51 protein-coding genes (2 of these 51 running past the window's edge) are annotated in these 57,671 nt (G+C 69.0%); 11 read left to right on the top strand and 40 right to left on the bottom strand.

Features of this window, described 5'->3' with window-relative positions; genetic code table 11:
* The 3 genes from qcrB to MTE01_RS03785 all read left to right on the top strand — a co-directional run.
* Positions 1–1,106 carry the 3' portion of a cytochrome bc1 complex cytochrome b subunit gene (gene qcrB / locus MTE01_RS03795; protein WP_103210719.1) on the top strand. The gene continues 736 nt to the left of window position 1, outside the view, so the window shows 1,106 of its 1,842 coding nt (coding positions 737–1,842); its start codon lies beyond the left edge, outside the window; it ends in the stop codon at positions 1,104–1,106.
* A gap of 208 nt (positions 1,107–1,314) precedes the next feature.
* Positions 1,315–1,722 carry a rhodanese-like domain-containing protein gene (locus tag MTE01_RS03790; RefSeq protein WP_103210717.1) on the top strand — a complete coding sequence of 136 codons (408 nt, stop codon included), beginning with the start codon at positions 1,315–1,317 and terminating at the stop codon, positions 1,720–1,722.
* A gap of 38 nt (positions 1,723–1,760) precedes the next feature.
* Positions 1,761–2,711: an alpha/beta fold hydrolase gene (locus MTE01_RS03785; protein WP_141375751.1), complete on the top strand. Its 951-nt coding sequence runs from the start codon at positions 1,761–1,763 to the stop codon at positions 2,709–2,711.
* A gap of 51 nt (positions 2,712–2,762) precedes the next feature.
* Here the strand turns inward: MTE01_RS03785 and MTE01_RS03780 are convergent, their stop codons facing one another.
* From MTE01_RS03780 to MTE01_RS03755, 6 genes are all read right to left on the bottom strand, one after another.
* Entirely contained in the window at positions 2,763–3,554 is a 792-nt protein-coding gene (locus MTE01_RS03780) for a PP2C family protein-serine/threonine phosphatase (RefSeq protein WP_103210712.1), read from the bottom strand.
* Between the two features lie 4 nt (positions 3,555–3,558).
* On the bottom strand, positions 3,559–3,975 hold the full coding sequence (locus MTE01_RS03775) for a cytochrome c oxidase subunit 4 (RefSeq protein WP_103210709.1): 417 nt from the start codon (positions 3,973–3,975) through the stop codon (positions 3,559–3,561).
* 2 nt (positions 3,976–3,977) lie between these two features.
* A complete protein-coding gene (ctaD, locus tag MTE01_RS03770; RefSeq protein ID WP_056227796.1) occupies positions 3,978–5,741 on the bottom strand; it encodes an aa3-type cytochrome oxidase subunit I in 1,764 nt (587 codons plus the stop codon).
* A gap of 2 nt (positions 5,742–5,743) precedes the next feature.
* Complete coding sequence (gene ctaC, locus MTE01_RS03765) at positions 5,744–6,625, bottom strand: aa3-type cytochrome oxidase subunit II (protein WP_103210707.1); 882 nt, start codon at positions 6,623–6,625, stop codon at positions 5,744–5,746.
* Positions 6,626–6,791: 166 nt separating this feature from the next.
* Positions 6,792–7,157 carry an iron-sulfur cluster insertion protein ErpA gene (gene erpA / locus MTE01_RS03760; RefSeq protein WP_056227791.1) on the bottom strand — a complete coding sequence of 122 codons (366 nt, stop codon included), beginning with the start codon at positions 7,155–7,157 and terminating at the stop codon, positions 6,792–6,794.
* A gap of 72 nt (positions 7,158–7,229) precedes the next feature.
* Positions 7,230–8,624 (bottom strand): dipeptidase, encoded by a 1,395-nt coding sequence (locus MTE01_RS03755; RefSeq protein WP_141375749.1) that lies wholly within the window; start codon positions 8,622–8,624, stop codon positions 7,230–7,232.
* Between the two features lie 46 nt (positions 8,625–8,670).
* On the opposite strand from MTE01_RS03755, the gene MTE01_RS03750 reads away from it, so the two are divergent.
* Positions 8,671–9,243 carry a DUF3043 domain-containing protein gene (locus MTE01_RS03750; protein ID WP_103210703.1) on the top strand — a complete coding sequence of 191 codons (573 nt, stop codon included), beginning with the start codon at positions 8,671–8,673 and terminating at the stop codon, positions 9,241–9,243.
* Between the two features lie 264 nt (positions 9,244–9,507).
* Here the strand turns inward: MTE01_RS03750 and MTE01_RS03745 are convergent, their stop codons facing one another.
* From MTE01_RS03745 to MTE01_RS03630, 24 genes are all read right to left on the bottom strand, one after another.
* Positions 9,508–10,533 (bottom strand): quinone-dependent dihydroorotate dehydrogenase, encoded by a 1,026-nt coding sequence (locus MTE01_RS03745; protein ID WP_116238320.1) that lies wholly within the window; start codon positions 10,531–10,533, stop codon positions 9,508–9,510.
* 10 nt (positions 10,534–10,543) lie between these two features.
* Positions 10,544–11,035: a transcriptional regulator NrdR gene (nrdR, locus tag MTE01_RS03740; protein WP_103210699.1), complete on the bottom strand. Its 492-nt coding sequence runs from the start codon at positions 11,033–11,035 to the stop codon at positions 10,544–10,546.
* A 12-nt stretch (positions 11,036–11,047) separates the two neighbouring features.
* Entirely contained in the window at positions 11,048–12,349 is a 1,302-nt protein-coding gene (hisD, locus tag MTE01_RS03735; RefSeq protein WP_141375747.1) for a histidinol dehydrogenase, read from the bottom strand.
* Between the two features lie 63 nt (positions 12,350–12,412).
* The gene (locus MTE01_RS17290; RefSeq protein WP_246077957.1) at positions 12,413–13,684 is read right to left on the bottom strand and encodes a hypothetical protein; all 1,272 of its coding nucleotides are present in this window, start codon (positions 13,682–13,684) and stop codon (positions 12,413–12,415) included.
* A 95-nt stretch (positions 13,685–13,779) separates the two neighbouring features.
* Positions 13,780–17,244, bottom strand: a complete 3,465-nt coding sequence (gene dnaE, locus MTE01_RS03725; protein ID WP_246077972.1) for a DNA polymerase III subunit alpha — start codon at positions 17,242–17,244, stop codon at positions 13,780–13,782.
* 190 nt (positions 17,245–17,434) lie between these two features.
* Positions 17,435–18,358 (bottom strand): RluA family pseudouridine synthase, encoded by a 924-nt coding sequence (locus tag MTE01_RS03720; RefSeq protein WP_141375743.1) that lies wholly within the window; start codon positions 18,356–18,358, stop codon positions 17,435–17,437.
* 1 nt (position 18,359) lies between these two features.
* Positions 18,360–18,944, bottom strand: a complete 585-nt coding sequence (gene lspA, locus MTE01_RS03715; protein WP_103210690.1) for a signal peptidase II — start codon at positions 18,942–18,944, stop codon at positions 18,360–18,362.
* Between the two features lie 9 nt (positions 18,945–18,953).
* A complete protein-coding gene (locus MTE01_RS03710) occupies positions 18,954–19,574 on the bottom strand; it encodes a DivIVA domain-containing protein (protein ID WP_116238323.1) in 621 nt (206 codons plus the stop codon).
* 136 nt (positions 19,575–19,710) lie between these two features.
* Positions 19,711–20,013: a YggT family protein gene (locus tag MTE01_RS03705; RefSeq protein WP_094733641.1), complete on the bottom strand. Its 303-nt coding sequence runs from the start codon at positions 20,011–20,013 to the stop codon at positions 19,711–19,713.
* A gap of 2 nt (positions 20,014–20,015) precedes the next feature.
* Entirely contained in the window at positions 20,016–20,486 is a 471-nt protein-coding gene (locus MTE01_RS03700) for a cell division protein SepF (protein ID WP_103210686.1), read from the bottom strand.
* 31 nt (positions 20,487–20,517) lie between these two features.
* Positions 20,518–21,204, bottom strand: a complete 687-nt coding sequence (locus tag MTE01_RS03695) for a YggS family pyridoxal phosphate-dependent enzyme (protein ID WP_103210684.1) — start codon at positions 21,202–21,204, stop codon at positions 20,518–20,520.
* 65 nt (positions 21,205–21,269) lie between these two features.
* Complete coding sequence (ftsZ, locus tag MTE01_RS03690) at positions 21,270–22,457, bottom strand: cell division protein FtsZ (RefSeq protein WP_074694330.1); 1,188 nt, start codon at positions 22,455–22,457, stop codon at positions 21,270–21,272.
* A gap of 151 nt (positions 22,458–22,608) precedes the next feature.
* A complete protein-coding gene (locus MTE01_RS03685; protein WP_141375741.1) occupies positions 22,609–23,538 on the bottom strand; it encodes an FtsQ-type POTRA domain-containing protein in 930 nt (309 codons plus the stop codon).
* A 2-nt stretch (positions 23,539–23,540) separates the two neighbouring features.
* The gene (gene murC, locus MTE01_RS03680) at positions 23,541–24,947 is read right to left on the bottom strand and encodes a UDP-N-acetylmuramate--L-alanine ligase (protein WP_141375739.1); all 1,407 of its coding nucleotides are present in this window, start codon (positions 24,945–24,947) and stop codon (positions 23,541–23,543) included.
* A 247-nt stretch (positions 24,948–25,194) separates the two neighbouring features.
* Positions 25,195–26,268, bottom strand: a complete 1,074-nt coding sequence (locus MTE01_RS03675) for a UDP-N-acetylglucosamine--N-acetylmuramyl-(pentapeptide) pyrophosphoryl-undecaprenol N-acetylglucosamine transferase (protein ID WP_103210678.1) — start codon at positions 26,266–26,268, stop codon at positions 25,195–25,197.
* A gap of 49 nt (positions 26,269–26,317) precedes the next feature.
* Positions 26,318–27,571: a putative lipid II flippase FtsW gene (gene ftsW / locus MTE01_RS03670; RefSeq protein WP_246077956.1), complete on the bottom strand. Its 1,254-nt coding sequence runs from the start codon at positions 27,569–27,571 to the stop codon at positions 26,318–26,320.
* Positions 27,572–27,581: 10 nt separating this feature from the next.
* Entirely contained in the window at positions 27,582–29,099 is a 1,518-nt protein-coding gene (murD, locus tag MTE01_RS03665; protein WP_141375866.1) for a UDP-N-acetylmuramoyl-L-alanine--D-glutamate ligase, read from the bottom strand.
* The gene (mraY, locus tag MTE01_RS03660) at positions 29,096–30,202 is read right to left on the bottom strand and encodes a phospho-N-acetylmuramoyl-pentapeptide-transferase (protein WP_116238327.1); all 1,107 of its coding nucleotides are present in this window, start codon (positions 30,200–30,202) and stop codon (positions 29,096–29,098) included. Before mraY ends, murD begins: the two co-directional genes overlap by 4 nt.
* Positions 30,199–31,611, bottom strand: a complete 1,413-nt coding sequence (locus tag MTE01_RS03655) for a UDP-N-acetylmuramoyl-tripeptide--D-alanyl-D-alanine ligase (protein WP_103210672.1) — start codon at positions 31,609–31,611, stop codon at positions 30,199–30,201. The genes mraY and MTE01_RS03655 overlap by 4 nt, the downstream gene beginning before the upstream one ends.
* Before the next feature lie 62 nt (positions 31,612–31,673).
* Entirely contained in the window at positions 31,674–33,467 is a 1,794-nt protein-coding gene (locus MTE01_RS03650; RefSeq protein ID WP_103210670.1) for a peptidoglycan D,D-transpeptidase FtsI family protein, read from the bottom strand.
* Between the two features lie 5 nt (positions 33,468–33,472).
* Entirely contained in the window at positions 33,473–34,093 is a 621-nt protein-coding gene (gene ftsL, locus MTE01_RS03645; RefSeq protein WP_103210668.1) for a cell division protein FtsL, read from the bottom strand.
* Positions 34,090–35,043: a 16S rRNA (cytosine(1402)-N(4))-methyltransferase RsmH gene (gene rsmH, locus MTE01_RS03640; RefSeq protein ID WP_103210666.1), complete on the bottom strand. Its 954-nt coding sequence runs from the start codon at positions 35,041–35,043 to the stop codon at positions 34,090–34,092. Before rsmH ends, ftsL begins: the two co-directional genes overlap by 4 nt.
* Before the next feature lie 100 nt (positions 35,044–35,143).
* The gene (mraZ, locus tag MTE01_RS03635; protein ID WP_056227713.1) at positions 35,144–35,575 is read right to left on the bottom strand and encodes a division/cell wall cluster transcriptional repressor MraZ; all 432 of its coding nucleotides are present in this window, start codon (positions 35,573–35,575) and stop codon (positions 35,144–35,146) included.
* A gap of 337 nt (positions 35,576–35,912) precedes the next feature.
* Positions 35,913–36,293, bottom strand: a complete 381-nt coding sequence (locus MTE01_RS03630; RefSeq protein WP_103210664.1) for an SCO2097 family morphological protein — start codon at positions 36,291–36,293, stop codon at positions 35,913–35,915.
* Positions 36,294–36,357: 64 nt separating this feature from the next.
* Here MTE01_RS03630 and MTE01_RS03625 point away from each other — a divergent pair, with 64 nt between their 5' ends.
* On the top strand, positions 36,358–37,449 hold the full coding sequence (locus MTE01_RS03625; protein WP_141375735.1) for a polyprenyl synthetase family protein: 1,092 nt from the start codon (positions 36,358–36,360) through the stop codon (positions 37,447–37,449).
* 12 nt (positions 37,450–37,461) lie between these two features.
* Here MTE01_RS03625 and MTE01_RS03620 read toward each other — a convergent pair whose 3' ends face one another.
* Positions 37,462–37,806: an Rv2175c family DNA-binding protein gene (locus MTE01_RS03620; protein ID WP_141375733.1), complete on the bottom strand. Its 345-nt coding sequence runs from the start codon at positions 37,804–37,806 to the stop codon at positions 37,462–37,464.
* Between the two features lie 148 nt (positions 37,807–37,954).
* Between MTE01_RS03620 and MTE01_RS03615 the strand changes: the two genes are divergently transcribed.
* Complete coding sequence (locus MTE01_RS03615) at positions 37,955–38,947, top strand: LysM peptidoglycan-binding domain-containing protein (RefSeq protein ID WP_141375731.1); 993 nt, start codon at positions 37,955–37,957, stop codon at positions 38,945–38,947.
* 67 nt (positions 38,948–39,014) lie between these two features.
* Positions 39,015–40,967, top strand: coding sequence for a Stk1 family PASTA domain-containing Ser/Thr kinase (gene pknB, locus MTE01_RS03610; RefSeq protein ID WP_103210655.1), 1,953 nt, complete (start codon positions 39,015–39,017; stop codon positions 40,965–40,967).
* 141 nt (positions 40,968–41,108) lie between these two features.
* Here the strand turns inward: pknB and MTE01_RS03605 are convergent, their stop codons facing one another.
* Genes MTE01_RS03605 through MTE01_RS03595 form a run of 3 tightly spaced genes read right to left on the bottom strand, consistent with a single transcriptional unit; the run spans position 41,109 to position 44,107 of the window.
* A complete protein-coding gene (locus MTE01_RS03605) occupies positions 41,109–42,446 on the bottom strand; it encodes a class II 3-deoxy-7-phosphoheptulonate synthase (protein WP_103210653.1) in 1,338 nt (445 codons plus the stop codon).
* Between the two features lie 9 nt (positions 42,447–42,455).
* Complete coding sequence (locus MTE01_RS03600; RefSeq protein WP_103210651.1) at positions 42,456–43,169, bottom strand: lysophospholipid acyltransferase family protein; 714 nt, start codon at positions 43,167–43,169, stop codon at positions 42,456–42,458.
* A gap of 2 nt (positions 43,170–43,171) precedes the next feature.
* Positions 43,172–44,107 carry an ROK family glucokinase gene (locus MTE01_RS03595; RefSeq protein ID WP_103210649.1) on the bottom strand — a complete coding sequence of 312 codons (936 nt, stop codon included), beginning with the start codon at positions 44,105–44,107 and terminating at the stop codon, positions 43,172–43,174.
* 156 nt (positions 44,108–44,263) lie between these two features.
* Between MTE01_RS03595 and MTE01_RS03590 the strand changes: the two genes are divergently transcribed.
* Complete coding sequence (locus tag MTE01_RS03590) at positions 44,264–46,090, top strand: AMP-dependent synthetase/ligase (protein WP_141375729.1); 1,827 nt, start codon at positions 44,264–44,266, stop codon at positions 46,088–46,090.
* A 194-nt stretch (positions 46,091–46,284) separates the two neighbouring features.
* Here MTE01_RS03590 and def read toward each other — a convergent pair whose 3' ends face one another.
* Genes def through MTE01_RS03575 form a run of 3 tightly spaced genes read right to left on the bottom strand, consistent with a single transcriptional unit; the run spans position 46,285 to position 52,560 of the window.
* Positions 46,285–46,776, bottom strand: coding sequence for a peptide deformylase (gene def, locus MTE01_RS03585; protein ID WP_141375727.1), 492 nt, complete (start codon positions 46,774–46,776; stop codon positions 46,285–46,287).
* On the bottom strand, positions 46,773–49,106 hold the full coding sequence (locus MTE01_RS17285; protein ID WP_246077955.1) for a MinD/ParA family ATP-binding protein: 2,334 nt from the start codon (positions 49,104–49,106) through the stop codon (positions 46,773–46,775). Before MTE01_RS17285 ends, def begins: the two co-directional genes overlap by 4 nt.
* A gap of 46 nt (positions 49,107–49,152) precedes the next feature.
* Positions 49,153–52,560 (bottom strand): pyruvate carboxylase, encoded by a 3,408-nt coding sequence (locus tag MTE01_RS03575; protein ID WP_141375724.1) that lies wholly within the window; start codon positions 52,558–52,560, stop codon positions 49,153–49,155.
* Positions 52,561–52,628: 68 nt separating this feature from the next.
* Between MTE01_RS03575 and MTE01_RS03570 the strand changes: the two genes are divergently transcribed.
* The gene (locus MTE01_RS03570) at positions 52,629–53,441 is read left to right on the top strand and encodes a ParA family protein (RefSeq protein WP_103210640.1); all 813 of its coding nucleotides are present in this window, start codon (positions 52,629–52,631) and stop codon (positions 53,439–53,441) included.
* Positions 53,442–53,626: 185 nt separating this feature from the next.
* Here MTE01_RS03570 and MTE01_RS03565 read toward each other — a convergent pair whose 3' ends face one another.
* The 3 genes from MTE01_RS03565 to MTE01_RS03555 all read right to left on the bottom strand — a co-directional run bounded on the left by MTE01_RS03565 (position 53,627) and on the right by MTE01_RS03555 (position 55,442).
* Positions 53,627–54,172, bottom strand: coding sequence for a MerR family transcriptional regulator (locus MTE01_RS03565; protein WP_103210638.1), 546 nt, complete (start codon positions 54,170–54,172; stop codon positions 53,627–53,629).
* Between the two features lie 95 nt (positions 54,173–54,267).
* Complete coding sequence (gene ftsR / locus MTE01_RS03560) at positions 54,268–54,954, bottom strand: transcriptional regulator FtsR (protein ID WP_103210636.1); 687 nt, start codon at positions 54,952–54,954, stop codon at positions 54,268–54,270.
* Positions 54,954–55,442, bottom strand: a complete 489-nt coding sequence (locus MTE01_RS03555) for an FHA domain-containing protein (protein ID WP_174799632.1) — start codon at positions 55,440–55,442, stop codon at positions 54,954–54,956. Before MTE01_RS03555 ends, ftsR begins: the two co-directional genes overlap by 1 nt.
* A 294-nt stretch (positions 55,443–55,736) precedes the next feature.
* Here MTE01_RS03555 and MTE01_RS03550 point away from each other — a divergent pair, with 294 nt between their 5' ends.
* Together MTE01_RS03550 and lpdA are read left to right on the top strand one after the other, a co-directional pair.
* The gene (locus MTE01_RS03550) at positions 55,737–56,378 is read left to right on the top strand and encodes a copper resistance CopC family protein (protein WP_141375722.1); all 642 of its coding nucleotides are present in this window, start codon (positions 55,737–55,739) and stop codon (positions 56,376–56,378) included.
* Between the two features lie 9 nt (positions 56,379–56,387).
* On the top strand, positions 56,388–57,671 hold the 5' portion of the coding sequence (gene lpdA, locus MTE01_RS03545) for a dihydrolipoyl dehydrogenase (protein ID WP_103210632.1). The gene runs 114 nt beyond the window's last position; 1,284 of the gene's 1,398 nt are visible here — the first part of the coding sequence; it begins with the start codon at positions 56,388–56,390; its stop codon lies beyond the right edge, outside the window.

The raw sequence follows: 57,671 nt of genomic DNA, 5'->3' as shown, positions 1-57,671 counted from the left end.
TCGTGGCCCTGCTGGCCGTGCACCTCATGCTGATGATCATCAACAAGCACACGCAGTTCGCCGGGCCCGCCCGCACGAACAGCAACGTCGTGGGCTACCCGATGCTCCCGGTGTACGCCTCCAAGATGGGTGGCTTCTTCTTCATCACGTTCGGTGTGATCGTTCTGATCGCCGCGCTGGTGACGATCAACCCCATCTGGAACTACGGTCCGTACGACCCGTCCCCGGTGTCCGCCGGTACGCAGCCCGACTGGTACATCGGCTTCGCCGACGGCATGCTCCGTCTGATCCCGCCGCACCTCGAGTTCGTGCTCTGGGACCACACCTTCTCGTGGAACATCATCATCCCCGTCGGTGTCCTGGGTCTCTTCATCGTTCTCGTGCTGGTGTACCCCTTCATCGAGGCGTGGGTGACCGGCGACAAGCGCGAGCACCACATCGCCCAGCGTCCGCGCAATGCCGCGACGCGCACGGCGATCGGCGCGGCCGGTGTCACGTTCTACGCCGTGATGTGGGCGGCCGCGTCGTCCGACATCATCGCGACGCACTTCCACCTCACCATGGAAGGTGTCATCCACGTCCTGCAGGCCCTGCTGATCCTGGGCCCGATCCTCGCCTACTTCATCGCGAAGCGCGTCTGCATCGCGCTGCAGAAGAAGGACCGCGAGATCGCCCTGCATGGCTACGAGTCCGGCCGCATCGTCCGCCTCCCCGGTGGCGAGTACATCGAGGTCCACCAGCCGGTCGACGAGTACGAGCGCTGGAAGCTGGTCGACAACGAGACGTACGAGCCCCTCGTCGTCCGTCCCAACGCCAACGGTGAGATCCCCTGGTACGAGAACGTCCGTGGTGCGGTTTCGCGCTGGTTCTTCGAGGACCGGCTCGCTCCCCTCACCCAGGCCGAGCTCGACGCCGCGGTCGCTCATCAGCACCACGAACTCGATCACATCGACCACGAGGAGGCCGACGAGATCGCCGGAGCCAACGCTCGCGCCGATGAGGACGGTCGACCCCGCAACGCGGTGGGCGAGCGTGCCGAGGTCGAGATCCCGGCTCCTAAGGGTCTCGAAGAGCGCAACCGCCCGGAGGGCGATAAGAGCGAGTAATCGCCCGTCGACGAAACCCCGGTGCCGCGGCACCGGGGTTTCGCGTTTCCTGCCCGGGACGAACCGTGCTCAGTGCGCGGGGAGCGCGCGTGTCGCGCGACGCCGTCCCAGAGGTCCGCTCCCCCGCCAACGCCATCTGGCAGGGAAGCGTAGGAGCGTGGCATCCGCTGTCTTTCCGCATTCCGTCCGCGCCTCTAGCGTGAGAGCCATGAGCGACGCCCTTGAGTACTTCTCTCGCCGTCTCGCCTTCGAGACCGACCCGAGCGACGTCTACGCTGCCCAGAAGTCCGGACACGAGCTGGTACTCGTCGACGTGCGCGGCGACGACGCGTGGGGGCAGGGACGCGTCTGCGGGGCCATCCACATGCCCTACCGTGAAATCGCCGAACGGGCTCCACACGAGATCCCGGCGGGCACGCCTGTGGTGGTCTACTGCTGGAGCCCGGGCTGCAATGCCGGCCAGAAGGGTGCGCTCGCTTTCGCGCAGCTCGGGTACGACGTGCGCGAAATGATCGGCGGCTACGAGTACTGGGTTCGCGAGGGCCAGCCCACCGAGAACGACGACGGGCCGTGCGAACGGGTCTTCGACCCGACCGTCATGGTGGTGCGCTCCTGATCCTCGAGTGCGATCTGCCCCGCGGTTAGGCTTGCGACATGCAACATCCTCCTCTCGAGCCGTTCGCCTCCGGATTCGTGGAGCGACCGGACGGTGCCAGGGTGTACTGGGAGACCTCGGGAAACCCGCGGGGGCGGCCGGCCCTGTATCTGCACGGCGGCCCCGGCGGTGGGCTCGGCAAAGGTGGGTACCGGCGCCGCTTCGATCCCGACCTTCATCTCATCGTCGGGATCGACCAGCGAGGATGCGGGCGGAGCGAGCCCTGGGCCGCCGATGATCTCGCCAGCCTGCGGCACCAGACGATGGACAACCTGCTCGCGGATATCGAAGCGGTGCGGGTCCACCTCGGCATCGACCGTTGGCTCCTGCACGGGGTGTCATGGGGTTCCACCCTGGCACTCGCGTACGCCCTCGAGCATCCCGACCGCGTCAGCGAGATCGTCAACTTCGCCGTCACCACCGGAGGACGCTGGGAGATCGACTGGATCACCGACGGGATCGCCCCGGTCTTCCCTGAAACGTACGAGCGCCTCCGCTCGCTTCTGCGTAGGGATGAGCGCACGATCGAGGGATACGCGCGACTTCTCACCGGCCCTGACCCATCCGCGCGTCAGACAGCCGCCGACCAGTGGGACGAGTGGGAAGCGACGCATATGTCCCTCGGGCCCCTCTCAACCCCGGGACCGTTGCACGACGATGAGCGGCACCGGCTGAATTTCGCCACCCTCGTGACCCACTACTGGGCGCGGGACTGCTTCCTCCCCGGCGACACAGCCATCCTCGATCGCGCAGAGCAGCTCGCGGACATCCCCGGTGTCCTCATCCACGGGCGGCGCGACATCAGCGGGCCGTCGCTGACCGCGTGGAAGCTGCACCGCGCCTGGCCGGGCTCTCGCCTTGAGATCGTCGAGGAAGACGGCCACGGCGGTCCGCGGAGCGCCCAGCTGGCTCAGGATGCGATGGACGAGTTCGCCCGGGCATCGCGCTGAACGCAGATCACGAACCCTGGAGCCGAGCCGGATGCGCGGTCGAGAAACGGATCAGGCGGTCTCGACGTCTTCGGCGAACCAACGGGCGGCGGAGCCGAAGAACACCGGATCGCTGCTCACCGTCTGATCGTCGTCGATGACGTCGCACACGACGACGGTGACGTTATCACGCGTACCAGCTTCGAGTGCCAAAGCCACGGCAGCGGCCGCAGCCGAGCGCGGGTCTGATGACTCAGCGACAAGGCGTGCGACGTCAGCCTCCGGCACGTAGTCGGTCAAGCCATCGCTGCAGAGGACCCAACGATCTCCGGCTACCGGCGGACGTTCAGCGACGGAAACGACATCTCCCTCGGCACCACCGAGAGAGGCGGTGATGATATTGCGCCGCGGGTGTGCCTGAGCGGCCTCGGGGGGAATGATGCCGTGGTCGACGAGCGCCTGAACGTACGAGTCGTCACGCGTCTCGCGTGTGAACTCGCCGTCGCGGAGCAGATAGGCCCGCGAGTCTCCGGTGTGAGCGAGCAGGAGCTCACCGCTCACGCTGAGGAAGATGCCAGTGAACGTCGTCGCCATGCCCTGCAGCGCAGGATCGCGCTCGACGTGGGCACGGATGTCCCAGTTCGCTTCGCGGATGCGGACGAGCAGGCCGTCGGCATCCATTCCACCACCTCGCGTCGCCACGAGACGGTGCAGAAGAGCGGCGGAGGCAAGGTCCCCGGAGGGCCCTCCCCCGACGCCATCGGCCACAGCCGCACCCCAGGACGCCGCGAAGGCGGCGTCCTGATTGGTGGGACGGTGGGAGCCGGCGTCGGAGACGGCGGCCGCGTTCAGCCGAATGGGCACGGGGTCAGCGCGCGAAGTACCCGCGGTAGTACTCGTACACCCAGCCGACGATGGCGATGACGAACACCGCGAAGCCGACGGGGACGAGCCAGCTGCCGACCGCGAGACCGATCACCGCGATGGCGGCGGAGGCCGCGAGCACGATGGGCCACCACGACCACGGGCTGAACTCGCCCATCTCGGGGTCGCCGTCGTCGATGTCAGCCGTCAGGGTGTCTTCGGGCAGGTCACCGCGCTGCGCCTTCATGACGCGCGAGATGTAGAACGCAATCATCGACGACATGAGGCCGAGGAAGACGAGCGCGACACTGCCGACCCACTCGACGCCACCGTGCTGGAGGAGGCTCCAGACGGTGTAAACGGCGGCGATCAGGAAACCGAAGACGGCCAGCAGCCACCAGAGTCCAACGTTGGTACGCATTCTTACTTGACCTCTCCGGCCGCGGAGTCGACCACGGGCGCCTCGGGTGCATCCTTCGCGGGCCCCACACCGACCGGGATACCGGCCTCGGGGTGGTTCAGGTCGAAGGCAGGGCGCTCGCTACGGATGCGAGGAATCGAGGTGAAGTTGTGACGCGGGGGCGGGCAGGAGGTGGCCCACTCCAGCGACGCTCCGTACCCCCACGGGTCGTCGACCGTGACGCGCGGTGCCTTGCGGGCGGTGATCCAGACGTTCAGGAGGAACGGAATCATCGAGGCGCCGAGGATCATCGAGCCCACGGTGGAGAGCTGGTTCTCCCAGGTCCACCCGTCGGCGGCTGCGTAGTCGGCGTAGCGGCGGACCATGCCGTCGACGCCCAGCCAGTGCTGGATGAGGAAGGTCATGTGGAAGCCGATGAACAGCATCCAGAAGTGCACCATGCCGAGACGCTCGTTGAGCATCTTGCCCGTCCACTTGGGCCACCAGAAGTAGAAGCCGGCGAACATCGCGAACACCACGGTGCCGAACACGACGTAGTGGAAGTGCGCTACGACGAAGTAGGAGTCGGAGAGGTGGAAGTCGAGGGGGGGCGAGGCGAGGATGACGCCGGTCAGACCACCGAACACGAACGACACGAGGAAGCCGAGGGCGAAGACCATGGGGGTCTCGAACGTGACCGAGCCCCGCCACAGCGTTCCGATCCAGTTGAAGATCTTCACGCCGGTCGGAACGGCGATCAGCATCGTCATGAGGGCGAAGAACGGAAGCAGCACACCGCCGGTGACGTACATGTGGTGCGCCCACACCGCGACGGACAGGGCCGCGATCGCAATGGTCGCGTACACGAGCGTCTTGTAACCGAAGATCGGCTTTCGGCTGAAGACGGGGAAGATCTCGGACACGATGCCGAAGAACGGCAGCGCGATGATGTAGACCTCGGGGTGACCGAAGAACCAGAAGAGGTGCTGCCAGAGGAGCACGCCACCGTTCTCGGGGCTGTAGATGTGCGCGCCGAGCACGCGGTCGGCAGCGGCTGCGAAGATCGCGGCGGCCAACACGGGGAACGCGAGCAGGATCAGGATGCTCGTGATCAGCGTGTTCCACGAGAAGATCGGCATGCGCCACATGGTCATACCGGGTGCACGCATGGTGAGCACCGTGGTGATGAAGTTGACCGCGCCGAGGATCGTGCCGAAACCGCTGATGCCGAGACCGAGCATCCAGAGGTTTCCGCCTACGCCCGGAGAGAAGCTGGCGTTGGCGAGCGGCTGGTAGGCGAACCATCCGAACCCGGCCGCACCCTGCGGGGTGAGGAAGCCGGAGACGGCGATGGTCGAGCCGAAGAGGAACAGCCAGAACGCGAACGCGTTCAAGCGCGGGAAGGCCACGTCGGGCGCACCGATCTGCAGCGGCAGCAGCGCGTTGGCGAACCCCGCGAACAGCGGCGTCGCGAACATGAGCAGCATGATCGTGCCGTGCATCGTGAACAGCTGGTTGTACTGCTCTTTGGTGGGGATGATCTGCATGCCGGGCTCGAACAGCTCGGCGCGGATGATCAACGCCATGACGCCACCGAGCATGAAGAACATGACGGAGGCGATCAGGTACATGTACCCGATGGTCTTGTGGTCGGTGGAGGTGATCCACTTGACGACCAGATTGCCCTTCTGCTCCACACGCGTGGTGCTGAGCAGTGCGGCTTGACGCGGCGGGAGAGTCGTCGGGCGCGAGGGGCCCGTCCCCTGGAGCGGAAGCGTCGTGGCCATGATCACTCGTTCCCTTCGGTACCGGCCGTCGTCAGGTTCTGAAGACGCGACAGGTCGCTGATGTCGCCCACGTCGCCGGCACGGCGCAGCGAGTCGAGGTAGGTGTTGTACTCGTCTTCGCTGACGACCTTGACGTTGAAGAGCATGGCGGAGTGGTACTCACCGCAGAGCTCCGCGCACTTGCCCTCGTAGGTGCCTTCACGGGTGGGCGTGAAAGACCACTCGTTGTCGCGACCGATGTACATGTCTTTTTTGTAGAGGAAGTCGATGATCCAGAACGAGTGGATGACGTCGCGCGAGCGGAGGTCGATCTTCACGGTCTTGTTCACCGGCAGGTAGAGGGTCGGGACGTCCTGGAGGTCGTAGCCGTCGGACGTGGCCTTGGCCTGCACACCCATGGAGTACACGGCGTCGGAATTGTCTTCCTTGGTGCCGTTGTACTGGAAATCCCACGCCCACTGCTTGCCGTAGGCGGTGATGGAGACGTCGGGGTTCTCGTACTGCGTCTCGAGCGTGTTCTGGTCGCGCGCCGTGAAGGCGAAGAATCCCACGACGAGGATCAGCGGCACGACGGTGTAGAAGATCTCAACCGGCATGTTGTAGCGCAGCTGCACCGGGAGACCGGACTGGCCCTTGCGGCGGCGATACGCGATGACCGACCACAGCATGAGGCCCCAGGTGATGACACCCACGGCGAGGAGCACGATCCACGAGTTGACCCAGAGCCCTGCGACCATGTCGGTGTGGTTCGTCGCGGCCGGGCCGTCATCGACGAAGCCGGGCAGGAAGCCGTGAAGCTGAGTGGTGGTGCAGCCGGAGAGGACCGCGACGGATGCGATCCCGAGGGGAAGCGCTGCCCAGCGAAGGCGACGTTTGGAGGGCACAATGCACCTTTCCGGGTCGTGGATGTTGCTCTGACAGTCTAGAGCAACCTCTCACCGTTCTCAGGCCATTCGTCCAGTGCCGAGACATCGAAAGCCCCCGGTTTCCACGGGGTGATCCGGGGTTCCGGGGGCTCTCGATTCGACGCCGGAGAACGGCGTCGGGGTGTCAGTGGAAGCTGTCTCCACAGGCGCAGGATCCCTGCGCGTTGGGGTTGTCGATCGTGAAACCCTGCTCCGAGATCGTGTCCTTGAAGTCGATGTTGGCGCCGTCGAGGTACGGGACGCTCATGTCGTCGACGATGACCTCTACGCCGTCGAAGTCGACGACCTTGTCGCCGTCGAGGTACCGCTCGTCGAAGTACAGCTGGTAGATGAGGCCGGAGCAGCCGCCGGGCTGAACCGCGACGCGCAGGCGCAGGTCGTCGCGACCCTCCTGCGAGAGCAGGCTCTTCACCTTGTCGGAGGCGGCCGCGGTCAGGCCGACGCCGTGCTCGCGGGTCTCGGCGGAGGACGACAGTGTGGTGTCGGTCATGGCGATGCCCTTCGGGTTGTTCGGTCGCGGGGACGAAACGAGTCTACGCCCGTCCCGCCCCCGCGGCCTCGATCAGTGCGTGCGCGCGTTCAGCCGTGCCAACAGCAGCGCCTCGGAGACCAGCGCATTGCGGAAGGTCTCGAGGTGCAGGGACTCGTTGGGGCTGTGGGCACGGGCGTGCGGGTCCTCCACGCCAGTCACGAGGATCTGGGCCTCCGGGAACTCGCGGACGAGGTCGGAGATGAACGGGATCGAGCCGCCGATGCCGACGTCGACCGAGTCGACCCCGTACCCGTCCGCGAACGAGGCGCGCGCCTCTTCCACGGCCCAGCCGCTCGTGTCGACGAGGAACGAGTCGCCGCAGTCGACGTCGCTGAACTCGAGCCGAGCACCGAACGGCGCGTGAGCGCGAAGGTGCGCCTCGACCGCGGCGAAAGCCTCTTCGGCATCTTGACCGGGAGCCACGCGCGCACTGATGACGACGCTCGTCTGCGGCGAGAGGGTGTTGGATGCCGCCTCGACGGGGGTGGCATCCCATCCGGTGATCGTGATGGACGGCTTGTTCCAGATACGACTGAGGATCGAGTCGCGACCGATCGGGCTCACACCCTCGAGGAGACCCGACTCGGCACGGAGCGTGGCCTCGTCATAGGCGGGGGTCTCGGCGTCGCGCACGGCGAGACCCTCGACGGCGACCGCGCCGTCGTCGTCCCACAGGGTGGCGAGCAGCTTGACCGTGGCGAGCATGGCATCCGGGACCGCTCCGCCCATCATCCCGGAGTGGGAGGCATGCTCGAGGGTGCGGACGGTGAGGGTGAATCGGGCGTTGCCCCGCAGCGAGACCGTCAGACCGGGAGTGCGCTCGTCCCAGTTGCCGGAGTCGGCCACGACGATGACGTCGGAGCGCAGCACGTCGGCGTTGTCGGCGAGGAACTGCCCGAACGAGCGGGAGCCGTACTCCTCCTCCCCCTCGATGAAGACGGCGATGCCGAGGTCGAGGTCGTCGCCGAGAACCTCGGAGACGGCCCGGATGGCCCCGACGTGGGCCATGACGCCGGCCTTGTCGTCGGCGGCGCCGCGCCCGTAGAGACGCCCGTCGCGGACGGTGGGCTCGAAGGGCGGGGAGTCCCAGAGCGCCTCGTCTCCGGGAGGCTGCACGTCGTGGTGCGCGTACAGCAGCACGGTCGGGCGCCCGTTGCGGGCCGCGCGCGTGGCGAGGACGGCGGGCTGGCCGGTCTCGTCTGTTCCGGGGATCGCGGCGCGCTTCACCTCGACCGAATCGAAGACGCCGGTGCCCTCGAGGAGGGCGGCCACGGCATCCGCGCTCTTGACGAGCGCGGACTGGTCGAAGGCCGGCCACGCGATGGACGGGATGCGCACGAGGGAGCCGAGATCGGCGAGGGCGGAGGGGATGCCGGCGTCCGCTGCTTTTTGCACAGCGTCCTGCCGGGACAGGTCGAGGGTCATGCGGGTAATCTTAAATCTCCCGATCAGCGAAGCACCGAGGTTTCCCGTGGCCAAGTCCCCCGCCCCCGCCCCCAACGACACCCCCGTCGAGCCGACGGAGCTCGGTTCGGGCAAGGGGCGTGCAACCCCGTCGCGCGCCGAGCAGGAGGCCGCTCGTAAGCGTCCGCTGGTGCCCGACACCAAAGAGGCCAAGGCCCGCGCCCGCGCCGAGCTCGCCGCTCAACGCGAGAAGGCGCGCATCGGCATGGCCGCCGGCGAAGAGAAGTATCTGCCCGCCCGCGACCGCGGCCCGCAGCGTCGCTTCGCCCGCGATTTCGTCGACGCCGGCTGGCACCTCGGCGAGGGCGTCATGCCCTTCATGATCCTCGTGATCGTGGCGACGCTGATTCCCGTCTCGTTCTTCCAGTACTGGTCGTTCGTGGCGCTGTGGATCTTCATCCTCTTCGTCGTCGGCGACATGATCATCACGTCGATCCGCATCAAGCGCGCCGCGAAAGAGAAGTTCGGCGAGAGCCGCCTCGAGAAGGGCCTGGGCTGGTACGCCGCCATGCGCACCGTGCAGATGCGCTTCATGCGCCTGCCCAAGGCACAGGTCAAGCGCGGGCAGTACCCCGTCTGACCGGTTCCGACGTTATCGAGCGGCACGCCTTCGGGCGTGCCGCTTCTCTTTCACCCCGGTGGAGTGCTCACGACGCGCCGCGCGACCCGCGAGCGGGGGCTGCTCTGGACACTCGGACGGCGCCAGGCGCGCCGCAGGGCGGCAGACGTCGCGAGATCGCCGCCACCGGGCGTGGCGACGCCCCGGCGCGGGCAACCGACGCGTGCGGCACCGTGACCTGCGCGACCCACGCGTGGTCGGCTGCACGATGCGCGGCCGCCGCTTTCAGCGGCCGCGCGCGAGACCGCGGTTGATCTGCCGGGCCCACAGCGGGCCCCGGTAGAGGAAACCGGTGTACCCCTGTACGAGCGTGGCTCCCGCGGCGAGCCGCTCGCGCACATCGTCGGCTGTCTCCACTCCCCCGGCCGAGATCACGACGAACTCCTCGGGCACGACGTCGCGCACGAGGTGCAGCACCTGCAGAGCTCGCGCTTTCAGCGGCGCACCCGACAGGCCGCCGGCCCCCATCGCCTCGACCGCCTTTGCGTTGGTGGCCAGGTGCGACCGGGCGATCGTGGTGTTCGTTGCGATGATGCCCGCGAGCCCGGCATCGACGGCAAGGCGCGCAATGTCCTGCACCTCGGGGTCATCGAGATCCGGGGCGATCTTCACGAGCAGGGGCGTGTCGCCCGCGGCATCCCGAACCTCCGTCAGCAGGGGACGCAGCGTCTCGACCGCCTGCAGACCGCGAAGACCGGGCGTGTTGGGCGAGGAGACGTTGACGACGAGGTAGTCGGCGAGAGGGGCCAGTAGCAGGGCACTGCGGACGTAATCGGTCGTGGCGTCCTCGACGGCGACCACGCGACTCTTTCCGATGTTGACGCCGATCACCGGGCGCCGACGCGAGCGACGCACACGTCGCAGTCTCGCGGCGGCCGCGGCGGCTCCGTCGTTGTTGAACCCCATGCGGTTGATGACCGCCCGGTCGGCGACGAGACGGAACAGGCGGGGCTTGGGATTGCCCGGCTGTGGAAGGGCGGTGACCGTCCCGACCTCGACGTGGCCGAAGCCGAGGGCGCCGAGACCGCTGACCATCGTGACGTTCTTGTCGAAACCCGCGGCCACGCCGAACGGCGAGTCGAATTCGAGACCGAGCGCGTGGACCTTCTGCGTGCGCCCGGGTGCCGTGAGGCGGCGCACGAGGGATGCCACCGGCTCCACGCCCGCGACACGGATCACGAGAGCGCCGAGGTGATGCGCGAACTCGGGGTCGAAGCGGGTCAGGACCGTGCGGAAGAGGAGGGGATACATCCCCGCCAGATTACTGGACCGTGTCGCCTTCGCCGATCCGTCCCGCAGACCGCTCGGCGTGATCGGCGCGCAGCTGAGCGATAGCGGCGTCGAAGTCGTCGAGCGAATCGAAGGCCTGGTAGACGCTCGCGAAGCGAAGGTAGGCGACCTCGTCGAGCTCACGAAGGGGGCCGAGGATCGACAAGCCGATCTCGTTCGCCTCGATCTGCGAGGACCCGGTCTGGCGGATGTTCTCTTCCACCTGCTGGGCGAGCACCGCGAGGTCGCCATCGGTCACCGGTCGCCCCTGACAGGCTTTGCGGACGCCCGACATGACCTTCTCGCGACTGAACGGCTCCACGACGCCGGATCGCTTGATGACGTTCAAGCTCGCGGTCTCGACCGTCGAGAAGCGCCCGCCGCATTTCGGACACTGGCGCCGCCGGCGGATGCTCAGACCGTCGTCGCTCGTGCGCGAATCGATGACGCGGGAGTCCGGGTTGCGGCAGAAGGGGCAGTGCATGACGCCGCCAGACTACGCGTCGAAACGGGCGGTAACGGCCTCACCGTGCGCGGGCAGCGCCTCCGCGTCAGCGAGGGTCACGATGGCATCGCGCACACGCGCGAGCGCATCGCGGTCGTACTCGACGACCTGCTGGGGGCGCAGGAACGTCGCCGCCGACAGTCCGGAGCCGTAGCGCGCCTGTCCCCCGGTCGGCAGCACGTGGTTGCTGCCCGCCAGGTAGTCGCCGAGGCTGACCGGGGTGTAAGGGCCGACGAACACGGCACCCGCATTCACGAAATCCTCCGGACGCGGGTCGGAGAGGTGCAGCTCGAGGTGCTCGGGTGCGTAGGCGTTGCTGAACGCGGTGGCCTGCGCGAGGTCGTCTACCAGCACGACGGCCGACTGCGGACCATGGAACGCCGCCGTGACGCGCTCCGTGTGGCGCGTCGCGGCGACACGCTCGGGGAGGGCAGCGCGGACAGCCTCGGCCAGGTCGGCGGAAGCGGTGACCAGCACCGCGGAAGCCTGTTCGTCGTGCTCGGCCTGGCTGACCAGGTCAGCGGCGATGAGGGCGGGGATCGCGCTGTCGTCGGCGACGACGAGGATCTCGGTCGCTCCGGCTTCGGAGTCGGTGCCCACCCGACCCGCGACGGCGCGCTTGGCCGAGGCGACGAAATTGTTGCCGGGTCCGGTCACGACGTCGACCGGGTCGAGCCCGATTTCGCCGACGCCGTACGCGAAGGCGCCGATGGCCCCGGCGCCGCCCATGGCGTAGACCTCGGTGACGCCCAGCAACTTCGCCGCGGCGAGGATGACGGGGTGGACGCGACCGCCGAACGCCGCCTGTGGCGGGGAGGCGAGGGCGACCTCGCGCACTCCGGCCACCTGAGCGGGCACGACGTTCATGACGACGCTGGAGGGGTAGACGGCCTTGCCGCCCGGAACGTAGAGGCCCACACGGCGCACCGGTTGCCAGCGCTGCGTGACGCGGGCTCCCGCGCCGAGCTGGGTGACGACGGGGGCGGGCACCTGCGCCGCGGAAGCTGCGCGCACGCGCACGATCGCCTCGTCGAGAGCGGCACGGATGCCGGGATCGAGATCGCGCAGGGCCTCGTCGAGGTGGTCGGCGGGCACACGCAGGGCGTGATCGCTGACCCGGTCGAAACGCGCAGCCTGCTCGCGGAGTGCTTCTTCACCGCGCCGCGCGACGTCGTCGACGAGCCGAGCGGCGGTGGCGAGGGCCTCGTCGCGCGCGGCGTCGGCGCGCGGGACGACGGCGAGAAGCTCGGCCGGCGAGAGCACGCGGCCGCGGAGATCGATCGTGCGAAGCATGTATCCCAGGCTACCGGCGCCCGCGAGCCGCCTCGCGCGAGGCGGGCGGCTCGCAGGCTCCGCTCAGCCGCGCGTGACGCCCGAGACGTCGTGCAGGTACCCGATACGACCGTCGTCGTGGCGGACGACGAAGGTCTCGCCGCGGTCCTCGATCACGAGCGCCCATGCCGTGGGACCGATGTGGAAGATCGGTGAGCCGTAGTCGTCGACGATCTCGCGCTGCTCCGGAGCGAGAGCCCAGAACGCTTGCGCGTGCGGGTGGTCGTCGTGAGCGGAGCGCTGCTCCGCCGTCGGCTCGTCACCGACCGGGGCGACCCACCGCGAGTGGTCGTCGCGATCGTCGTCGTCGGCACGAAGCGGAGCGAACACGTCGGTGTCGTTCTCATCGGCGTGGGCCGGGAGAACACTTGTCGCCGGTGCGGCGTCGTGCGCGAGATCGGTCGAGCCGGTGTAGCTCCCCGGGGCGGGGACCTCTGCCCCGACCTCAGCGCCCGACGGGGTGGCCGCCGTGGGGATCGACGCCTGCGCGGCCGTCGGGGCCTTGGGGGTGCGCGGCGTACGAGGCCGCACCACCACCGGACGGATCGGACGCGCGGTGCGGTGAGCGGGAATCTCTTCTCGACCGCGGAAGTCGGCGGAGAAGGGCGGGATGAACGGCGCGAACACCGTGAGAACGACGCCTGCGAGCAGCAGCACGGCCTCGACCCAGATGACCCAGGAGCGCGTCCAGACCCCGTTCGAGTCGAAGACCGCGACAGCATCCCATACCCACGCGACCCACACCAGGGCCGCAACCGTGAACGCGACGGAGGAGAACTGGTCGATGCCGAGCGAACCGACGCGGCGGATTCCCTGGGGAGAAAGGCGCCGGAGCACGATGAGGCCGACGGCGACGGTGGGAAGGGCGATGGCGGGGATCCACCACAGGCCCGAGAGCCAGACGTTGGCACCGCCGACGAGGACGCCGGACCCCGACTCGAGGATGTTGGTGCGGAAGAACGAGACGAAGAACGCCACCACCCAGATACCGAGAAGCGAGACCTCGCGAACGGAGAACGGGCCGACGCCGTAGTTCGGGCGGTCGGCGTCTGCGTCGATGTGCGGATGACCGCCGGCGTGAGCGTTCGCGTGGGCGGCGGCAGGAAGGAACGCCCCGCGGGATGCGGCGTCGAGAGCACCGGTGTCATGACCCGCGAGGTCGGTCGCGTCGGCGCCGTCGGAGCCCTTGCGGCGGGCGCCGGTCGGCTCATAGGGCGCGCGCGGGTCGGAAGGGGCGCCGTCGAGTCGGTCGGGGTCGCGGGGTGTGAAGCCGTCGTGGGGGGTCGGATCGGTCACGGTGGTCCTTTCGGAGGGCGGCAAGCGCCCGGTCATCCTAACCAGGGGGTCTCCAGCGTTCGCTGGGGTTGCACCTCGATGCGGAGGTGCGTCGTTCAGCCGAGACAGTTCGGGCCGAGGAGGCCCTTGAGCTCGCCGAACAGGTCGGCGGTCACACGAACGGGCATCGGCACCTCGAATACCTTGGCGGTGCCGCCTTTGTGCAACTTGAGGACGACCTCGGTCGACCCGGAATGCCGACGCAGCATCTGCGCGAGCTCGCCGACGAGTGCCTCGTTGGCGCGCTGCTCGGGAACGACGAGGGTGAGTCCGCCCGCATCGTCGAGGCCCTCGAGGTCGGGAGCGAAAGCGCTCTGCGCGTGCAGATTCAGCCCGTCGTCTCGACGCGACACGCGGCCGCGGACGACGAGGATCGAGTCGCCCTGCAGGATCGGCGCGAACTCCGCGTAGGTCTTGCCCATGAACATCACGGTCACCTCGCCGTTGAAGTCCTCGACGGTGACCATGCCGTAGGGGTTGCCGCTCTGCTTCGCAACGCGGTGCTGAACGCTCGTCAACAAGCCCGCGACGGTGACCTGGTCTCCGTCTTGAACGTCTTCCGAGGCCAGGAGATCGTGGATCGATGTCGAGGCGTGCTTCGCGAGCGGCACCTCGAGACCGGCCAGAGGGTGATCGGATACGTAGAGCCCGAGCATCTCGCGCTCGAACGCGAGTTTGTCCTTCTTTGTCCACTCGGGTCGCTCGGGGACCTTCTCGACCTGCTGCGGTTCGTCCCACAGCGAGTCGAAGTCGAAGCCCACCTCGCCGTTCGCCTCGCGTCGCTTGTCGAGCACGGCCCCTTCGCACGCGTCCTCGTGGATCTCGACGAGGGCGCGACGGGTCGAGCCGAGGGAGTCGAAGGCACCGGCCTTGATGAGGGATTCCACGGTGCGCTTGTTCGCCACGTGCATGGGGACCTTCGACAGGAAGTCGTGGAACGACGTGTACTTGGCATCCTGCCGGGCCGAGACGATGCCGTCGACGACATTCGTTCCGACGTTGCGGACCGCGCCCAGGCCGAAGCGGATGTCTTCGCCGACGGCCGCGAAGAAGCGGATCGACTCGTTCACGTCGGGCGGGAGCACCTTGATGCCCATGCGACGGCATTCGTTGAGATACACCGCCATCTTGTCTTTCGAGTCTCCGACGCTCGTGAGCAGCGCGGCCATGTACTCGGCGGGGTAATGCGCCTTGAGGTAGGCGGTCCAGTACGACACGAGACCGTAAGCCGCGGTGTGCGCCTTGTTGAAGGCGTAGTCGGCGAACGACTCGAGCACCTTCCACAGGGTCTGCTGAGCGACATCGCCGTAGCCGCGCTCGGTCATGCCGCCGAAGAAGATCTCTTTCTGCTTGTCGAGCTCGCTCTTCTTCTTCTTACCCATCGCGCGACGCAGCAGATCGGCCTGACCGAGCGTGTAGCCCGCGACGCGCTGCGCCACGGCCATCACCTGCTCCTGGTACACGATGAGGCCGTACGTCGTGTCGAGGATGTCGGCCAGCGGCTCTTCGAGCTCGGGGTGGATCGGCTCGATCTCCTGCTGCTTGTTCTTGCGCAACGCGTAGTTGATGTGCGAGTTCACGCCCATCGGGCCGGGACGGTACAGGGCGAGGACGGCCGAGATGTCCTCGAAATTGTCGGGGCGCATGAGACGCAGGAGCGAACGCATCGGCCCACCGTCGAGCTGGAACACGCCGAGCGTGTCTCCGCGCGCGAGAAGCTCGTACGAGGCGGCGTCGTCGAGCTCGAGATCTTCCAGCACGAGCGGGTGGCCGCGGTTCGCCTCGATGTTGTCGAGGGCATCGTTGATGATCGTGAGGTTGCGAAGCCCCAGGAAGTCCATCTTGATCAGGCCGAGCGACTCGCACGCCGGATAGTCGAACTGCGTGACGATCTGGCCGTCCTGTTCGCGGCGCATGATCGGGATGATGTCGATGAGGGGCTCGCTCGACATGATGACACCGGCCGCGTGCACGCCCCACTGACGCTTCAGGTTCTCGAGTCCCAGGGCGGTGTCGAAGACCGTCTTCGCCTCGGCGTCCGTCTCGATGAGGGTGCGGAATTCGCTCGCCTCTTTGTAGCGGGGGTGCTCGGGGTTGAACATGCCGTCGAGCGGCATGTCTTTGCCCATCACGGCCGGAGGCATGGCCTTCGTGAGGCGGTCTCCCATGCTGAAGGGGAAGCCGAGCACGCGTCCGGCGTCTTTCAGGGCCTGCTTGGCCTTGATCGTGCCGTAGGTCACGATCTGAGCGACGCGCTCGTCGCCGTACTTCTCGGTGACGTACTGAATGACCTCGCCGCGGCGACGGTCGTCGAAGTCGACGTCGAAGTCGGGCATCGAGACGCGGTCGGGGTTGAGGAAGCGCTCGAAGATGAGGCCGTGCTGCAGAGGGTCGAGATCGGTGATCTTCATCGCGTACGCGACCATGGAACCTGCCCCCGAACCGCGGCCGGGTCCGACCCGGATGCCGTTGTTCTTCGCCCAGTTGATGAAGTCGGCGACGACGAGGAAGTAGCCGGGGAACCCCATCTGAAGGATGACGTCGGTCTCGTACTCGGCCTGCTTGCGCACGGCATCCGGGATGCCGCCTGGGTAACGGTCGTTGAGACCGTTCTCGACCTCTTTGATCATCCAGCTGCCCTCGGTTTCGCCGTCGGGCACGGGGAAGCGCGGCATGTAGTTGGCCGAGGTATCGAACTCGACGTCGCAGCGCTCGGCGATCAGCAGTGTGTTGTCGCACGCCTCGGGGTGGTCGCGGAACACCGCACGCATCTCGGCGGGCGACTTGACGTAGTAGCCGTCGCCGTCGAACTTGAAGCGCTTCGGGTCATCGAGCGTGGAGCCCGACTGCACGCACAGCAGGGCGGCGTGGCTCGTCGCGTCGTGCTGGTGCGTGTAGTGGAGGTCGTTGGTTCCCAGCAGAGGGATGCCGAGATCTTTCGACAGCCTGAGCAGGTCGCCCATCACGCGGCGCTCGATCGAGAGACCGTGATCCATGATCTCGGCGAAGTAGTTGTCTTTGCCGAAGATGTCCTGGAATTCGGCGGCGGCCGCCCGAGCGGCTTCGTATTGGCCGAGGCGCAGGCGCGTCTGCACCTCGCCGGAGGGACAGCCGGTCGTGGCGATGAGACCCTTGCTGTAGGTCTGCAGCAGTTCGCGGTCCATACGGGGCTTGAAGTAGTAGCCCTCCATGCTCGCCTTGGACGAGAGACGGAAGAGGTTGTGCATGCCCTGCGTCGTCTCGGACAGCAGGGTCATGTGCGTGTACGCCCCCGAACCCGAGACGTCGTCGCTCTGCTGCTCGGGCGTCCCCCAGCGCACACGCGTCTTGTCGGAGCGGTGCGTCCCGGGGGTGACGTAGGCCTCGATCCCGATGATCGGCTTGATGCCCGCGTCTTTCGCGGTCTTGTAGAACTCGTACGCCGCGAACGTGTTGCCGTGGTCGGTCACCGCGATGGCCGGCATGCCCTGCCTGACGGCCTCTTGGACCATCGGGCCGATGCGGGCCGCGCCGTCGAGCATCGAATACTCGCTGTGCACGTGAAGGTGAACGAAGGAGTCTGCTGCCACGGGTCGAGTCTACGTTCGGCCCCCGACATCGACCACGGAAGTTCGCAGCCGGCGCTCAGTTCGACACGCTCCCCCGGGCGCGTCGCCGGGGTCCCGGCATCCGGCGCATTGGTCTGCGCCCGGACGCATGTCGATCGTTCTGTCAGACCCCGTCGCCGAGCAGCTCGAGGGCATGCGCAAGATCGGCGGGGTACGGGGACTGGAACTCCACCCACTCCCCCGAGCCGGGGTGCGTGAAGGCGAGCCGATGCGCGTGCAGCCACTGGCGCGTGAGTCCCAGGCGGGCCGACAGCGTGGGGTCGGCACCATACAGAGGATCGCCGGCGCACGGATGGCGGTGGGCCGCCATGTGCACGCGGATCTGGTGCGTGCGCCCGGTCTCGAGATGGATCTCGAGCAGCGAGGCGCGCGGGAACGCCTCGAGCGTCTCGTAGTGCGTCACCGAGTCCTTGCCGTCCGGCGTCACCGCGAACTTCCACGAGTGATGCGGATGCCGACCGATCGGCGCGTCGATCGTGCCGGAGAGCGGATCGGGGTGCCCCTGCACGACCGCATGGTAGATCTTGTCGACCTCGCGCTCTTTGAACGCACTCTTGAGCAGCGTGTAGGCGCGCTCGGTCTTGGCGACCACCATGAGGCCGCTCGTGCCCGCGTCGAGGCGATGCACGACACCACGCCGCTCGGCCGGGCCGCTGGTGGCGATCCGGAACCCCGCCGCGGCGAGGGCCCCGAGCACGGTCGGTCCGTCCCACCCGACCGACGGGTGAGCCGCGACGCCCGCGGGCTTGTCGACGACCACGATGTCGTCGTCGTCGTGCACGATCCCGAGGTCGGGGACCTCGACCGGCACGATCTCGGGATCGCGTTTGGGCTCCCACTCGACGCTCAGCCAGGTACCGGCGCGCAAGCGGTCGGAACGACCGGCCACCCGGCCGTCGACGTTGACCCCTCCGGCGTCGGCCACTTCGGCCGCGAAGGTGCGCGAGAAGCCCAGCATCTTGGCCAGGCCCTGGTCGATGCGCGTCCCGTCGAGCCCGTCGGGGACGGGCAGGCTCCGCGACTCCATGTCAGCGAGCGCCCGGGTCGACGGGAGCCTCGACCTCGCCCTCGGCGGCATCCGCCGCTGCACGTGAGGCCTTGGTCTCGCGGGTGCCATCGAGTTTGAGCCCGAAGAGCACGAGGACCGCCACCGAGATCATCATCGTGACGATGAACATATCGGCGACGTTGTAGATCGCCGGCATCATCCAGGGCGTCGAGATGAAATCGACGACGTGTCCGACGGGGAAGCCGGGCTCTCGCACCAGGCGGTCGGTGAGGTTGCCGAGCACCCCGCCGAGGAGCAGACCCAGCGCGACCGCCCAGAGGCGGGACCGTACCCGGCGTGCACCGAGATAGACGATCACGCAGGCGACCACCGCGAGAGCGATGGTGAACACCCACGTGACGCCCTCGCCGAGAGAGAACGCCGCACCGGGGTTGCGGACGAGGTAGAACTGCAGGAAGTCACCGAGGATCGGGACCACGCGCTCCGAGGGGAGAGCGGCGATCGCGGCGTTCTTCGCAAATTGGTCGGCGGCCAGCACCAGCACCGCGAGAACCGCGATGGTGATGCCGGCCGCCGCCGAACGCAGAGGAGGTCGACTGCGCAAAGAGTCGGCCTACAGACCGATCGCCGACACCGGCGTCGAGCCCGAGGACGTCGCGGTGGTGTCGAGGTCGCGGAGCTGACCCTCGATGTACGAGCGCAGCTGCGAGCGGTAGTCGCGCTCGAAGTTGCGCAGCTCGGTGATGCGACCCTCGAGCGTCGTGCGCTCCTTCTCGAGACGGGCGCGCTCTTCGCGGCCCTTCTGCTCGGCCTCGGCGACGATGGACGCGGCCTGGGCCTGGGCCTCGCCGATCAGCTGGTCGCGCTGGGCCTTACCCTCGGCGACGTGCTCGTCGTGAAGACGCTGGGCCAACTCGATGATGCCGGCGCTCTGGGCGGCGGGCTCGACGTCGTTCGTCGGCGCGGAGGCGACGGGAGCGGCAGCAGGAGTCTCGGCGACGACCGGCTCTTCGACCTTGGGGGCTTCGACGGGGGCGCTGCCTGCGGACGGGGAGGCCTCGCCGGACTCGTAGGCCGCGAGCTTGGTCTTCAGCTCTTCGTTCTCGGCGATCGTCTTGCGCCACTCGACGACGATCTCGTCGAGGAAGTCGTCGACCTCGTCGGGGTCGAAGCCCTCCTTGAAGCGCACGTGCTGGAACTGCTTGGTGACGACGTCATCGGGGGTCAGTGCCATGGTGTTTCCTCTTTCGAGAGCTCTGATGTTGGAACTGTGGGGGGGTGTCGCACCGGGGCGTACCGCTTCGGAACAGCATAGCCGCCGCCCTCCACCGGTGTCGAAGATCACCGGTGAGAAAGCGGCGGCGAAGAGATCACACGGCCGCGAGGGACCGTGTGACGCTCAGGAGCATGAAGCAGACGAACATGACGATCGCGAAACCGAAGTCGATGGCGATCCCCCCGATGCGCAGGGGCGGAATGAAGCGACGGATCAGCTTGATAGGCGGGTCCGTCACGGTGTAAACGATCTCGGCCAACACGAGCGTGACGCCGCGCGGACGCCACTCCCGGTTGAACATCGGGATGTACTCGAGCACGAGGCGCGCGAGCAGCAGCACGATGAAGATGAACAGGATCGCACTGAGGATGGAGCCGACGAGGCTCAGAACGGCCACTGTTACTGGGACGCGAAGGGCGCAGCCTCAGGATCGGCCTGCGCGATCGCACCATCGCCGGAGACGGCGATGTTCTCGGGCGAGAGCAGGAAGACCTTGCTCGTGACCCGCTCGATGCGACCGTACAGCCCGAGCGAGAGTCCGCTCGCGAAGTCGATGAGACGGCGCGCGTCGGCGTCGCTCATCTGCGACAGGTTGATGATGACCGGGATTCCCTCGCGGAAGTTCTCGGCGATCGTCTGCGCGTCGCGGTACTGCTTGGGGTGCACCGTGAGGATCTCGCTCACGGGTCCGGCCGCGGGCTGACGCACCACGGCGGGACGGTGCAGGGGGGTCACCGGCGCGGCCTTCTCGAGGGGAGCGGCAGCTGTGGGCTGCTTGCGCGCGATGGGCTGCGGCGCGGTCTCCTCATAGGTCTCTTCCTCGTCGGCGAGGCCCAGGTACACCATCGTCTTCTTGAGGGGGTTCGACATCGCATCCTCCGTTCGCTCGTCTGGTTTGAGGCTAGTCGCGCGGGGGGCGCGGGCCCGTGATTGCGGAGCCGATCCGCAGGTGTGTCGCGCCCATTGCGATGGCTTCGGGGAAATCTCCGGTCATACCGGCCGAGATCCAGCGCGCGTCGGGGACGACGGAGCGCACCGCGTCGGCACAGCGGCGCAGTCGCTCGAAGGCTCGTGCGGGTTCCTCGTCGAGCGGGGCGACGGCCATGACCCCGCGCAGGCGCAGCGTCGAGAGCCCCGCGACGTGCGCCGCGAGCTCTTCCACGGCGCCGGGACCGACTCCCCCGCGACCGGGATCATCCGTGAGGTTCACCTGCACGAGCACGTCCAGCATCTCGCCCCCGGCGCCTGCGGCGTGCAGCGCGTCGGCGATCCGCGATCGGTCGACGGAGTGCACGGCATCCGCCCCCGCCCGCACCGCGCGCGCCTTGTTCGTCTGCGCCTGACCGATGAAGTGCCAGACGAGATCCGGGATGCCGTCGAGCTCGGCGCGCTTGGCGGTGAGCTCCTGCTGACGGTTCTCCCCCACGTGCCGCACGCCCAGGGCGTGCAGCTCGGCGACCAGAGAGGCGGGATGAAACTTCGTCACCACGATACGGGTGATCTCGCCGGGATCGCGGTTCGCGGCGACGGCGGCATCCCGAATGCGCTCGTCGACGGCGGCGAGGCGGTCGGCCAGGGCGGTGTCCATGGTGCTCCTTCGACGACGAGAGCGGGCCCGGTGGACACCGGACCCGCTCGTCGCAGCGTTCGCTCTTACTTCAGGAAGTCGGGCACGTCGAGGTCGTCGTCGGCGTAACCGCCGTCGTACGAGGTCTCGGGCACGCGCGCGGTCACCGGCGCGGGCTCGGGGCGACGCTCGGGTGCGCGCTCGGTCGCTGCCTTCTGCTCTTCGGCGGCGTCGAGGTCACGGGCGACGTCGTCGGCCGGGATGACGGGGACGACCGGCGCCGAGACGGGACGCTGGGCCCCGACCGCGTCGATACGCAGGGAGGGCTCTCCACCGTCGAAACCGGCGGCGATGACGGTGACGCGCACCTCGTCGCCGAGAGTGTCGTCGATGACCGTTCCGAAGATGATGTTCGCCTCGGGGTGAGCGGCTTCCTTGACCAACTGAGCGGCGTCGTTGATCTCGAAGATGCCGAGATTCGAGCCGCCCTGGATCGACAGCAGCACACCGTGCGCTCCCTCGATCGACGCCTCGAGCAGAGGCGATTCGACGGCGAGTTCAGCGGCCTTGATGGCGCGGTCGGCACCCCGCGAGGAGCCGATACCCATGAGGGCGGAACCGGCACCCTGCATGACCGACTTGACGTCGGCGAAGTCGAGGTTGATGAGACCCGGGGTCGTGATGAGGTCCGTGATGCCCTGCACACCGGCGAGCAGCACCTGATCGGCGGTCGCGAAGGCTTCGATCATCGAGATGCCGCGGTCGCTGATCTCGAGGAGACGGTCGTTGGGGACGACGATGAGGGTGTCGACCTCTTCCTTCAGGCGCTGCACACCGCCCTCGGCCTGGCTCTGCCGACGGCGCCCCTCGAACGAGAAGGGCTTGGTCACGACACCGATGGTCAGTGCACCGATGGACTTGGCGATCTTCGCGACGACGGGGGCGCCTCCGGTGCCCGTGCCGCCGCCCTCGCCCGCGGTCACGAAGACCATGTCGGCACCGCGCAGGGCCTCTTCGATCTCTTCGGCGTGATCCTCGGCGGCACGTCGGCCGACCTCGGGATCAGCGCCGGCGCCGAGGCCGCGGGTCAGCTCACGACCGACGTCGAGCTTGACGTCGGCGTCGCTCATCAGCAGCGCCTGGGCGTCGGTGTTGATCGCGATGAACTCCACGCCGCGAAGGCCGAGCTCGATCATGCGGTTGACGGCGTTGACGCCGCCCCCGCCCACACCGACGACCTTGATCACGGCGAGGTAGTTCTGGTTGTGGCTCATGCCGGCCTCCGTTTGTCCCCGAACCCGAAACTTTAAACCTCATGTTGAGGGTTAAAGAATTGCCCGGTATGCAATTCCTTAGCTCGAAGGTATGCGGCGGACCCGACCCCGCCCGCCCGACACGCGGCGTGTTGGATTATCGCCTCGAAGATCAGCGGACGACGCCCGCCTCGGGCGAGGTCACGTCGTACTCCTTGGCCCGATCCGGCGGGCTCTTCTGCATGAGACGGTCGAGGACGACCGCCTTCTCGGCCGAGCGGTCGGCGCTTCCCCATACGACCTTCGATCCGGAGGCGCCGAGCGTCAGCGTCACGTCGTCCGGCGTCGAGGCCGACACCGCGGTGACCTGCGAGCGCACGGCCTCCGGAAGCGAGCGCACCACGCGGCCCGCCGCGCGGAAGGCGGCCGAATCGGTCCCCCCCGTGATGTCGAGCACGGGCTGACCCGCGGGCGCGTCGGGAGTCGTCGACAGCGCGACGCCGGCGGCATCCACCACCGTGAAACCTGCTGCGGACTGCATCGCTCCGATGGGGGTGCGCTCGACGATGCGCACGACGAGGTCGTGGGGCGGACGCGCCTCGAGCGTGTACGACTCGACGAGCGGGAAGCGCACCAGCGCCGCCTTGACCGCACTGTCGTCGACCATCGCGAGCGGAACACCCAGCTGATCGCTCAGGGCGGCGGAGACGGCCGCCGGGTCGAGCTGCGCCGTACCGACCACGTCGACCTTCTCGACCGCGAACAGCGGGCTGTAGGCCGCACCCGCCGTTCCCAGCGCCATGACCAGGAAGGCCGAGACGACCCCGATCCACACCCGTCTCCGTCGCCGCTGACGCACCGTGAACCGGCGGACCTCGGCCGAGAGCGCCCGACGCCGGGCCCGCGACGCGCGCCACACGTCACGCAGCCCCGCTCCCCCGGCATCCGGATCCTTCCCGTCCGGGTCGGTGTCGGACGACGCGAAGCGCCTGGCCGCCGCGGTGTCGTCGACGGAACCCGGATGCCGCGAGGCTGCGGACCGGGAGGTCGCGGCGCGGCGCGCGGACTCCGGCGTCGACGGCAGAGGCGAGGGCCGCTTCATGCTCAGACCGCCGTGGCCTCGGTGCGGGACAGCGCCTCGAGCACCTGCGGGATGATCTGGTACACGTTGCCGCAGCCGAGGGTGATGACGTAGTCGCCGGGGCGGGCGATCTCGGCCGTGTAATCGGCCGCCGCCTGCCAATCGGGCACGTACTGCACGTGAGCGGGGTCGGCGAAGGCGCCGCTGACCAGCTCACCGGTCACCCCGGGCACTGGATCTTCGCGGGCGCCGTACACGTCGAGCATGACCGTGTGGTCGGCGTGGGTCTCGAGCACCTCGGCGAATTCGCGGTACATCTCCTGCGTGCGCGAGTAGGTGTGCGGCTGCTGGATCGCGATGATGCGTCCCTCGCCGACGACCGTGCGCGCGGCCGAGAGCGCGGCGGCGACCTCGGTGGGGTGATGCGCGTAGTCGTCGTAGACGCTCACTCCCTGTTGCACGCCGTGCAGCTCGAAACGGCGGACCGTGCCGCCGAAACCCTCGACGGCGCGCGCCGCTTCCCCGAGCGAGTGGCCGAGCACACGGAGCACGGCGACCGCACCGGCGGCGTTGACGGCGTTGTGGGCCCCAGGGACGCGCAAGCGCACCTCGACGCTCTCGCCGTCGGCGGTGAGCGTGAAAGCGACGGGACCGTCGGTCCGGATGCCGCTGAGCCGCACGTCGGCGGCCGCGTCTTCGCCGAAGGTCACGACGTTCGCGTGCGTGATGCGCTCGCGCACCGAGCGAGCGCCGGCGTCATCGGACGAGATGACCACCGCTTCACTCGCGGCATCCGCGAATCGGGCGAACGCGGCGTCGAAGGCGTCACGCGAGCCGTAATGGTCGAGGTGGTCGGGGTCGACGTTGGTGATGAGAGCGACGGAGGTGTCGTACAGCTCGAACGTGCCGTCGGACTCGTCGGCCTCGATCACGACGAGGTCGTCGCTCCCCGTGCCGCTCGAGGCTCCGAGATCGGCGATGACGCCGCCGTTGACGAACGTGGGGTCGACGTCGAGAGCGCGGAGGGCCGTGACGATCATGCCCGTCGAGGTGGTCTTGCCGTGGGCACCGGCGACCGAGACGAGACGCCGACCGCCGATGAGCCAGTGCAGCGCCTGCGACCGGTGGATGACGTGCAGTCCGCGCGCCTTGGCCGTCACGAACTCGGGGTTCTCGGGCCAGATCGCGCCGGTGTGCACGACGGTGTCGGCATCTCCCAGATAGGCCGCGTCGTGACCGACGTGGACCGTCGCACCGCGCGCGGCGAGGTCGCGCAGCGCAGCGCTGTCGGCGCGGTCGGAGCCGGAGACGCGGATCCCGCGGTCGAGGAACATGCGCGCGAGTCCCGACATGCCCGAACCACCCACGCCGATGAAATGCGCGGAGGAGATGGTCTCGGGGATGGGGAGGCTCAGGTCGGGTCTGATCATGGCGCTTGCGAGTTTACGTCGCCGATCCTGCGCGTCGGCCCCGGCGCGCTGGGGAGGCGGGGCGGTCGGGCCGGTCGTCGGCCGCCGGCCGTCAGACAGACGAGCGCGGGCCAGATGCCCGAGGCGGGCCATCGGGCGGAGTCATCGGACGACGCACCGAGCGCACACAGCCCGAACCGCCCGTGTCGCCGGCGAACTCCGCACGATGGCACGGGCGGAGGGTGTCGCCTGCGGCGGGCCGGATACGTCAGCCGCCGAGGGCCTCGTCGACGAGGGCGATGACGTTCTCGGTCCCGGTCCGGATGCCGGTCTGCGCCGCAGCGTCCCGCATCGCGGTCCGGCGGTCTTCGTCGGCGAGCAGGGGCACGATGTCGGAGCGGACGCGCTCGGGCGTGAGATCGGCGTCGGCGATGAGCACAGCGGCCCCCGCACGCACAGCCGCGGCGGCGTTGAGACTCTGCTCGCCGTTGCCGACCGCGTAGGGCACGTAGACCGCGGGGATACCGAGGGCGTTGATCTCGCTGACGGTCGCCGCGCCCGAACGCGAGACGACGAGATCGGCGAGGGCGAAGGCCAGGTCCATGCGGTCGACGTAGCGGACGACGGCATACCCGTCGACGCCGGGGTCGGCCAGGTCGGAATTCTGGCCCGTGACGTGGAGCAACTGCCAGCCCGCGTCGAGGACGTCGCGCCACGCTCCACCGAAGGCCGTGTTCAGGCGCAGAGCGCCGAGCGATCCGCCGAAGACCAGGAGCGTGGGGCGATCGGCATCGAGCCCGAAGTGGGCGGCCGCTTCGGCGCGCAGGGCCGGGGCGTCGAGCTCGACGATCTCCCGCCGCAGTGGCATCCCGACCTCTCGGGCTCCGCGCAGCGGTGTGTCCGCGAAGGCCACGCCGACCGCCGCCGCGCCCCGGGCGCCCAGGACGTTGGCGAGGCCCGGCTTCGCGTTGGCCTCGTGCACGACGAACGGCACGCGTTCGCGGCGCGCCGCGACGTAGGCGGGAGCCGCGGCGTATCCGCCGAATCCGACGACGACGTCGACGCCGCGCGAGCGGATCAGGCGGCGCACGTGGGCGACCGCGCGCAGGAACCGCACCGGGAACGCTGCGGCCGCCCCGTTCGGTCGGCGCGGGAACGGAACCTTCGCGACGGTGAGCAGCTCGTAACCGCGCAGCGGAACGAGGCGCGCTTCGAGGCCCTCGCGGGTGCCCAGCACGAGGACGTCGGCCGAGGCGTCGCGGGCGCGGAGTCCGTCGGCGACCGCGAGCAGGGGGTTCACGTGCCCGGCGGTGCCGCCGCCGGCGAGAAGGTAAGTCGTCACCGTTCGACCCTAACCACCTCGCACGCGCACGCGCGGCGGTCGGGGGCGCTCAGCCCCGCGGACGACGGGGGGATGCCGCGGCCCGTCGCGCCGCGCGCGGGGGCGCCTCGCTCACCGCGCGGCGGTCGGGCAGCGTCCGCGCGCACGACAGCAGCACGCCGCACCCGATCAGCACCGACAGCAACGACGTACCTCCCTGCGACATGAACGGCAGCGGCACGCCCAGCACGGGGAAGACGCGGAGCACGACCGCGACGTTGATCATGGCCTGGCCGACGATCCAGATGGTGATGCCACCCGCGACGATGCGCACGAAGGGGTCGTCGGTGCGGCGGATGATGTGGAAGGCGCCGACGGCGAACAGGCCGAAGAGCAGGAGGACCACGATGCAGCCGATGAGCCCGAGCTCCTCACCCACGATGGCGAAGATGTAGTCGTTCGCCGCGGCGGGGAGCCAGTCGTACTTCTCGGCGGAGTTGCCCAGACCCACACCGAAGATGCCGCCCGCGGCGAGCCCCCAGATGCCGTGCAGCGGCTGATAGCAGTCGCCGAGGTAGTTGGCGATGCAGTCCTGGTCGAGGAAGCTCATGATGCGGCGCATGCGGTCTGCGCTCGTGATGGCGAAGAGGGCGATGGCGCCGACGGCCGCGAGGGCGGGGAGGACGAAGATGCGCAGCTTCACGCCCGAGAAGAACAGGGCGCCGAGCAGGACGAGCACGAGGATCATCGTCGTGCCCAGATCCTTACCGCCCATGACGGTGGCGACGACGAGGGCGAAGACCGGAACGATCGGGATGAACACGTGCCGCCAGTCGCCCAGCAGCGTTTGCTTGCGATACAGGACGTAACCGAGCCAGAGCGCCAGGGCGAGCTTGAGGAACTCCGCCGGTTGAGCTTGGATGCCCGCGAGGTTGATCCAGTTGCGGTTACCGTTCGCCGAGATGCCCAACGGCGTGAACACGAGAAGTTGGAACAGGGTCGCGAAGATCAGCGCCGGCCAGGCCATGCGCTTCCAGAAACGCAGGGGCGCCCGGCTCAGGACGAACATCAGCGGGATGCCGATGACGGCGAACACGCCCTGCTTGAGCACGTGATCGAAGGGGTTCTGCGCGCCATCGAGGGCCGAGGTCGCCGAGAGCACCATGACCAGACCGAAACCGGTCAGCAGGAGCGCCGCGGAGGTGATGAGCAGGAACTCGCTCGGCACGGGGCGGAACGCCCGACCGAGCGAGACGCGGGCCGCGAGGCCGGCACGCTCGGGTTCGTCGGGTGTCTGCCGCGGAGGAGGCGCCGTCGTGGTCACGCGAGTCCCCTCAGTCGTGCGGTCGAGAATCTCCATCGTGGCCCGCGATCCACTCCCGCACCGCCTCGGCGAAGCGGTCGCCGCGGTCGGAGTAGGACGCGAACTGATCGAACGAGGCCGCCGCGGGAGCCAGAAGAACGGTGTCTCCATCCCGGGCCACACCCGCCGCCAGCTCGACGACCTGGGCCATGACGTCTTCAGTCTCGGCGTGGTCGACCTCGAACAGCGGCACCGCCGGGGCGTGTCGCTGGAACGCGGTCACGATCTCGTCGCGCTCGGTGCCGATCACGATGACCGCGCGCACCGACGCGCCGCGGGCACGGATGAGGTCGCCGAGGTCGACACCCTTGAGCAGTCCCCCGACCACCCAGACGGCGCCGGGATAGGCCGCGAGCGACGAGGCGGCCGCGTGAGGGTTGGTCGCCTTGGAGTCGTCGACCCAGGTGATGCCGAGGTGGGCGCCGACGACCTGGATGCGGTGCGGGTCCAGACGGAAGCGCTCGAGCGTGTCGTGGATGTGCGCGGGTGTCGCGCCGAGGGAACGGGCGAGGGCCGACGCGGCGAGGATGTTCGCGACCATGTGGGGAGCGGCGAGTCCCCGCTGGGCGAGGTCGGTCACCGTCGTCAGCTCGAGGGCCGAGGTGGCCCTCTCCTCGAGGAACGCGCGATCGACGAGGATGCCATCGACCACGCCGAGGTCGCTGGGACCCGGGACGCCGAGGTCGAAGCCGATGGCGCGGGCGCCCTCGATCACCTCGGCGTCTTCGACCATCTCGCGGGTCGCGATGTCGGCCTTGTTGTAGACGCAGGCCACCCGCGTGCGGGTGTACACGCCGGACTTCGCCGCGCGATACGCGTCGGCGCCGCCGTGCCACTCGAGATGGTCGTCCGCGAGGTTCAGGCACACCGCGGAATGCGGTGACAGGGCGTCGGGCCCGCTCTGGAGGTTCAGATACCAGAGCTGGTGGCTGGACAGCTCGACGACGAAGACGTCGAAGCCCCCCGGATCGCGCACCGCGTCGAGCACCGGCGTTCCGATATTGCCGACGGGTACCGCCCGCTGACCCGCCGTCATGAGCATCTCTGCCGTGAGACGCGTGGTCGTGGTCTTGCCGTTCGTGCCGGTGATGAGCACCCAGTCGGCGGGGCGCCCATCGGGCCGCACGACCTTGTCGCGCACGCGCCACGCGAGTTCGACATCGCCCCACAGTGCGATGCCCCGCTCCCGCGTCCACGTGATCACGGGGTGGTGCGGAGGGAAGCCCGGGGATGCCACGACCACCTCGGGTGCGAAGTCGGCCATCTCGGCGGGCACGGTCTCGAGCGGACCCTCGTGCAGGCTCACGCCCAGCACGGGGAGGAGGCGGGAGTACTCGGCATCCGCCCGCTCCGTCACCACGAGCACCTCGGCGCCGAGCTCGGCGAGGGTGTCGGCGACGGAGAACCCGGTCACCGACAGGCCGAGGACGACGACGCGCAGCCCCTTCCAGTCGGCGTGCCAGCTGGTGAGGGTGGAGAGGTCGGTCATACGCGTGAGAGCCATTCGACGTAGAAGAATCCGATGCCCGAGACGGCGAGGAGGCCGGCGATGATCCACATGCGCACGACGATCGTGACTTCGGGCCATCCGCGCATCTCGAGATGATGGTGCAGGGGACTCATGAGGAAGAGGCGCTTGCCCCGGGTGATCTTGAAGTAGGCCCGCTGGAGGATGACCGAGCCCGAAGCGATGACGTAGACGCCCGCGATGAGGATGAGCAGGAGTTCGGTGCGGGTGAAGATCGCCATCGCGGCGATCACGCCGCCGATCGCCATCGAACCGCAGTCGCCCATGAAGACCTTCGCCTTGGGTGCGTTCCACCAGAGGAATCCGACGAGGGCTCCCACGAACGAGGCACCGACAATCGCGAGATCGAAGGGGTCGCGCACGGCGTAGCACCCGGCTTGCACGGTGGGGTCGAGCACGTCGGCGCAGACCTGCTTGTTCTGCCAGAACGCCATGAGGCTGTAGGCGCCGACGACGAAGATGCCCGAGCCCGCCGCGAGGCCGTCGAGGCCGTCGGCGACGTTGACCGAGTTGGACGTCGCGGTCCCGATCAGCGAGATCCACGCGAGGTAGAGCAGCCAGCCGAGGATCGGCCCGAGGGCGAAGAACGACAGCAGCTGGATGTCGCGGAACACCGAGACGTACCCCGAGGCGGCGGTCTGTCCGACGGTGTTCGGGAAGTTCAACGCGATGATCGCGAAGGGCACCGCGACGATGACCTGACCGGCGATCTTGCGCCAGCCCGAGAGCCCCAGACTGCGCTGCTGGCGGATCTTCATGTAGTCGTCGATGAAACCGACCACGCCGAAGCCGAGCATGAGCCACAGCACGAGCAGGCCCGAGACCGTGGGCGGGTTGTTGCCGGCGTACGAGCCGATGAAGTACCCGACCATCGTGCCGAGGATGAAGATCGTCCCGCCCATGGTGGGCGTGCCGCGCTTGGCCCCGTGCGAGGGGTTGTGCACGTTCTCGGGGGTGCGGATGACCTGACCCCAGCCCCACTTGCGGAACCACCGGAGGAACACCGGGGTGAGGAAGAGCGTGAAGGCGAGCGAGATCGCAGCCGACGTCAGAAGTGATCTCACGCGAACAAGTCTCCCAGACGGTCGCCGAGGTGCCGGAGCCCCGCCGAGTTGGACGACTTCACCAGCACGCGATCGCCGTCGCGCAGTTCGGTCGAGAGGTAGTCGTAGGCGGCGTCGGCATCGGCGAAGAACACGGCCTCGCCGTCCCACGAGCCCTGGGCGATGGCCTCGAGATACATGCGGCGCGCCTCGGGGCCGATCACGACGATCCGCTGGATGCGCAGGCGCACGGCCAGGAGACCGACCCGGTCGTGCTCCTCGTCGGCGTACTCCCCCAGCTCGCTCATCGCACCCAGCACGGCGACCGTGCGCTCCTCGGGTCCGGTGATCTGGGCGAGGGTGCGCAGAGCTGCGGCCATGGAGTCGGGGCTGGCGTTGTACGCGTCGTTGATGATGCGCACGCGGTCGGAGCCGAGCGGCTGCATGCGCCAGCGCTCGGCGATCTCGACGGTCTCGAGACGCGCGATCGCATCGGCGGCGGCGACGCCGAGCGCCGTGGCGGCGGCGAGGGCCGCGAGGGCGTTCATCACGTGATGCTCGCCGAGCACCCGCAGGGTGAGGGTGAAGGGCTCTCCGTCGACCAGCAGATCGGCGCGGGTTCCGGATGCCGACACCTCGACGTCGAGGGCGCGCACCTCGGCCCGCTCGCCTCGGCCGAACCACCGCACCTCCTGCCCGCGTTCGCGTGCGATGGGCTCCATCGCGGCGACGCGGGGGTCGTCGGCGTTGAGCACGGCGAGGCCGCCTTCGCGGGTGGCCTTCACCAGTTCGCTCTTGGCGTGGAAGGTGGACTCGATTCCGCCGAAGCCGCCGGCGTGCGCCATGCCGACCATCAGCACGACGCCGACGTCGGGTGTGACCAGACCCGCGAGGTGCGCGATGGCGCCCGGGGCGCTGGCTCCGAACTCGCTCACGAGGTAGCGGGTGTTCTCGGTCACGCGCAGCATCGTCAGCGGAGCGCCCACCTCGTTGTTGAACGAGGCGCGCGGCGCCACCGTCTCGCCCTCGTCCTCGAGGATGCGGGCGAGGAGGTTCTTCGTGGTCGTCTTCCCGTTGGATCCCGTGATGCCGACGATCTGGAGGGGACCCGCGTCGCGCACCCGGGCCACCACGTCGCGGGCCAGGTCGCTGAGGGCGGCCACGGCATCCGGGACGACGATCTGGCTCACCGCGTCGTCGAGCTCGCGTTCGACGATCGCGAGGGCCGCGCCGCGCTCGACGGCGGTGCCGACGAAAAGGTGGCCGTCGGTGGTCTCGCCGGGCTTGGCGACGAAGATCCCACCGGGTCCGATGAGACGCGAGTCGGTATCGACGAGACCCGATACGAGCGTGTCGGGGGTGTCGTCACCTCGGACGACGAGTCGGCCGCCGAGCACGTCGGCGAGGTGGGAGAGGCTGAGGGAGATCATTGCTGTGGGACGCCCTTTCCGGTCGCATTCGTTACCGAGACGAGACCGATACGGGCTCTTTCTCAGCCGAACTTGGGCAGTTCGGGGGTCGTGGTTCCGGACGGGATCACCCGGTAGGACTTGAGAACCTGGGTGAGGGCCTTCTGGAACGCGGGGGCGGTGGCCGCCGACGATTTTACCGTCCGCGGCTCGTCGAGGTTGACCGCGACCACGTACTGCGGGTCGTCGGCGGGGGCGAAACCGATCATCGTGGTGAAGTACGCGTCGGGCTTGTAGGCGCCCGTGTTCTCGTCGACCTTCTCACCGGTACCGGTCTTGATCGCGATGCGGTAGCCGGGGATCGCGATCTTGGACGCGAGCTCGCCCTGCGTGGCGACGTTCTCGAGCATGAGCGAGACCTCTTTCGCCGTGTCTGTCGAGATAACCTGCGTGCCCTCGGTCGAGGGGACGTCGGTGACGGTGCCGTCGGCCGCCGTGCAGCCCTCGACGATCGACAGCGGCTTCTTCACGCCGCCGTTGGCGATGGTCTGGTACGCCCCCACGAGCTGGGGCACGGTGACCGACAGACCCTGGCCGAACGCGGTATTGAAGAAGGTCTGCTTGTCCCAGTCCTGGACGGGGTGCAGGATGCCGCCCGACTCCCCCGGGAAGTCGATCGCGCTCGTCGTTCCCATGCCGAACTTCTGCAGGTAGTCGAAGCGCGTCTGGGCGGGGATCATCTGGGCGAACTTCGAGATGCCCACGTTCGAGGAGTCGATCAGGACGCCCGTGGGGGTGTAGACGTTCGGGCCGTGCGAGAACGCGTCGGAAACACGCGCGTCGCCGTCCAGCACCTCTCGACCCGAGGCCGTCACCGTGGTCTGTGGCGTGTACGAGCCGCTGTCCAGGCCGATCGCGGTCGTGAGCGCCTTGAAGGTCGAACCGGGCTCGAAAGGGCTCGAGAACGCGCGGCTGCCGCGATCTTCGGGCGCGGTGGCGGTGGGGTCGTTCGGGTCGACCGTCGGGTACTCCGCGAGTGCGCGGATCTTGCCCGTCTTCGCCTCGACCACGGTGATGGTGCCGCGCAGCGACCCGGTGTTCTGCACCTGTTCGGCGATGAGCTGCTGCAGGTACCACTGCAGGTCGCGGTCGATCGTGAGCTTGAGGGTGCCGCCGTCGACCGCGGGCTGCGTGACGACCTCGGTACCGGGGAGCACCACGCCGTCGCGGCTCTGCTGGAAGACGACCTTGCCGTTGGTCGAGGCCAGGCAGTCGTTGTCGGCCGCCTCGAGGCCGGCGAGGGCCTGACCGTCGCCGCCGACGAACCCGAGCAGGTTACCGGCGACCGCGCCGTCGGGGTACATGCGGCCCGCCTGAGGCGGGAAGCTGAGGAACGGCAGCCCCAGGGCCACGAGGGCTCGGTACTGCTCGGTCGAGACGTTCTTCGCGATCATCGCGTAGCGCGACTCGGGGTTGTCGGCCACGGCGTCCTGGACGATCTTCTGCACGTCCGCGGCGTTCTGACCGGTGACACCGGCGATCTGAGCGGCCAGGTCGGGCCATGCCGTCGTGGTCTCGTCGCCGTCGTCGTCGCGGGTGGTCACGCCCTTCGCGGCGAGCATCGGGTCAATCTGCACGTCGTAGCGATTGACGCTGGTGGCCAGCGGCACCCCGTTGTCGTCGACGATCGATCCGCGCGAGGCGTACTCGATGCGAGAGTTCTGCAGACCCATCGAGAGCGAGTCGTCCACGTGGTCGCGGGCGTTCACGACCTGGATGTCGACCAGGCGGACGACGAAGGCGATGATCACGATCAGCACGACCGCGAGGGCGACGACGGTGCGACGCCGCGGGGAACGGGAGGTTGTCGTCGTCATGGCTCTCATCGTGTCGCGGGAGTCGGCAAACCGTCGCTGATCGGCGGGGGTGTCGCGGATGGGGTGGCCGGGGCGGCCTCGGTGGGCGCGGGCTGTCCGGGCGCCGCGGGGGCAGGGGTCGACGTACCGTTCTCGGTGGTGGACGCTGCCGGGTCGGTGACGAGCGGAACGCCCGAGATCAGCGCGTTGCCGACCGAACCGCGGCCCTTGGCGTCGACCGAGGAGGCGGTGTCGGCCGGCTTGTCGGAACCGATCACGGCCCCGTCGCTCAGACGCAGGTAGGTCGGCGACTCGTCGATGACCATGCCGAGCGCTGCGGCGTTGGCCGCCAGGTACTGGGGCGAGCTGAGACCCGCGCTCTCGTCGGAGAGGATCTGCTTCTGGTAGGTCAGATCACGCTGCTGCTGGGTGAGCGAGGAGATCTCGAAGGAGCTCTGAGTCGTCAGGATGCCGAGGCCCATCTGCACCAGCACGATCGCCAGCGCGCCGAGCACGGCGATGACGCCGAACACGCGCCGCGGGGCACGACGACGCGCGGTGGCGGGGACGACGGTGAGCCGGCGCTCGCGAACGGGCGTCGGGAAGTCGGGCAGGAAAACTGCATCGACGGCCTGGGGTGCACTCATGCGTCCTCCCGGATTCTCTCGGCCGCGCGCAGACGCACGGGGGTGGCGCGGGGGTTGGCCGCGCGCTCTTCGTCGCTCGCGAGTTCGGCACCGCGCACGAGGAGTCGGAACTTCGGGGCGTGCTCGGGAAGCTCCACGGGCAGTCCGCGCGGAGCGGTGGACGTGGACGCGTCAGCGAAGACGCGCTTGACCAAGCGGTCTTCGAGCGACTGGTACGACAGCACGACGATGCGCCCACCGACGCCGAGCACGCTCAGCGCCGCCGGGATCGTGCGCTCGAGCACCGACAGCTCGGCGTTGACCTCGATGCGCAGGGCCTGGAAGACGCGCTTGGCCGGGTGACGCTCGCGCAGCACGGCGGCGGGGGTTGCTGCCTGCAGAATGTCGACCAGCTGGCCGGAGCGTTCGAGGGGCGCTTCGGAACGAGCGGCGATGATCGCGCGGGCATAGCGGCCGGCGAGCTTCTCTTCGCCGTAGCGCTCGAAGATGCGACGCAGGTCGCCCTCGCCGTAGGTCGCGAGAACCTCCGCGGCCGTGACGCCGGCGGTCTGGTCCATGCGCATGTCGAGCGGCGCGTCCTGCGCGTAGGCGAAGCCGCGGTCGGCGACGTCGAGCTGCAGAGACGAGACACCGAGGTCGAAAAGGATCCCGTCGACCTTGTCGACTCCGGCTGACGCCACGGCCTCGACGATCCCGTCGTACACGGTGTGCACGAGGGTGACGCGGTCGCCGAAGCGCTGGAGGCGCTCGCCCGCGATACGCAGGGCCTCGGTGTCGCGATCGAGGCCGATGAGGCGGGCTTCGGGGAACCGCTCGAGAAACGCCTCCGAGTGGCCGCCCATGCCGAGCGTGCCATCGACGAACACGGAGCCGGGCTTCTGCAGGGCAGGACCCAACAGCTCGGCGCAGCGCTCGAGCAGGACGGGGGTGTGGATGTCGCGGATATCCATGATGTCTCGGGCCGAACCTTCGGACTCTGATCCCCATCCGCATCGACCTGGCGCCGGGGAAGTGCGTCAGGGCGAGCGGCTGGGCATCACAGCCGAAGGGTCAGAAAAGTCCCGGGATCACCTCCTGCTCCATCTCGGCGTACGTCTCTTCGTTGCTCTCCGCGTAGGAGTTCCATGCCTCGGCATCCCAGATCTCGGCGTGAGCTCCGACACCGGTGACGACGAGTTCACGCCCGAGCCCCGCGTAGGTACGCAACGCGGGCGGGACGGTGATGCGGTTCTGACTGTCGGGCTTCTCGGCACTGGCCCCCGAGAGGAACATGCGCAGGAAGTCGCGGGCCTGCTTGTTGCTGAGCGGGGCCTCGCGGATCCGCTCGTGAACGCGCTCGAACTCCTCGGTACTGAACACGTAGAGGCAGCGGTCCTGCCCGCGCGTGATCACCACTCCGGCGCCGAGATCGTCACGGAACTTCGCCGGCAGGATGACCCGACCCTTGTCGTCGAGCTTGGGTGTGTGCGTTCCGAGCAGCATTCGGGCGTCCACCCCCTTCGTCCGGCCTGCGAAGTTTCCCCCACTTTACTCCACAGCCCTCCACTTCGCTATCGAAATCGGGGGTCTTCTGCGGAAAACCACAGCCGTGTACTGTGTCCTTCCGTCGCGACACCCGGGAGCGCAACCCGCAGAATCCCGCGGCCGATCACGGCAGATCACCCCGGGTGCACGTCGAGGTGGAGGAAAAAGGAGCGCCCGAGGTCGGATGCGTGCCGTTTCCACCGCACTCCCCGCTCCCGAGGTGCACGGGGTTCCCGGGCGCACGAAAAAGCACCGGCTCCGAAGAGCCGGTGCTGAGATGAGGGGGGCCGGAGGCTTAGGGCCCGTCGTGGCGGCGATCCCAGCGTTCGTTCATGCGATCCATGAACGACGAGCCGGAGGCGCGCGCGGGGCGGGGTTTGGCGACGGAGGGCGATGCCTGCGCGGCGCCGCGCGTCGGGGTGACGGCGAACACGACGCCCCCCACCATCAGGAGGAAGCCGAGGACGCCGACGGCGATGCCGACGAAGCCCGTGGTGAATCCGATCGACACACCCGCGACGAGCGCACCGAGACCCGCGAGGACGAGGATCGAGCCGAGGACGATGTTGCGGTAGCTGAGGGCGCGACTGGGGGCCGAGACGACATCGGTGTCGTTGCTCATGAGATGGCGCTCCATCTCGTCCAGCAGACGCTGCTCCTGCTCTGACAGTGGCATGCATCCCCCTCTGTTGTTCGTTGCCGGCGATTCTACGCGCCACGTAGATCACTAGGCTAGGCCCGTGGCGACCTCCTCGGAACCGATCGAAGCTGTTTCCCAGCGACTCGACAAGTTCCTCTCCGAACAGCTATCGTACGCCTCCGCCCTGGGCCCGGAGGCCGAGTCGTTCACCCGATCGGGAGCATCCGCCCTCCAGGGCGGCAAGCGCCTGCGAGCCCGTTTCTGCCTCGCCGGCTGGCGTGCCGTCCGCGCTCTCGAGGCGCCGACCTCTCCCCCGTTCGACGAACCCGCTCTGGCCGTGGCCACCTCGCTCGAGATCTTCCATGCGGCGGCCCTCGTCCACGACGACCTGGTCGACAACAGCGACACGCGCCGAGGTCAGCCCGCGGCGCACCGCGCTCTGCAGAAAGCGCATCAGGACGCCGACTGGGCGGGTGATCCCGACGCGTTCGGCCGGTCGGGGGCCATCCTGCTCGGAGACCTCCTCGTCGCCTGGAGCGACGACCTGCTCGAAGCGGGCCTCGAGAGCCACCCCCACGCCGCCTCGACCCGCCGCGCCTACGCGCGGATGCGCCGCGACGTGACCGTCGGGCAATTCCTCGACGTCGCCGAGGAGTCCGCGTATGCCGTCTACCCCGACGACAGCCACGCGGAGCGAGCTCTGCGCATCGCGTCGTACAAGTCGGCGCGGTACAGCATCCAGCAGCCCCTGCAGATCGGGGCGGCTCTCGCCGGTGCCGATGAGGCGCAGCTCGATTCCCTCGGTCGGTTCGGTCACGACGTCGGCATGGCCTTCCAGCTGCGCGACGACGTGCTCGGCGTCTTCGGCGACAGCGTCGTCACCGGAAAACCGGTCGGGGACGACCTGCGCGAGGGCAAGCGCACGGTCCTCGTGGCCTACGCCCGCGAGATCCTCTCGGCCGACGATCGTGCGCGTTTCGACACACTTCTGGGCGATCCGGATCTCGACGCGGCGCAGATCGCGGCACTCCAGCGCACGATCGCCGACACCGGTGCGCTCGAGCGGACGGAGGGCCTGATCGCCGACTACGCGAGGCAGGCCGATCTTGCGCTCGACGCCGCGCGGGTCGACACCGCGGCTCTCGAAGACCTCCGCGCTCTTGCGCGCGCGGCCACCGAGCGGGCCGCCTGACGCCGAAACGGCTCAGGCGAGAGTCGCCGCGACTCGGCGAACCTCGCTCTTGCGCCCGGCGAGCAGAGCCTCGATCGGCGCCATGCCGATGGTCTCTTCCGGGCTGAGGAGCCAATCGATTGTCTCGTCGGGGTCGAACCCGGCGTCGTGCAGAACGATGATCGTGCCGCGCAGCGACGCCAACGGGCGCCCGTCGACGATGAAGACCGCGGGCACCTTGAACACGCCGTCGCGGCGCGAACCGACGAGGTAGTGCTCGTCGAAGAGGCGGCGGACGCGTCCGAGCGACTCGTCGAGCAACTCGACCAGGTCGGGGATGGTCAGCCACGCTGTCTCGTACCGGGAAGTCTCGCTCACTCCCCCATCCTCTCATTTCCGCCGCACCGGACCGCTCCCGAGGACGCCTGTGCGGTGAGTCACATGCGTCACAGGAGCCACTTCCGTTGACATCCGCCCCCGGGCATGCCACGGTTGCGGGCAGTCGAACGAACGGAATCCCCCCACCATGCGACGACTCACGCTGTCCCCCCTGCCCTCCCGACGCCGCGCGGTCGCCATCTGGCCGGCCGCCGTGGCCGGCACGATCGCTCTGACCCTCACCGCGGAGCACTCCGCCCACGCCGCTCCCCCCGAACCGGCACTGACTGTCCTTCCGCCCGTTCCCCGCGGTCTCGGGATGCCGGCTCTCACCGCTCTCGCCGCCCCGACCACCTACACGGTATCCGCGGGTGACACGGTGTGGGGCATCGCCCGCGCGCACGGCCTCGATACCGCCGCGGTCCTCGCGGCCAACGGCTTGACGCCCGGCAGCGTCATCCGCCCGGGTCAGGTGCTCGCGCTCACGCCCGCGGCGTCGCCCGCTCCGACCACTCCCACGACGCCGGAGGCCGCGCCTCGATCGCACGAGGTCCGCCCGGGCGACACCGTCTCGGCGATCGCTCGCGCCAACGGCGTCTCGGTCGACGCCATCCTCGGCGCAAACGGGCTCACGCGTGCCTCGATCATCTACCCCGGCGACGTATTGCAGATTCCCTTGGGAACCCCCGCGCCGGCCCCTGCCCCGGCCGCCGTCGCTCCCGCCACCGCACCCGGGCTGGACGCCGAACAGAGCGAGAACGCTCGTCTGATCATCCGCATCGGGCGCGAACTCGGCGTCTCGGACCGCGGCATCGTCATCGCCCTCGGCACCGCGATGCAGGAATCGTGGCTGCGCAACCTCGACTGGGGCGACCGCGATTCGCTCGGCCTCTTCCAGCAGCGACCCAGCACCGGCTGGGGTACGCCGGACCAGATCCTCGACCGGGACCGCTCGACCCGCGTGTTCTTCGGCGGAGCAGGCGATCCCAACGGCGCCGCCACCCGCGGGCTGCTCGATATCCCCGGATGGGAGCAACTGCCCTACGCCGACGCCGCGCAGGCCGTACAGATCTCGGCCTACCCGGACCGCTACGCCCAATGGGAGCAACCCGCGACCGTCTGGCTCTCCGTTCTCGGCTGAGCTTCTCGACCGAGGTGAAGGCGAGCCGCTCCCCGGGCTCACAGGGGGCGCTCCGTAGACTCGACGTGTGAGCACGAGTCAGCAGGCAGACCCGCTGATCGGCCGTCTCGTCGACGGCCGGTACCGGGTGCGCGCGCGCATCGCGCGCGGCGGCATGGCGACCGTGTACGTCGCGACCGACCTGCGCCTCGAGCGCCGCGTCGCCCTGAAGGTCATGCACGGCCACCTCAGCGACGACACCGTGTTCCAGAGCCGCTTCATCCAGGAAGCCCGCTCGGCCGCCCGACTGAGCGACCCGCACGTCGTCAACGTCTTCGACCAGGGTCAGGACGGCGAGATGGCCTACCTGGTGATGGAATACCTGCCCGGCATCACCCTGCGCGAACTGCTCCGCGAGCACCGGCGCCTCACGGTCGATCAGACTCTCACGATCATGGATGCCATCCTCTCGGGGCTCGCGGCCGCGCACCGGGCCGGGATCGTCCATCGCGACGTCAAGCCCGAGAACGTCCTGCTCGCCGAGGACGGCCGCATCAAGATCGGCGACTTCGGCCTCGCCCGCGCGACCACCGCGAACACCGCGAGCGGCGCTCAGCTCATGGGCACCATCGCCTACCTCGCACCCGAGCTCGTCACGCGCGGCACGGCCGACGCCCGCAGCGACATCTACTCGCTCGGCATCATGCTCTACGAGATGCTCGTCGGCGAGCAGCCCTACAAGGGCGAGCAGCCGATGCAGATCGCCTACCAGCACGCCACCGACTCGGTGCCCCGCCCGAGCGCCAAGAATCCCGGGGTGCCCGAGCAACTCGACGAGCTCGTCCTGTGGTCGACCGAGCGGGAGCCGGGCGATCGCCCCCTCGACGCGGGTGCGATGCTCGAGCGCCTGCGCGCGATCGAGAAGGAGCTCGGCCTCGCCCCCCAGGTGGCCCGCGCCGTCGCGGTGGGCACCACGAGCCCCCCGAACGCGGCGGAGTCGCGCGAGCTGACCAAGGTGCTGCCGCAGACGGCATCCCTCCCCTCCGCCACCATCGACGAGCCCGACAACGCCGCACGCCTGCGCACGCGCACTCGTCGGCGCACGACGCGGGGCGCGTGGATCCTCGTGCTCGTGCTGCTCCTCGCCGGGGGCGCCGGATTCACCGGCTGGTACTTCGGCTCAGGACCGGGCTCGCTCGTCGCGGTCCCCGACATCTCGGGCCGGAGCTTCGCCGACGCCGAGGCCCTGCTCACCGAGCAGCAGTTGCGGGCGCAGGCGCAGGAGGTCACCGATCGAGAGATCCCCTCGGGGACCACGGTCGGGTCCGACCCCGCCCCGGGCGAGCGGCTCGACAAAGAGACGGTCGTCACGGTCTTCGTCTCGATCGGGCCGGCGACCCATCAGATACCGGCCCTCGCCGGCAAGAGCGCCGACGAGGTGCGCGCCATCCTCGAACAGGCCTTCGTGGGTGTCGCGGGCGACCCCGAGCGTCAGTTCGCCGATCCGGCGAACGGCACGGTGCTCGGTGCCTCGGTCATTCCCCGCTCCGGCGGCGACGCGATCGACTGCACCGAGGGCTGCACCGTCTACGAAGGAGACGCGGCCACGCTCGTCGTCTCCCTCGGCCCCATCCCCGACGTCACCGGGGACTCGCGTTCACAGGCTCAGCGAGCCCTCGACGGCGTCGGGCTGAAGTCCTCGGTGACCGAGGAGTACAGCAACTCCGTGGCATCCGGGAACGTCATCGCCATGGGCCAGCGCGACGGGGGCGGCAACTGGCGCCCCGGCGACACGGTTCCCCTGCGGGTGTCGATCGGTCCGAAGCCCGTCGAGATCCCGGGCAACGTGGTGGGAATGTCGATCCGGGATGCCGTGAAGACCCTCGAAGCACTCGGCTTCCAGGTCAACGCGGGCATCGACGACGGAACGCTCCCCCTCGGCTTCAAGTACTGGGACATCTATAAGGTGCGAGCGACGAACCCCAAGGCCGGAACGACCGCGCCGCAGGGTTCGACGATCACGCTGACGCCGACGCTGTAACGCTTCCCGGCGGTGCCCCTCCCGCGCCGCACGGCTTCGGACGACGTGTGGGACTCGACGCAGCGCACTCGTTCACGGCATCCGGAACGAGACGACGCCCCCGACCTCGGGGCCGGGGGCGTCGTCTCGTTCGGACGGGGGTCAGCGCTTCTCGAGCTCCTCGGCCACGAGGAACGCCAGCTCCAGGCTCTGACGATGGTTCAGACGCGGGTCGCACAGGCTCTCGTAGCGGGTCGCGAGGGTCGCCTCGTCGATCTGCTCCGAGCCGCCCAGGCACTCGGTGACGTCATCGCCGGTGAGCTCCACGTGGATGCCACCGGGGTGCGTACCCACCGAGCGGTGTGCCTCGAAGAACCCGCGCACCTCGTCGACCACGTCGTCGAAGCGACGCGTCTTGTAACCGGTGGGGGTGGTGATGCCGTTGCCGTGCATCGGGTCGGTGACCCAGAGCGGGGTCGCGCCCGAGTCGCGGACGGCTTCGAGCAGCGGCGGCAGGGCGTCGCGGATCTTGCCCGCACCCATGCGCGTGATGAAGGTGAGACGCCCGGGCTCGCGCTCGGGGTCGAGCTTGTCGATCAGCGCCAGCGCGGTTTCGGCCGTGGTGGTGGGGCCGAGCTTCACACCGATGGGGTTACGGATCTTCGAGAAGTAGTCGACGTGTGCGCCGTCGAGCTCGCGCGTGCGCTCACCGATCCACTGGAAGTGCGACGAGGTGTTGTAGGGCTGACCCGTACGCGAGTCGATGCGCGTCATGGGACGCTCGTAGTCCATGAGCAGGCCCTCGTGCCCGGTGTAGAACTCGACGCGCGTGAGCTCGTCGAAGTCGGCCCCGGCGGCCTCCATGAACTTGATGGCCCGGTCGATCTCGGTCGCCATGCTCTCGTAGGCCTGGTTGGCCGGGGTACTGGCGAAGCCCTTGTTCCAGCTGTGCACCTCGCGCAGGTCGGCGAAGCCGCCCTGCGTGAACGCACGGATGAGGTTCAGGGTCGATGCGGCCGTGTGGTAGCCCTTGAGCAGGCGTGCGGGGTCGGCCTTACGCGACTCCTCGGTGAAGTCGTACCCGTTGACGATGTCGCCACGGTAGGCCGGGAGCGTCACATCGCCGCGCGTCTCGACGTCGCTCGAGCGCGGCTTGGCGAACTGGCCCGCCATGCGGCCCATCTTCACGACCGGCATCGAAGCGCCGTAGGTGAGGACGACGGCCATCTGGAGCACGGTCTTGATGCGGTTGCGGATCTGCTCGGCGGTCGCGCCCGCGAAGGTCTCGGCGCAGTCACCGCCCTGCAGGAGGAAGGCCTGGCCGGCGGCGGCACGCGCGAGGCGGTCGCGCAGGATGTCGACCTCGCCGGCGAACACCAGCGGCGGAAGGGTGGCGAGTTCTGCGGATGCCGCGGCCACAGCGGCCTCGTCATACCACTGCGGCTGCTGCTTGATGGGCAGGGTTCGCCAGTGGTCGAGGTCGTGGAGCTGCTGATTCACCCCTGAAGTCTAGTGGCGGGAGACCGGCGCCTTCGCCGCCTGTGACGCGGCGAGACGGTCCTTGACGGTCGAGGCGTAGACGTCTTCGTAGCGCTGCTCGCCGAGACGCTGCAGGGCCACCATGATCTCGTCGGTGACGGAGCGGAGAACGTAACGATCGCCTTCCATCCCTTCGAAACGCGAGAAATCGAGGGGCTCGCCGATCACGATGCCGACGCGCCCCACGCGGGGCAGACGCCGCCCGATGGGCATGACGGCGCCGGTGTCGACCATGACGACGGGGACGACCGGGACGTGCGCTTCGAGCGCCATCCGAGCGATGCCCGTGCGGCCACGGTACAGGGTGCCGTCGGGGCTGCGCGTGCCCTCGGGATAGATGCCGAGCAGCTCGCCGCGCCCGAGCACGCCGAGGCCCGTGTTGAGCGAGGCCTCCGACGCCTTGCCCCCCGATCGGTCGATGGGCAGCTGGCCCGTCGCGGTGAAGAACATGCGGGTGGCCCACCCCTTGAGGCCCTTACCGGTGAAGTAGTCGCTCTTGGCGAGGAACGCCATGCGGCGGTCGATCATGAGCGGCAGGAAGATCGAGTCGGAGAACGACAGGTGGTTGCTCGCGAGGATCGCGGCCCCCTCGACGGGGATGTTGCGCCGGCCCACCATCCACGGACGGAACACGGCCTTGATCACCGGTCCGATCACCACGTACTTCATGAGCCAGTAGAACATCGTCAGCGCTCCTTCCCGGCGAGGTCCGCGACCCCGATGAGACCGGCATCGTTGCCCAGGCGTGCGATCGCGAACTCCGCGACCGGACGTTCACCGTACCCCGGGAGGGAGGTCTCGTACGCGAGCTTCACGGGCTCGAGCAGGTCGGCGCCCAGCTGCGCCACTCCCCCGCCGATCACGAAGACCTCGGGATCGAGAACGGCCTGGAAACCGCCGCACGCCTCGCCCAGGGCGGTGGCGACGCGACGGAGAGCCTCGACGGCCCCAGGATCTCCGGCCAGGACGAGGCGCGAGACGGCGGGCCCGGGGATCGCGCCCCGCTCTTCGCGAACGGCCGCGAGGGCCGCGCCGATGCCGCCCTCGTCGGCGATCGCGTTGGCCTCGCGCTGCAGCGCGCGCCCCGACGCGTACTGCTCGAGGCAGCCGTTCTGTCCGCATCCGCAGGGGTGGCCGCCACGCACGAACCGCATGTGACCGAGCTCGGCACCGATGCCGTGCCCGCCGCGGAAGAGTTCGCCGTCGGTGACGACGGCGCCGCCGACGCCGGTGCCCATCGTGAGCATGACCATGTCGCGCACGCCTCGGCCAGCGCCGAAGCGGTACTCCCCCCAGCCCGCCGCGTTCGCGTCGTTCTCGATCGTGACCGAGGCGTCGAGGCGCTGCTCGAGGCGTGCACGGAGGGGTTCGTCGCGCCAGTCGATGTTCGGTGCGTAGATCACGGTGCTGCGGTCGCGGCTGATGAAACCGGCCGCGGCCACGCCGATCGCGTGGATCTCGTGTGCCCGGCGCAGGTGATCGGCCATGTCGACCACGGCATCCACGAGAGCCGCGGGGTCGATGGGAGTGTCGACTCGAAGCTTCTCGACGATGGTGCCGTCTTCGTCGACGACGCCCCCCGCGATCTTCGTTCCCCCGATATCGATGCCGACGTTGCGCACCGCGCTCCCTTCCGGGCCCACCGTGCGGCTCGGCCCGGAGAAGTCTAGCCATGCCGTGCAACCGACGACGATGCGCTGCGCTCCCGGGGCAGAGCGCCTCGGTGCGGATAGACTCGTCCCACAGCTCGACGTTCTTCCGGTGCCAAAGGAGTTGCCGTGATCCAGTTCGATCAACCCGCCCTCATTCCCGCAGACCCCGACGCGAACGCGTCCGACCTGCTCGCCGACCGCGTCCGCGCCACCCCCGACCGACCGCTGTTCGCGGTTCCCGACCGAGACGGATGGCGCGATGTCACCGCCGTCGAATTCGAACGGCAGGTCATCGCCCTCGCGAAAGGCTTCGTCGCCGCCGGCATCCAGCCCGGCGAGAAGGTGGGGTTCATCGCACGCACCACCTACGACTGGACCCTGGTCGACTTCGCGCTGTTCTACGCCGGCGCCATCATGGTCCCGGTCTACGAGACCAGCTCGCCGTCGCAGATCTCGTGGATCCTGTCGGACTCCGGCGCGATCGCCGTGGTCGTCGAGTCGACCGATCACGCCGAGCGTCTCGACGAGGTGCGCAGCGACCTTCCCCTCGTCCGCGACGTCTGGGCGATGCACTCGGGCGCTCTCGACGCGCTCGTCGCGGGCGGCACGCACATCACCGACGAAGAGATCGAGCGCCGCCGCCACCTGGCGAAGGCCTCCGATGTCGCGACTCTCATCTACACCTCGGGATCCACCGGTCGCCCGAAGGGCTGCGTGCTCGTCCACAGCAACTTCGTCGAGCTGGCGCGCAACTCCGCGAAGTCGCTGCACGAGGTCGTCGAGACCCCTGGCGCTTCGACCCTGCTGTTCATCACCACGGCGCACGTGTTCGCACGCTTCATCTCGCTGCTGAACGTGCACGCGGGCGTGAAGACGGGCCACCAGCCCGATACGAAGCAGCTGCTCCCGGCACTCGGCAGCTTCCGCCCCACCTTCCTGCTCGCGGTCCCCCGCGTGTTCGAGAAGGTCTACAACTCCGCCGAGCAGAAGGCCGAGGCGGGTGGCAAAGGCAAGATCTTCCGAGCCGCCGCCGACGCCGCGATCGAGCACTCCCAGCGCCTGCAGGAGGGGAAGCCGATCCCCCTGCTGCTCAAGATCAAGTTCGCGCTCTTCGACAAGCTGGTCTACTCCAAGCTCCGGGATGCCATGGGCGGCAACATCGTCTACGCGGTGTCGGGGTCGGCTCCTCTCGGTACTCGCCTGGGCCACTTCTTCCGCAGCCTCGGCGTCGTGATCCTCGAGGGCTACGGCCTCACCGAGACCACCGCACCGGCCACCGTGAACCTCGCCACCAAGTCGAAGATCGGCACCGTCGGTCCCGTGCTGCCGGGTGTCGGCATCCGTCTCGCCGATGACGGCGAGATCCAAGTGCGCGGCATCAACGTGTTCCGGGAGTACTGGCAGAACCCCGAGGCCACGACCGAGGCCTTCGACGGAGAGTGGTTCAAAACGGGCGACATCGGCGCGTTCGACAGCGACGGTTTCCTCGCCATCACCGGACGGAAGAAAGAGATCATCGTCACCGCCGGCGGCAAGAACGTCGCTCCCGCGGCCCTCGAGGATCCGATCCGCGCCAATCCCATCGTCGGCCAGGTCGTCGTGGTGGGCGACCACAAGCCGTTCATCGCGGCGCTGGTCACGCTCGACACCGAGATGCTGCCGACGTGGCTGTCGAACAACGGCCTCCCCGCCGACATGCCGCTCACCGAGGCGGCCGAGAACGACAAGGTCCGCGCCGAGGTGCAGGGCGCGATCGACCGCGCCAACACGCGGGTCTCGCGCGCGGAGTCGATTCGCAAGTTCACGATTCTGCCGACCGAATGGACCGAGGCCAGCGGCCACCTCACCCCGAAGATGAGCATCAAGCGCAACGTCATCACGTCGGATTTCGCCGACGCGATCGAGGACATCTACGCGGTGCCGGTCAACACGACCAACGTGTCTCTTCCCTGACACGCGCGACGACGACGGCCCGGTTCCCTCGCGGGGCCGGGCCGTTTCGCGTCGCGAGAACAGGAGATGTCACGGATACAGGACGATCCGCCTCGAACCGGCCTGTTCTCGTCGCGCCCCTCCTGTTCTCGTGACGAGCGGGGGCAGACACAGGGCCCGGATGCCGGCATCCGGGCCCTTCTGCAGAGATCAGGTCAGAACCAGTCGCTCTCGCGCACCTGGCGCATGGCCTCGCGGCGGGTCTCGGGTGACAGGCGCGACAGGTAGAGCATGCCGTCGAGGTGGTCGGTCTCGTGCTGCAGGGCCTGGGCGAGCAGCCCCTCGCCCTCGAGGACGACCTCGTTGCCGTGGAGGTCCATCCCGACGACCTTCGCCCACGGGTAGCGGAGCGCGTCATGCCACAGACCCGGTACCGAGAGGCAGCCCTCGCCCACCGGCTGCGGTTCTCCGCGCGTCTCGACGAGCACGGGGTTCAGTACGTAGCCGATATCACCGTCGATGTTGTAACTGAAGGCGCGCAGCCCCACACCGATCTGCGGGGCCGCGACGCCCGCGCGCCCGGGGAGCTCGACGGTATCGACGAGGTCCTGGACGAGAGCACGGATGCCGTCGTCGACCTGTTCGATGGGCGCGCTCGTCGCGCGCAGGACGGGGTCGCCGAACAGGCGGATCGGGCGGACGGTCATGCGGCGGCCGCCGGGGTGCGCAGGCCTTCGACGACGGCGGCGGCGAGATCGCGCGCGGCCTGTCGGGTCGAGGGCTGGAGTTCGCGGAAAGTGATGGCGCTGCCCGCGGCGATGCGGGCGTCGTACGGCATGCGGATGACCGTGCGCACACGCGAGCGGAAGTGCGCCTCGAGCTCGTTCTCGCGCACCAGCGGCGTGCCGGGGCGAGAGGTGTTGAGCACCACCACAGCGTCGCGGACGCGCGATGCGTACCCGTTGGTCTCGAGCCAGGTCAGTGTCTCCGACGCCAGGCGCGCCTCATCGACCGAGAGACCCGCGACGATGACCAGTGTGTCGGCCAGCTCGAGCGTGGCACCCATGACCGAGTGCACGATCCCCGTGCCTGTATCGGTCAGGACGATCGAGTAGTAGTGCGCGGCGACGTCGGCGACCTGGCGGTAGTCCTCGTCGCTGAAGGCCTCCGACACCCGCGGATCGGAGTCGGATGCCAGCACGTCGAGACGCGTGGCATCGCGTGCCACGATCGACGAGACGTCGTTGTAGCCGACCATCTCGTCGTGGGAACGCACGAGGTCGCGAACCGTGCGGCCGTTCGCGCGACCCACGCGGTCGGCGAGCGTACCGCGGTCGGGGTTGGCGTCGACCGCGATGATGCGGTCGTCGCGGGCGTCTGCCAGGGCCATGCCCAACAGCGAAGTGACGGTGGTCTTGCCCACGCCGCCCTTGCGCGAGAGCACCGGCACGAACCGAGCGCCGCCGGCGAGCGGTGCGGCGATCCGACGGTCGAGATCCTTGCGCTGGCGGGCGCGACGACCGTCACCCAGGTTGATGCGGTGGCGCGAGACCGAGTAGACCAGCTGCTGCCACAGGCCCTCGGGCTCCGGACGCGTGATCTGCCGCGGGTCGAGCAGACGGTCGGCGGTGAGCAGATCGGAGCTCTCGCGCGCGTCGTCGATCTGCCCGATGCGCTTCGAGGCGAGCGTGACCTCGGGGGCCGGCGTGCGCACGCGTTCCAGCGAATGCGAGCGATCGACGCGGGCGGCGTCGTCGGCCTGCTGGGCGCCGCGGCGCGTGAGCGGGATCGTTCCGATGACGCCCGTCGCGGCGCGCTCGGCGCGCGTGGTCGGTGCCGGGGCGGAGGCCGGGGCGGCCTCGAGACCGGCCCGTGCGACGGCGGCATCGGCATCGATCTCGGCGGCGGCCGTCGAAGCGGCGGTCTGCGGCTCGGCCGCGGCTTCCGGGCGCGGCGCGTCGACCGGCTGCGTGGCGTCTGCGGGCGTCTGTGCCACGATCTCGGTCTCCTCGACCTCTGCGTCATCGGCGCCGTCGTCGGCGACATCTTCCGGCTCGGGGTGGGAGGGCTCCGCGTCTTCGGGAGTGGCATCCCCCGGCTCGAGCTCGTGCGCCTCGCCGATGCCGGAGCTGCCGGCCTCCGCCTCGTCGGAGGCCGCGGGAATCCAGGGCGCGCGCGTCAGCGGTTCCGCGATGTCTGCGGCCTCGCCGTACGTCGCGGGCTCGTCGTGCGTGCCGGGCTCTTCCGGATCGACCGACGCGTGATCGTGCTCGAGGTCGTGCGCTCCGAGGGGGACGTCGTCGAACGCGTCCACCGGTTCGGCCGCGTCCGCCTCGAGCAGTTCGACGTCGTCGACGATCTCGGCACCCGCGCGATCATCGGTCCGCCGCTCGGTCTCCACCGGATCGCTCTGCGCGGGCACGTCGTTGTCGGAGGGGTCGTCCGCTCCCGCCGGGTCGTCGGCGGGAAGGTTCTCGGCTTCGGCCGCCACGCGGGACTCGTCCGCCCCCTCCGCGAGTCCGTCCGCTCCCGGCAGGTCGTCCGAGGTCTCGGCGGTCGCGCGAAGAGGAACCTCGTCGCCGACGCTCTCCTCGGCGGCCGGGTGATCGGCATCCGGGATCTCGTGCTCGGAGCCGCCACGGGGCGTCTCGTCGACGATCTCCGCGTCGTGCACGTCGTCGTCGGCGAACGACTCCTCGTCGGTGTCGGTGTGATGCGGCTCGATGATGATGTCACCCGTCGGAATCTGCTCGAGGTGCGGGTGGTGAACGACGTCGGCGTGATCGTCGGCGGGCGCGGCAGAGGGGAGGCGCGGGGCGTCGAGGGCGGCGAGATCGGCCTCGTCGAGGGGGATCTCATCTTCGATCACGTCGTCGTCGAGGTCGTCATCGTCGCCGGTCACGGGAAGGTCGACATTGACCTGCGCGATGTGTCCGCCGAGGATCGTGATGCTGGCTGTATCGAGGTTCCCGCCGTCCTCGAGCACGCCGTGCTCGGCGTTCTCGTCGGGGTTCGCGTCGGTGCGGTCGGGGGTCACTGCAGTCTCCAAACGGGAAGAGGGCGCGAAAGCGCCCCCTCCCAGGCTACTGCGCTTGACGGATTACCAGCAAAAGATCTCCTGCTTCCACCTGTTGTGTGGTACCGATCGCGACGCGTTCGACCACGCCGTCGACGGTCGCGGTGATGGCCGCTTCCATCTTCATGGCCTCGATCGACGCCACCGCCTGACCGAGTGAGACGCGATCGCCTGCCGACACCTTCATCGTCACGACCCCCGAGAACGGCGCTGCCATCTGCCCGGGCTTCGAGGTGTCGGCTTTCTCGGCCTGGCGCGCCTCGACGTCAATCGAACGATCGCGCACGAAGACCGGGCGCAGCTGACCGTTCAGCGTCGTCATCACGGTCCGCATGCCCTTGTCGTCGGCCTCACCGACGGCCTCCAGCCCGACGAAGAGCTGCACGCCCCGCTCGATCTCGACGGTGTGCTCGCCTCCGGAACGCAGTCCGTAGAGATAATCGGCCGTGTCGAGCACGCTGAGATCGCCGTACGTCTCGCGGGCCTGCTCGAAGATGCGTGTCGGCCCGGGGAACAGCAGCCGGTTCAGGCGGGCGCGCCGGTCGGCGGACTCCCCCGCGAGGGCGGCCTGATCGTCGTCGGTCAGCGGGATCGTGCCCACCTTCGCATCCCGACCGGCGAGGACTTTCGAGCGGAAGGGCTCGGGCCACCCGCCGGGCAGGTCACCGAGCTCGCCCGCCATGAACGACACGACGGAGTCGGGCACGTCGTACGTGTCGGGGTGCTGCTCGAAGTCGTCGGGGTCGGCCTTAACCGCAGCGAGGTGCAGGGCGAGGTCGCCCACGACCTTCGACGAAGGCGTGACCTTCGGCACGCGCCCGAGGATGCGGTTCGCCGCGGCGTACATATCCTCGATGAGTTCGAAGTCGTCGGCGAGCCCCAGGGCGATCGCCTGCTGGCGCAGATTCGACAGCTGCCCGCCGGGGATCTCGTGCCGGTAGACGCGCCCGGTGGGGCCCGCCAGCCCCGACTCGAACGGGCGGTACAGGTGACGCACGGCCTCCCAGTACGGTTCGAGGTCGCTCACGGCCGCGAGGTCGAGACCCGTGTCGCGATCGGTGTGCGCGAGGGCGGCGACGAGCGCCGACAGCGACGGCTGGCTCGTCGTTCCCGCCATGGGCGCCGACGCCGCATCGACGGCATCCGCTCCCGCCGCCGACGCGGCCAGCAGGGTCGCGAGCTGCCCGCCCGCGGTGTCGTGCGTGTGCACGTGGACCGGCAGGTCGAAGCGCTCGCGCAGGGCCGAGACGAGCGTCGCCGCGGCCGCGGGACGCAGAAGTCCCGCCATGTCCTTGATCGCGAGCACGTGCGCGCCCGCGTCGACGATCTGCTCCGCCAGGCGCAGGTAGTAGTCGAGCGTGTACAGGTCTTCGGCGGGATCCAGCAGGTCGCCGGTGTAGCAGAAGGCCACTTCGGCGACGGCGGTGCCGGTGCGCAGCACCGCGTCGATCGCCGGCCGCATCTGCGAGACGTCGTTGAGCGCATCGAAGATGCGGAAGATGTCGACTCCGGATGCCACGGCCTCGGCCACGAAGGCATCGGTGACCTCCGTGGGGTACGGGGTGTAGCCGACGGTGTTGCGGCCACGGAGGAGCATCTGGATCGCCACGTTCGGCAGGGCCTCGCGCAGCGCATCGAGGCGCTCCCACGGGTCTTCGCCGAGGAAGCGGAGCGCGACGTCGTAGGTCGCTCCGCCCCACGCCTCGACGGACAGGAGTCCGGGTGTCAGACGTGCGACGTAGGGGGCGACCCGTACGAGATCGCGCGTGCGCACCCGCGTGGCGAGCAGCGACTGGTGCGCGTCGCGGAACGTCGTCTCTGTGACGGCGAGGGCGGTCTGCTCGCGCAGGGCCTTCGCGAAGCCGATCGGGCCGAGTTCATGAAGCCGCTGGCGCGAGCCCGCCGGAGCCGGGGCGACCAGATCGAGTGCGGGCAGTTTCGCGCTCGGGTCGATCGAGAGCGGGTTCTCCCCGTGGGGGCGGTTGACGGTCGTGTCGACGAGCCACGAGAGGATCTTGGTGCCGCGGTCCTTCGATTCGCGGCCCTTCAGCAGACCGGGACGCTCGTCGATGAACGACGTGCTGAGATCGCCCGCGACGAAGGCGGGGTCGTCGAGAACGGCCTGAAGGAACGGGATGTTCGTCGAGACACCGCGGATGCGGAACTCGGCGAGGGCCCGACGCGCGCGGGACACCGCCGCCTCGAAGTCGCGGCCTCGGCACGTGAGCTTCGACAGCATCGAGTCGAAGTGCGGGCTCACCTGCGAACCCGCGGCGGTCGTGCCTCCGTCGAGACGGATGCCGGCCCCACCGGGCGAACGGTACGTCGTGATCTTTCCGGTGTCGGGGCGGAACCCCTGCGTGGGATCTTCGGTCGTGATGCGGCACTGCAGCGCCGCACCACGCAGGCGGATGTCGTCCTGCTGCAGGTGCAGGTCGGCGAGCGTGGCGCCCGCGGCGATCCGCATCTGCGACTGCACGAGATCGACGTCGGTGACCTCTTCGGTGACCGTGTGCTCGACCTGGATGCGCGGGTTCATCTCGATGAAGACGACCTCGCCGGTGCGCGGGCCCGCGGTCTCGAGCAGGAATTCGACGGTTCCGGCGTTCTGGTAGCCGATCGAGCGGGCGAACGCGATGGCATAGCGGTGCAGATCGTCGCGGACCGAGGGGTCGAGGTTCGGCGCGGGCGCGATCTCGATGACCTTCTGGTGCCGCCGCTGCACCGAACAGTCGCGCTCGAACAGGTGCACCGTCTCGCCCGCGGCATCCGCGAGGATCTGCACCTCGACGTGGCGCGGACGCTGGACGGCCTGTTCGAGGAACATGCGCGGGTCGCCGAAGGCGCTCTGGGCCTCACGCATGGCCTCGGCCAGCGCGGGGGCGAGTTCACCCTTCGACTCCACCCGCCGCATGCCGCGCCCGCCCCCGCCGGCGACGGCCTTCGCGAAGACGGGGAACCCGATGTCGTCGGCCTGAGCGAGCAGGTCGTCGATATCGTCCGACGCCGGGGTCGAGCGCAGCACCGGCACTCCGGCGGAGATCGCGTGTTCCTTCGCGGTCACCTTGTTGCCGGCCATCGCGAGCACCTCGGCGGGAGGTCCGATGAAGGTGATGCCGTGGGCGGCCGCCTTCTCGGCGAGCTCCGGGTTCTCGGAGAGGAAGCCGTAACCCGGGTAGATGGCATCCGCACCGCACTCGCGCGCGACGCGGATGATCTCGTCGACATCGAGATAGGCGCGGACCGGGTGGCCTCGCTCCCCGATCTGATAGGCCTCGTCGGCCTTCAGGCGGTGGAGGGAAGCACGATCCTCGTACGGGTACACCGCGACGGTGCGGGCTCCGATCTCGTATGCAGCGCGGAAGGCGCGGATCGCGATCTCTCCGCGATTGGCGACCAGGATTTTCGAGAACATGCGCACCTCACGTCAAGCTGGCGGAGCTGAATGTGCTCACAGCCTAGGGGACGGTAACGTGGACTCTCGTGCACGTACTCTCCGTCAGCTCTCTCAAAGGCGGGGTCGGCAAGACGACCGTGACACTCGGGCTGGCTTCCGCGGCCTTCGCACGTGGCGTCCGCACTCTCGTCGTCGACCTCGACCCTCAGTCCGACGTGTCGACCGGGATGGACATCCAGGTCGCCGGTCGGCTCAACATCGCCGATGTCCTGGCCAACCCGAAAGAGAAGGTCGTCCGACAGGCGATCACCTCCAGCGGGTGGGCGAAGGTACATCCGGGCACGATCGACGTGCTCATCGGCAGCCCCTCGGCGATCAACTTCGACGGTCCGCACCCCAGCGTCCGCGATGTCTGGAAGCTCGAAGAGGCCCTGGCGACGATCGAGGCCGACTACGACCTCGTGCTGATCGACTGCGCCCCCTCGCTCAACGCCCTCACGCGCACCGCGTGGGCGGCGAGCGATCGCGTCGTGGTGGTCACCGAGCCGGGTCTGTTCTCCGTGGCCGCCGCCGATCGCGCCCTCCGCGCGATCGAGGAGATCCGTCGCGGCCTCTCGCCGCGTCTTCAACCCCTCGGTGTCGTGGTCAACCGCGTGCGCCCCCAGTCGATCGAGCACCAGTTCCGCATCAAGGAACTGCGCGATATGTTCGGCCCTCTCGTGCTCAACCCGCAGCTGCCCGAGCGCACCTCGCTCCAGCAGGCGCAGGGAGCGGCCAAGCCGCTGCACGTCTGGCCCGGCGACTCGGCGCAGGAGCTCGCCGCAGACTTCGACGCGCTGCTCGACCGGATCGTCCGCACCGGCCGCATCCCCGTCGACAACGAAGCGCCCCAGGCCTGAGCAGAAGTCCTGTCAGACGCCGTCCCGCTGCCCCGCAGCCGGACGGCGTCTGCCGTTTCGGAAACGCGTCATCGCGGGAGAAGGCGTTCTCCGCCGCTCCAGACCTCGTCCACACGGAACGACCTTGCCCACGATGAGAATCCCGGATGCCATGGCATCCGGGAACCGTGGAGTCGGGGCCGCTGTCAGGCGGTGCGCGCGGCGCGACGGGCGGCGAGCTCGTCGACGGCGTCGGGGGTCGCGCTCTCGAAGTCGACCAACGTCGACTCGACCTCGCGAAGGACCTTGCCGACGGCGATCCCGAAGACGCCCTGGCCGCGGCTGACGAGGTCGATGACCTCGTCGTTCGAGGTGCACAGATAGACCGACGCTCCATCGCTCATGAGCGTGGTGCCGGCGAGGTCGCGGATACCCGCGGCGCGGAGCTGCTCGACCGCCGTGCGGATCTGCTGCAGCGAGATGCCGGTGTCGAGAAGGCGCTTGACGAGCTTGAGCACGAGGATGTCGCGGAACCCGTAGAGGCGCTGCGAACCCGAACCGCTCGCCCCGCGCACCGTCGGGACGACGAGTTCGGTGCGGGCCCAGTAGTCGAGCTGGCGGTAGGTGATACCGGCGGCACGTGCAGCGACGGCTCCGCGGTAACCGGTGTCGTCGTCCATCTCGGGCAGACCGTCGGTGAAGAGGAGATCAGCGGCGAACCGAGGTTCACCGAGCGCGTCGCCAGCGTTCATGCTCGCGTCCTCCTCATCGGTTCGTTTCCTCCACGCTAGATCAGCGGAGGTCCCCCGGCAATGACATCCGCTCCGAGGGCCGCGGCGTGTCGCGATCAGGACAGGATGCGCTCGAGAGCGTCGCGCACGAACATGGTCCGCACTTCGTCGAGACGAGCCGCGAGCTCGGGTGCGAGCTCGCTCGCACGGGCCCGGGACGGCGCGTCGGGGCGCCGCAGCAGGGCCGACAGCGCCGACTCCACCAGCGAGACGTCGCGCTCCGCACTCTGGCGGAGCGAGCGGATGTGGCGCGGCTCGATGCCGTGGCGATCGAGGGCCACGAGTGCCCGCAGCAGCGTGACGGTCTGCTCGGAATAGGTGTCGGCACCGGCGATCACGCCCGTGCTGACGGCGTCGTTCAGGAGCTGCGGGCGTGCACCCGCGGCGGACAAGAGCTCTTCGCGGCGATAGCGGCGCGGAGCGCTCGTCATGGACGGAATCGAGGTGGGCGGTGCCGGGTTGCGCCCCGCATCGAGATCGGCGAGGTAGTCGCGGATGACGACGAGCGGAAGGTAGTGGTCGCGCTGCAGGGTGAGCGCGAGACGCAGGCGCTCGAGGTCGGCGGGCGAGAATTTGCGATAGCCCGACTCCGTGCGCGTCGGCGACACGATCCCCTGCACCTCGAGAAAGCGCAGCTTGCTCGAAGTGAGTGCCGGGAAGTCGGGGGTCAGCCGCGCGAGCACCTGCCCGATGCTGAGCAGCCCCGCAGCCGCCTGTCGACTACGGGAGGGGGCTGCCGCCATCAGTGCTCTGCCGCGGGCAGGTCGACCGGCGAGCCGAAGAAGTTGAGACGGAACTTGCCGATGCGCACCTCGGCGCCGTTGACGAGAGCCGAGCGGTCGACGCGCTCGCCGTTGACATAGCTGCCGTTGAGCGAGCGCTGGTCGACGATCTCGAACGAACTGCCGGAGCGAAGGATCTCGGCGTGCCGACGCGAGACGGTGACGTCGTCGAAGAAGAGGTCGGCCTCGGGGTGACGCCCGACGGTGGTCACGTCGGTGTCGAGGAGATAACGAGCGCCGGTCGTCGGGCCGGAGCGCACGATGAGCAGGGCAGCCCCCGAGGGGAGAGCCTCGATCGCCTCGAGCTCCGCCTCGGTGAGGTCGGCCCCGAAGGGCACGAACGACAGGTCGGCGTCGTGGGTCTGGGTCGTGTCGTGCGAACCACCGGCTGCGGCGGCATCGGCCGCGCGCCGGATCTCGTCTCGCTCGAATCGGCTGGTCTCGTCCACGGCTTCTCCTTCATATTCACCATAACCGATCGGTCGCCAGCGGCGGGGTCGACCGACTTCGAGCAGGCCATGGTGAGGCGTGATGTGTCTGTATTCGCCGAAACCGGGACACCGCGGTTTGGGGGATGCGGAGGCGGTCGACGAGACACTCGAACCTATCGACCCGAACGTGCCCCTGTCGAGTCCGCATCACCTGCTGTCGGCGCGCCGTCTTCACCCCGGACCGCCCTGACGGCCGCCGGGGTCCCGTGCACGCCTCGGCCCGGCCGCGTTCACCCTGGCTAGGCTCGATGCGTGACTTCCATCGAGACGCCTCGCAGACGCACCCTTCCCGCCATCCTGGCCGCCGGCCTGCTGGCGGCAGCGGCCCTCCTCGTGCCGGCACTGCCCGCCGCCGCCCACGACGAACTCGTCTCGACGGACCCCGCCGCCGGCGCGACGCTCGAATCGCTGCCCGCGCAGATCACCTTCTCGTACAGCGCCGACATCCTCACCGACGCCGGGGCGACCGTCATCGAGGTCACCGACTCCTCCGGAGTCTCGCTCGCGAACGGCGCCCCGACCGTCTCGGGCGCCGAGGTGACGCAGGCCCTGGCGGGGCCGGCATCCGGGACCGTCACCGTGAAGTGGCGCGTCGTCTCGAGCGACGGGCACCCCATCGACGGCGACTTCGCCTTCACCGTCCCTGCGGCCGCCCCCACCACCACCGCGACCGCGACCCCCACGGCCTCGGCGAGCCCCACGCCCGCCGAGAGCGCCTCAGCTTCGGCCCCGACGGAGGACACCGCGGCGCCGTCTGAGAACACCTCGGAAACGTCCCCCCTGCCGTGGATCCTGCTCGCCGTCCTCCTGGTGGTCGTGGCCGGCGTCCTCGTCTACGTCTTCGCCTCGCGCGCGGGTCGCAAGACCGCCGGCGGCGGCGGCACCGGGCGATAGGCTGGAACCATGCCTCATTACGATCTGGTCATTCTTGGTGCGGGTCCCGGCGGGTACGTCGCCGCCGTCCGCGGCGCACAGCTCGGACTGTCGGTCGCGATCGTCGAAGAGAAGTACTGGGGCGGTGTGTGCCTCAACGTGGGCTGCATCCCCTCCAAAGCCCTCCTGCGCAACGCCGACCTCGCGCACACGTTCCACGCGAAGGCCGACCTGTTCGGCATCTCGGGTGATGTCACCTTCGACTTCGGCAAGGCGTTCGACCGCTCGCGCAGCGTCGCCGCCGGCCACGTCAAGGGCATCCACTACCTGATGAAGAAGAACAAAGTCACCGAGTACGAGGGCCGCGGCTTCTTCGCCGACGACCACACGCTCGACGTGGCGCTGACCGACGGCTCGAAGGAGCAGGTCACCTTCGACAACGTGATCATCGCCACCGGCTCCACCGTCCGCCTGCTCCCCGGCGTCAGCCTGTCGGAGAACGTCGTGACCTACGAGGAGCAGATCCTCACCCGCGAGCTCCCCGAGTCGATCGTCATCGTCGGCGCCGGCGCCATCGGTATGGAGTTCGCCTACGTCATGACGAACTACGGCGTGAAGGTCACGATCATCGAGTTCCTCGACCGTGCCCTCCCGAACGAAGACGCCGAGGTCTCGAAAGAGATCCAGAAGCAGTACAAGGGCTACGGCGTCGACATCCTCACGTCGACCAAGGTCGACTCTGTGACCGACCACGGCGACAAGGTCACCGTCGCTTACACCGCGAAAGACGGCTCGACCGGCTCGATCGACGCCGACCGCGTGCTCATGTCGATCGGCTTCGCTCCCAAGGTCGACGGCTTCGGTCTCGAGAACACCGGCGTGAAGCTCACCGAGCGCGGCGCCATCGAGATCGACGACCACATGCGCACCAACGTCCCGCACATCTACTCGATCGGCGACGTCACCGCGAAGCTGCAGCTGGCCCACGTGGCCGAGGCGCAGGGCGTCGTGGCCGCCGAGACCATCGCCGGCGCCGAGACGCAGACCCTCGGCGACTACCGCAACATGCCGCGCGCGACCTTCTGCAACCCGCAGGTCGCCTCGTTCGGCCTCACCGAGCAGCAGGCTCGCGACGCCGGTCACGACATCAAGGTCGCGAAGTTCCCCTTCTCGGCCAACGGCAAGGCCAACGGCCTGGGCGAGCCCGTCGGCTTCGTCAAGCTCGTCGCCGACGCCGAGACGCTCGAGCTCATCGGCGGCCACCTCATCGGCCCCGACGTGTCGGAGCTGCTGCCCGAACTCACCCTCGCCCAG

Origin of the sequence: Microbacterium testaceum (assembly GCF_006539145.1) — a bacterium.
GTDB lineage: Bacteria > Actinomycetota > Actinomycetes > Actinomycetales > Microbacteriaceae > Microbacterium > Microbacterium testaceum.
The sequence above is the reverse complement of the archived record's forward strand: the minus strand, read 5'-3'. Positions and strand labels throughout refer to the sequence as shown.

Bases quoted from the DNA above. Each gene is read 5' to 3' on its own strand.
- MTE01_RS03790 (WP_103210717.1), top strand. From the start codon at position 1,315: ATGAGCGACGCCCTTGAGTACTTCTCTCGCCGTCTCGCCTTCGAGACC.
- MTE01_RS03785 (WP_141375751.1), top strand. From the start codon at position 1,761: ATGCAACATCCTCCTCTCGAGCCGTTCGCCTCCGGATTCGTGGAGCGA.
- MTE01_RS03775 (WP_103210709.1), bottom strand. From the start codon at position 3,975: ATGCGTACCAACGTTGGACTCTGGTGGCTGCTGGCCGTCTTCGGTTTC.
- ctaD (WP_056227796.1), bottom strand. From the start codon at position 5,741: ATGGCCACGACGCTTCCGCTCCAGGGGACGGGCCCCTCGCGCCCGACG.
- erpA (WP_056227791.1), bottom strand. From the start codon at position 7,157: ATGACCGACACCACACTGTCGTCCTCCGCCGAGACCCGCGAGCACGGC.
- MTE01_RS03755 (WP_141375749.1), bottom strand. From the start codon at position 8,624: ATGACCCTCGACCTGTCCCGGCAGGACGCTGTGCAAAAAGCAGCGGAC.
- MTE01_RS03745 (WP_116238320.1), bottom strand. From the start codon at position 10,533: ATGTATCCCCTCCTCTTCCGCACGGTCCTGACCCGCTTCGACCCCGAG.
- nrdR (WP_103210699.1), bottom strand. From the start codon at position 11,035: ATGCACTGCCCCTTCTGCCGCAACCCGGACTCCCGCGTCATCGATTCG.
- hisD (WP_141375747.1), bottom strand. From the start codon at position 12,349: ATGCTTCGCACGATCGATCTCCGCGGCCGCGTGCTCTCGCCGGCCGAG.
- dnaE (WP_246077972.1), bottom strand. From the start codon at position 17,244: ATGCTCGACGGCGCGGCCCGCATCGGCCCGATGGTCCAAGAGGCCGTC.
- MTE01_RS03720 (WP_141375743.1), bottom strand. From the start codon at position 18,358: ATGGAGTCGCGGAGCCTGCCCGTCCCCGACGGGCTCGACGGGACGCGC.
- MTE01_RS03710 (WP_116238323.1), bottom strand. From the start codon at position 19,574: ATGGCACTGACCCCCGATGACGTCGTCACCAAGCAGTTCCAGCACGTG.
- MTE01_RS03700 (WP_103210686.1), bottom strand. From the start codon at position 20,486: ATGTCGAACCCCCTCAAGAAGACGATGGTGTACCTGGGCCTCGCCGAC.
- MTE01_RS03695 (WP_103210684.1), bottom strand. From the start codon at position 21,204: ATGGACACCGCCCTGGCCGACCGCCTCGCCGCCGTCGACGAGCGCATT.
- ftsZ (WP_074694330.1), bottom strand. From the start codon at position 22,457: ATGAGCCACAACCAGAACTACCTCGCCGTGATCAAGGTCGTCGGTGTG.
- MTE01_RS03685 (WP_141375741.1), bottom strand. From the start codon at position 23,538: ATGAAGCGGCCCTCGCCTCTGCCGTCGACGCCGGAGTCCGCGCGCCGC.
- murC (WP_141375739.1), bottom strand. From the start codon at position 24,947: ATGATCAGACCCGACCTGAGCCTCCCCATCCCCGAGACCATCTCCTCC.
- murD (WP_141375866.1), bottom strand. From the start codon at position 29,099: ATGACCGACCTCTCCACCCTCACCAGCTGGCACGCCGACTGGAAGGGG.
- MTE01_RS03655 (WP_103210672.1), bottom strand. From the start codon at position 31,611: ATGATCTCCCTCAGCCTCTCCCACCTCGCCGACGTGCTCGGCGGCCGA.
- MTE01_RS03650 (WP_103210670.1), bottom strand. From the start codon at position 33,467: ATGACGACGACAACCTCCCGTTCCCCGCGGCGTCGCACCGTCGTCGCC.
- ftsL (WP_103210668.1), bottom strand. From the start codon at position 34,093: ATGAGTGCACCCCAGGCCGTCGATGCAGTTTTCCTGCCCGACTTCCCG.
- rsmH (WP_103210666.1), bottom strand. From the start codon at position 35,043: ATGGATATCCGCGACATCCACACCCCCGTCCTGCTCGAGCGCTGCGCC.
- mraZ (WP_056227713.1), bottom strand. From the start codon at position 35,575: ATGCTGCTCGGAACGCACACACCCAAGCTCGACGACAAGGGTCGGGTC.
- MTE01_RS03630 (WP_103210664.1), bottom strand. From the start codon at position 36,293: ATGCCACTGTCAGAGCAGGAGCAGCGTCTGCTGGACGAGATGGAGCGC.
- MTE01_RS03615 (WP_141375731.1), top strand. From the start codon at position 37,955: ATGCGACGACTCACGCTGTCCCCCCTGCCCTCCCGACGCCGCGCGGTC.
- MTE01_RS03600 (WP_103210651.1), bottom strand. From the start codon at position 43,169: ATGTTCTACTGGCTCATGAAGTACGTGGTGATCGGACCGGTGATCAAG.
- def (WP_141375727.1), bottom strand. From the start codon at position 46,776: ATGACCGTCCGCCCGATCCGCCTGTTCGGCGACCCCGTCCTGCGCGCG.
- MTE01_RS03575 (WP_141375724.1), bottom strand. From the start codon at position 52,560: ATGTTCTCGAAAATCCTGGTCGCCAATCGCGGAGAGATCGCGATCCGC.
- MTE01_RS03565 (WP_103210638.1), bottom strand. From the start codon at position 54,172: ATGAACGCTGGCGACGCGCTCGGTGAACCTCGGTTCGCCGCTGATCTC.
- ftsR (WP_103210636.1), bottom strand. From the start codon at position 54,954: ATGGCGGCAGCCCCCTCCCGTAGTCGACAGGCGGCTGCGGGGCTGCTC.